The 54,550-nt window shown below is 72.7% G+C and carries 57 protein-coding genes (1 of these 57 cut by a window edge); 36 read left to right on the top strand and 21 right to left on the bottom strand.

All coding sequences use genetic code 11. The annotated features are described in order from the left end of the window. Positions 1 to 685: the 3' portion of a SigB/SigF/SigG family RNA polymerase sigma factor gene (locus tag ACFQO7_RS29285; protein WP_376809389.1), read on the top strand. Its footprint begins 89 nt before the window's first position; only the last 685 of its 774 coding nucleotides appear in the window; its start codon lies beyond the left edge, outside the window; it ends in the stop codon at positions 683 to 685. 17 nt (positions 686 to 702) lie between these two features. On the opposite strand, the gene ACFQO7_RS29280 is transcribed toward ACFQO7_RS29285, so the two are convergent. Both ACFQO7_RS29280 and argS read right to left on the bottom strand, forming a co-directional pair. Continuing rightward, the gene (locus tag ACFQO7_RS29280; protein ID WP_376809388.1) at positions 703 to 915 is read right to left on the bottom strand and encodes a hypothetical protein; all 213 of its coding nucleotides are present in this window, start codon (positions 913 to 915) and stop codon (positions 703 to 705) included. A 79-nt stretch (positions 916 to 994) separates the two neighbouring features. Then, positions 995 to 2,716: an arginine--tRNA ligase gene (gene argS, locus ACFQO7_RS29275; RefSeq protein WP_376809387.1), complete on the bottom strand. Its 1,722-nt coding sequence runs from the start codon at positions 2,714 to 2,716 to the stop codon at positions 995 to 997. 290 nt (positions 2,717 to 3,006) lie between these two features. On the opposite strand from argS, the gene ACFQO7_RS29270 reads away from it, so the two are divergent. From ACFQO7_RS29270 to ACFQO7_RS29260, 3 genes are all read left to right on the top strand, one after another. Further along, complete coding sequence (locus tag ACFQO7_RS29270; protein WP_376809386.1) at positions 3,007 to 3,753, top strand: class I SAM-dependent methyltransferase; 747 nt, start codon at positions 3,007 to 3,009, stop codon at positions 3,751 to 3,753. Positions 3,754 to 3,814: 61 nt separating this feature from the next. Then, positions 3,815 to 4,258, top strand: coding sequence for a DUF6153 family protein (locus ACFQO7_RS29265; RefSeq protein ID WP_376809385.1), 444 nt, complete (start codon positions 3,815 to 3,817; stop codon positions 4,256 to 4,258). 76 nt (positions 4,259 to 4,334) lie between these two features. Beyond that, positions 4,335 to 4,943, top strand: coding sequence for a DUF305 domain-containing protein (locus ACFQO7_RS29260; RefSeq protein ID WP_376809384.1), 609 nt, complete (start codon positions 4,335 to 4,337; stop codon positions 4,941 to 4,943). 51 nt (positions 4,944 to 4,994) lie between these two features. Here the strand turns inward: ACFQO7_RS29260 and ACFQO7_RS29255 are convergent, their stop codons facing one another. After that, entirely contained in the window at positions 4,995 to 5,792 is a 798-nt protein-coding gene (locus ACFQO7_RS29255; protein ID WP_376809383.1) for a methyltransferase domain-containing protein, read from the bottom strand. 129 nt (positions 5,793 to 5,921) lie between these two features. Here ACFQO7_RS29255 and ACFQO7_RS29250 point away from each other — a divergent pair, with 129 nt between their 5' ends. Both ACFQO7_RS29250 and ACFQO7_RS29245 read left to right on the top strand, forming a co-directional pair. Then, a complete protein-coding gene (locus ACFQO7_RS29250) occupies positions 5,922 to 7,001 on the top strand; it encodes an AI-2E family transporter (protein WP_376809382.1) in 1,080 nt (359 codons plus the stop codon). Between the two features lie 59 nt (positions 7,002 to 7,060). Continuing rightward, positions 7,061 to 8,032, top strand: a complete 972-nt coding sequence (locus tag ACFQO7_RS29245) for a YihY/virulence factor BrkB family protein (RefSeq protein ID WP_376809381.1) — start codon at positions 7,061 to 7,063, stop codon at positions 8,030 to 8,032. A 66-nt stretch (positions 8,033 to 8,098) separates the two neighbouring features. On the opposite strand, the gene ACFQO7_RS29240 is transcribed toward ACFQO7_RS29245, so the two are convergent. Further along, complete coding sequence (locus ACFQO7_RS29240) at positions 8,099 to 9,655, bottom strand: hypothetical protein (RefSeq protein WP_376809380.1); 1,557 nt, start codon at positions 9,653 to 9,655, stop codon at positions 8,099 to 8,101. A 283-nt stretch (positions 9,656 to 9,938) separates the two neighbouring features. Here ACFQO7_RS29240 and ACFQO7_RS29235 point away from each other — a divergent pair, with 283 nt between their 5' ends. Beyond that, positions 9,939 to 11,621 carry an alkaline phosphatase family protein gene (locus ACFQO7_RS29235; protein WP_376809379.1) on the top strand — a complete coding sequence of 561 codons (1,683 nt, stop codon included), beginning with the start codon at positions 9,939 to 9,941 and terminating at the stop codon, positions 11,619 to 11,621. 73 nt (positions 11,622 to 11,694) lie between these two features. On the opposite strand, the gene ACFQO7_RS29230 is transcribed toward ACFQO7_RS29235, so the two are convergent. Together ACFQO7_RS29230 and ACFQO7_RS29225 are read right to left on the bottom strand one after the other, a co-directional pair. Beyond that, positions 11,695 to 13,425 (bottom strand): sensor histidine kinase, encoded by a 1,731-nt coding sequence (locus ACFQO7_RS29230; protein ID WP_376809378.1) that lies wholly within the window; start codon positions 13,423 to 13,425, stop codon positions 11,695 to 11,697. Beyond that, entirely contained in the window at positions 13,422 to 14,114 is a 693-nt protein-coding gene (locus ACFQO7_RS29225) for a response regulator transcription factor (RefSeq protein WP_376809377.1), read from the bottom strand. Before ACFQO7_RS29225 ends, ACFQO7_RS29230 begins: the two co-directional genes overlap by 4 nt. Positions 14,115 to 14,391: 277 nt before the next feature. Here ACFQO7_RS29225 and ACFQO7_RS29220 point away from each other — a divergent pair, with 277 nt between their 5' ends. Continuing rightward, positions 14,392 to 15,597, top strand: a complete 1,206-nt coding sequence (locus tag ACFQO7_RS29220; protein ID WP_376809376.1) for an ATP-grasp domain-containing protein — start codon at positions 14,392 to 14,394, stop codon at positions 15,595 to 15,597. A gap of 52 nt (positions 15,598 to 15,649) precedes the next feature. On the opposite strand, the gene ACFQO7_RS29215 is transcribed toward ACFQO7_RS29220, so the two are convergent. Then, positions 15,650 to 16,837 carry an MFS transporter gene (locus ACFQO7_RS29215; protein WP_376809375.1) on the bottom strand — a complete coding sequence of 396 codons (1,188 nt, stop codon included), beginning with the start codon at positions 16,835 to 16,837 and terminating at the stop codon, positions 15,650 to 15,652. Positions 16,838 to 16,974: 137 nt separating this feature from the next. Between ACFQO7_RS29215 and ACFQO7_RS29210 the strand changes: the two genes are divergently transcribed. From ACFQO7_RS29210 to ACFQO7_RS29185, 6 genes are all read left to right on the top strand, one after another. Beyond that, a complete protein-coding gene (locus ACFQO7_RS29210) occupies positions 16,975 to 17,286 on the top strand; it encodes an ArsR/SmtB family transcription factor (protein ID WP_376809374.1) in 312 nt (103 codons plus the stop codon). Positions 17,287 to 17,291: 5 nt separating this feature from the next. Then, entirely contained in the window at positions 17,292 to 17,831 is a 540-nt protein-coding gene (locus tag ACFQO7_RS29205) for an SRPBCC family protein (RefSeq protein WP_376809373.1), read from the top strand. A gap of 123 nt (positions 17,832 to 17,954) precedes the next feature. Next, complete coding sequence (locus tag ACFQO7_RS29200) at positions 17,955 to 18,779, top strand: endonuclease/exonuclease/phosphatase family protein (RefSeq protein ID WP_376809372.1); 825 nt, start codon at positions 17,955 to 17,957, stop codon at positions 18,777 to 18,779. A gap of 2 nt (positions 18,780 to 18,781) precedes the next feature. Continuing rightward, positions 18,782 to 19,438, top strand: a complete 657-nt coding sequence (locus ACFQO7_RS29195) for an HAD family hydrolase (protein ID WP_376809371.1) — start codon at positions 18,782 to 18,784, stop codon at positions 19,436 to 19,438. Further along, on the top strand, positions 19,435 to 20,358 hold the full coding sequence (locus ACFQO7_RS29190; RefSeq protein WP_376809370.1) for a 1-phosphofructokinase family hexose kinase: 924 nt from the start codon (positions 19,435 to 19,437) through the stop codon (positions 20,356 to 20,358). Before ACFQO7_RS29195 ends, ACFQO7_RS29190 begins: the two co-directional genes overlap by 4 nt. A gap of 101 nt (positions 20,359 to 20,459) precedes the next feature. Continuing rightward, the gene (locus tag ACFQO7_RS29185) at positions 20,460 to 22,523 is read left to right on the top strand and encodes a diguanylate cyclase (protein ID WP_376809369.1); all 2,064 of its coding nucleotides are present in this window, start codon (positions 20,460 to 20,462) and stop codon (positions 22,521 to 22,523) included. A 59-nt stretch (positions 22,524 to 22,582) separates the two neighbouring features. Here ACFQO7_RS29185 and ACFQO7_RS29180 read toward each other — a convergent pair whose 3' ends face one another. Continuing rightward, complete coding sequence (locus ACFQO7_RS29180) at positions 22,583 to 23,110, bottom strand: hypothetical protein (protein ID WP_376809368.1); 528 nt, start codon at positions 23,108 to 23,110, stop codon at positions 22,583 to 22,585. 74 nt (positions 23,111 to 23,184) lie between these two features. On the opposite strand from ACFQO7_RS29180, the gene ACFQO7_RS29175 reads away from it, so the two are divergent. After that, positions 23,185 to 23,649 carry an SRPBCC family protein gene (locus tag ACFQO7_RS29175; protein ID WP_376809367.1) on the top strand — a complete coding sequence of 155 codons (465 nt, stop codon included), beginning with the start codon at positions 23,185 to 23,187 and terminating at the stop codon, positions 23,647 to 23,649. Between the two features lie 93 nt (positions 23,650 to 23,742). Here the strand turns inward: ACFQO7_RS29175 and ACFQO7_RS29170 are convergent, their stop codons facing one another. The 3 genes from ACFQO7_RS29170 to ACFQO7_RS29160 all read right to left on the bottom strand — a co-directional run bounded on the left by ACFQO7_RS29170 (position 23,743) and on the right by ACFQO7_RS29160 (position 25,276). Then, on the bottom strand, positions 23,743 to 24,174 hold the full coding sequence (locus ACFQO7_RS29170) for a hypothetical protein (RefSeq protein ID WP_376809366.1): 432 nt from the start codon (positions 24,172 to 24,174) through the stop codon (positions 23,743 to 23,745). Positions 24,175 to 24,278: 104 nt separating this feature from the next. Further along, entirely contained in the window at positions 24,279 to 24,932 is a 654-nt protein-coding gene (locus ACFQO7_RS29165) for a 2'-5' RNA ligase family protein (RefSeq protein ID WP_376809365.1), read from the bottom strand. Next, positions 24,908 to 25,276: a VOC family protein gene (locus ACFQO7_RS29160; RefSeq protein ID WP_376809364.1), complete on the bottom strand. Its 369-nt coding sequence runs from the start codon at positions 25,274 to 25,276 to the stop codon at positions 24,908 to 24,910. The genes ACFQO7_RS29165 and ACFQO7_RS29160 overlap by 25 nt, the downstream gene beginning before the upstream one ends. 75 nt (positions 25,277 to 25,351) lie before the next feature. On the opposite strand from ACFQO7_RS29160, the gene ACFQO7_RS29155 reads away from it, so the two are divergent. Next, entirely contained in the window at positions 25,352 to 26,884 is a 1,533-nt protein-coding gene (locus ACFQO7_RS29155) for an aldehyde dehydrogenase family protein (protein WP_376809363.1), read from the top strand. A 1-nt stretch (position 26,885) separates the two neighbouring features. On the opposite strand, the gene ACFQO7_RS29150 is transcribed toward ACFQO7_RS29155, so the two are convergent. Next, positions 26,886 to 27,473: a hypothetical protein gene (locus tag ACFQO7_RS29150; protein WP_376809362.1), complete on the bottom strand. Its 588-nt coding sequence runs from the start codon at positions 27,471 to 27,473 to the stop codon at positions 26,886 to 26,888. A 187-nt stretch (positions 27,474 to 27,660) separates the two neighbouring features. Here ACFQO7_RS29150 and ACFQO7_RS29145 point away from each other — a divergent pair, with 187 nt between their 5' ends. After that, positions 27,661 to 28,515 carry a phosphotransferase family protein gene (locus ACFQO7_RS29145; RefSeq protein ID WP_376809361.1) on the top strand — a complete coding sequence of 285 codons (855 nt, stop codon included), beginning with the start codon at positions 27,661 to 27,663 and terminating at the stop codon, positions 28,513 to 28,515. Between the two features lie 48 nt (positions 28,516 to 28,563). Here the strand turns inward: ACFQO7_RS29145 and ACFQO7_RS29140 are convergent, their stop codons facing one another. Then, on the bottom strand, positions 28,564 to 29,520 hold the full coding sequence (locus ACFQO7_RS29140) for a S41 family peptidase (RefSeq protein ID WP_376809360.1): 957 nt from the start codon (positions 29,518 to 29,520) through the stop codon (positions 28,564 to 28,566). Between the two features lie 174 nt (positions 29,521 to 29,694). On the opposite strand from ACFQO7_RS29140, the gene ACFQO7_RS29135 reads away from it, so the two are divergent. Next, entirely contained in the window at positions 29,695 to 30,189 is a 495-nt protein-coding gene (locus ACFQO7_RS29135) for an ArsR/SmtB family transcription factor (RefSeq protein WP_376809359.1), read from the top strand. Positions 30,190 to 30,269: 80 nt separating this feature from the next. Continuing rightward, complete coding sequence (locus ACFQO7_RS29130; RefSeq protein WP_376809358.1) at positions 30,270 to 32,423, top strand: bifunctional SulP family inorganic anion transporter/carbonic anhydrase; 2,154 nt, start codon at positions 30,270 to 30,272, stop codon at positions 32,421 to 32,423. Positions 32,424 to 32,474: 51 nt separating this feature from the next. Here ACFQO7_RS29130 and ACFQO7_RS29125 read toward each other — a convergent pair whose 3' ends face one another. From ACFQO7_RS29125 to ACFQO7_RS29115, 3 genes are all read right to left on the bottom strand, one after another. Beyond that, on the bottom strand, positions 32,475 to 33,428 hold the full coding sequence (locus tag ACFQO7_RS29125) for an ABC transporter permease family protein (protein WP_376809357.1): 954 nt from the start codon (positions 33,426 to 33,428) through the stop codon (positions 32,475 to 32,477). Next, positions 33,425 to 34,372, bottom strand: coding sequence for an ABC transporter ATP-binding protein (locus ACFQO7_RS29120; RefSeq protein WP_376809356.1), 948 nt, complete (start codon positions 34,370 to 34,372; stop codon positions 33,425 to 33,427). The genes ACFQO7_RS29125 and ACFQO7_RS29120 overlap by 4 nt, the downstream gene beginning before the upstream one ends. An 82-nt stretch (positions 34,373 to 34,454) precedes the next feature. Beyond that, positions 34,455 to 34,997 carry a dihydrofolate reductase family protein gene (locus ACFQO7_RS29115; RefSeq protein ID WP_376809355.1) on the bottom strand — a complete coding sequence of 181 codons (543 nt, stop codon included), beginning with the start codon at positions 34,995 to 34,997 and terminating at the stop codon, positions 34,455 to 34,457. 239 nt (positions 34,998 to 35,236) lie between these two features. Here ACFQO7_RS29115 and ACFQO7_RS29110 point away from each other — a divergent pair, with 239 nt between their 5' ends. Next, the gene (locus ACFQO7_RS29110) at positions 35,237 to 35,662 is read left to right on the top strand and encodes an STAS domain-containing protein (RefSeq protein WP_376809354.1); all 426 of its coding nucleotides are present in this window, start codon (positions 35,237 to 35,239) and stop codon (positions 35,660 to 35,662) included. Here ACFQO7_RS29110 and ACFQO7_RS29105 read toward each other — a convergent pair. After that, positions 35,549 to 36,523 (bottom strand): sigma-70 family RNA polymerase sigma factor, encoded by a 975-nt coding sequence (locus ACFQO7_RS29105; protein WP_376809404.1) that lies wholly within the window; start codon positions 36,521 to 36,523, stop codon positions 35,549 to 35,551. The genes ACFQO7_RS29110 and ACFQO7_RS29105 overlap by 114 nt on opposite strands. Positions 36,524 to 36,629: 106 nt before the next feature. On the opposite strand from ACFQO7_RS29105, the gene ACFQO7_RS29100 reads away from it, so the two are divergent. Then, the gene (locus tag ACFQO7_RS29100; RefSeq protein WP_376809353.1) at positions 36,630 to 37,346 is read left to right on the top strand and encodes a GNAT family N-acetyltransferase; all 717 of its coding nucleotides are present in this window, start codon (positions 36,630 to 36,632) and stop codon (positions 37,344 to 37,346) included. Here ACFQO7_RS29100 and ACFQO7_RS29095 read toward each other — a convergent pair. Beyond that, a complete protein-coding gene (locus tag ACFQO7_RS29095; RefSeq protein ID WP_376809352.1) occupies positions 37,343 to 38,308 on the bottom strand; it encodes a GNAT family N-acetyltransferase in 966 nt (321 codons plus the stop codon). The two genes, ACFQO7_RS29100 and ACFQO7_RS29095, sit on opposite strands and share 4 nt — an antisense overlap. A 112-nt stretch (positions 38,309 to 38,420) precedes the next feature. Here ACFQO7_RS29095 and ACFQO7_RS29090 point away from each other — a divergent pair, with 112 nt between their 5' ends. After that, positions 38,421 to 38,954, top strand: coding sequence for a GNAT family N-acetyltransferase (locus ACFQO7_RS29090; protein WP_376809351.1), 534 nt, complete (start codon positions 38,421 to 38,423; stop codon positions 38,952 to 38,954). Positions 38,955 to 38,964: 10 nt separating this feature from the next. After that, positions 38,965 to 39,420 carry a GNAT family N-acetyltransferase gene (locus ACFQO7_RS29085; protein WP_376809350.1) on the top strand — a complete coding sequence of 152 codons (456 nt, stop codon included), beginning with the start codon at positions 38,965 to 38,967 and terminating at the stop codon, positions 39,418 to 39,420. Between the two features lie 27 nt (positions 39,421 to 39,447). Here the strand turns inward: ACFQO7_RS29085 and ACFQO7_RS29080 are convergent, their stop codons facing one another. Continuing rightward, on the bottom strand, positions 39,448 to 40,119 hold the full coding sequence (locus ACFQO7_RS29080; protein ID WP_376809349.1) for an alpha/beta fold hydrolase: 672 nt from the start codon (positions 40,117 to 40,119) through the stop codon (positions 39,448 to 39,450). Positions 40,120 to 40,325: 206 nt separating this feature from the next. Here ACFQO7_RS29080 and ACFQO7_RS29075 point away from each other — a divergent pair, with 206 nt between their 5' ends. The 12 genes from ACFQO7_RS29075 to ACFQO7_RS29020 all read left to right on the top strand — a co-directional run bounded on the left by ACFQO7_RS29075 (position 40,326) and on the right by ACFQO7_RS29020 (position 50,765). After that, positions 40,326 to 42,173, top strand: a complete 1,848-nt coding sequence (locus ACFQO7_RS29075; protein WP_376809403.1) for an ABC transporter ATP-binding protein — start codon at positions 40,326 to 40,328, stop codon at positions 42,171 to 42,173. A gap of 20 nt (positions 42,174 to 42,193) precedes the next feature. Continuing rightward, the gene (locus ACFQO7_RS29070) at positions 42,194 to 43,189 is read left to right on the top strand and encodes a hypothetical protein (RefSeq protein WP_376809348.1); all 996 of its coding nucleotides are present in this window, start codon (positions 42,194 to 42,196) and stop codon (positions 43,187 to 43,189) included. 46 nt (positions 43,190 to 43,235) lie between these two features. Further along, entirely contained in the window at positions 43,236 to 43,619 is a 384-nt protein-coding gene (locus tag ACFQO7_RS29065; RefSeq protein ID WP_376809347.1) for a VOC family protein, read from the top strand. A gap of 54 nt (positions 43,620 to 43,673) precedes the next feature. Further along, positions 43,674 to 45,344 carry a hypothetical protein gene (locus ACFQO7_RS29060; protein ID WP_376809346.1) on the top strand — a complete coding sequence of 557 codons (1,671 nt, stop codon included), beginning with the start codon at positions 43,674 to 43,676 and terminating at the stop codon, positions 45,342 to 45,344. Between the two features lie 282 nt (positions 45,345 to 45,626). Then, the gene (locus ACFQO7_RS29055; protein ID WP_376809345.1) at positions 45,627 to 46,025 is read left to right on the top strand and encodes a group I truncated hemoglobin; all 399 of its coding nucleotides are present in this window, start codon (positions 45,627 to 45,629) and stop codon (positions 46,023 to 46,025) included. Between the two features lie 2 nt (positions 46,026 to 46,027). Beyond that, positions 46,028 to 47,188 carry a globin domain-containing protein gene (locus ACFQO7_RS29050; RefSeq protein ID WP_361041324.1) on the top strand — a complete coding sequence of 387 codons (1,161 nt, stop codon included), beginning with the start codon at positions 46,028 to 46,030 and terminating at the stop codon, positions 47,186 to 47,188. A gap of 28 nt (positions 47,189 to 47,216) precedes the next feature. Continuing rightward, the gene (locus tag ACFQO7_RS29045) at positions 47,217 to 47,840 is read left to right on the top strand and encodes a DivIVA domain-containing protein (RefSeq protein WP_361041321.1); all 624 of its coding nucleotides are present in this window, start codon (positions 47,217 to 47,219) and stop codon (positions 47,838 to 47,840) included. Between the two features lie 78 nt (positions 47,841 to 47,918). Next, positions 47,919 to 48,320 carry a helix-turn-helix domain-containing protein gene (locus ACFQO7_RS29040; protein ID WP_376809344.1) on the top strand — a complete coding sequence of 134 codons (402 nt, stop codon included), beginning with the start codon at positions 47,919 to 47,921 and terminating at the stop codon, positions 48,318 to 48,320. Positions 48,321 to 48,400: 80 nt separating this feature from the next. Next, positions 48,401 to 48,742 (top strand): hypothetical protein, encoded by a 342-nt coding sequence (locus ACFQO7_RS29035; protein WP_376809343.1) that lies wholly within the window; start codon positions 48,401 to 48,403, stop codon positions 48,740 to 48,742. After that, on the top strand, positions 48,742 to 49,746 hold the full coding sequence (locus tag ACFQO7_RS29030) for a serine hydrolase domain-containing protein (RefSeq protein ID WP_376809342.1): 1,005 nt from the start codon (positions 48,742 to 48,744) through the stop codon (positions 49,744 to 49,746). The genes ACFQO7_RS29035 and ACFQO7_RS29030 overlap by 1 nt, the downstream gene beginning before the upstream one ends. A gap of 43 nt (positions 49,747 to 49,789) precedes the next feature. Further along, a complete protein-coding gene (locus tag ACFQO7_RS29025; protein ID WP_361041310.1) occupies positions 49,790 to 50,170 on the top strand; it encodes an ArsR/SmtB family transcription factor in 381 nt (126 codons plus the stop codon). Continuing rightward, on the top strand, positions 50,145 to 50,765 hold the full coding sequence (locus ACFQO7_RS29020) for an SRPBCC domain-containing protein (RefSeq protein WP_376809341.1): 621 nt from the start codon (positions 50,145 to 50,147) through the stop codon (positions 50,763 to 50,765). The genes ACFQO7_RS29025 and ACFQO7_RS29020 overlap by 26 nt, the downstream gene beginning before the upstream one ends. A 276-nt stretch (positions 50,766 to 51,041) precedes the next feature. On the opposite strand, the gene ACFQO7_RS29015 is transcribed toward ACFQO7_RS29020, so the two are convergent. Next, positions 51,042 to 51,617, bottom strand: a complete 576-nt coding sequence (locus tag ACFQO7_RS29015) for a DUF5994 family protein (RefSeq protein ID WP_376809340.1) — start codon at positions 51,615 to 51,617, stop codon at positions 51,042 to 51,044. Continuing rightward, a complete protein-coding gene (locus tag ACFQO7_RS29010) occupies positions 51,614 to 52,147 on the bottom strand; it encodes a nuclear transport factor 2 family protein (protein ID WP_376809339.1) in 534 nt (177 codons plus the stop codon). The genes ACFQO7_RS29015 and ACFQO7_RS29010 overlap by 4 nt, the downstream gene beginning before the upstream one ends. A gap of 886 nt (positions 52,148 to 53,033) precedes the next feature. On the opposite strand from ACFQO7_RS29010, the gene ACFQO7_RS29005 reads away from it, so the two are divergent. Continuing rightward, on the top strand, positions 53,034 to 54,506 hold the full coding sequence (locus ACFQO7_RS29005; protein WP_376809338.1) for a hypothetical protein: 1,473 nt from the start codon (positions 53,034 to 53,036) through the stop codon (positions 54,504 to 54,506). Positions 54,507 to 54,550 lie beyond the last annotated feature (44 nt).

Genomic DNA, 54,550 nt, shown 5'->3' with positions numbered 1-54,550 from the left:
GCGTGACGAGATCATCTGCGGGTGCGCGCCGGTGGCGCGCCGCCTGGCGATGCGTTTCCGCAACCGGGGTGAGGACGTCGAGGACCTCGTCCAGGTGGCCACGATCGGCCTGATCAAGGCCGTGGACCGGTTCGAACCGGACCGCGGCGTGCCGTTCGCCAACTACGTCATGCCGACGATGCTGGGCGAGATCAAACGCTACTTCCGGGACCGGACCTGGACCCTGCACGTGCAGCGGTCCCTGCAGGAGCTGCACCTGGCGGTGTGCCGGGCGATCCCGGAACTCAGCCAGTCCCTGCAGCGCACGCCGAGCGCCGAGGACGTCGCCGTGCACCTGGGCGTCAGCGAGCAGGAGGTGCTGCGCGGCATGCAGTGCGCCGCGGCGTACACCGCCAGCTCCCTCAACGCGCCCGCCACCGGTGACGACGGCGACGGCGAACTGCAGGATCTGCTGGGCGAGAACGACGACACCCTGGAGGCGCTGCCCGAACGGGAGGCGCTGCGCCAGGCGATCGACACCCTGCCCGAGCGCGACCAGCGCATCCTGCGGATGCGGTTCGTGGACAACCTCACCCAGTCGGAGATCGCCGATCAGGTCGGTGTCTCCCAGATGCACGTGTCCCGCCTGCTGGCCCGTGCCTTCCAGGCCCTGCGGGAGGAGCTGACCACCGCCGACGCCGGATGACGGACCCGAGGACCGCTTCAGTCCGGGGGCTCGCCCGCGACGTCGGGCAGCTCGCGCTCGAGGCGGTCCTCGATGCCCTCACCGGCGGCGGTGCCCAGGTCGTCCATCCCTTCCGGGGGCAGGTCGGGCTCGGCCGCGGGCAGGTCGCCCCCGGCGGGCTCGGGCAGCGGCTCCCGCTCGGGCGGCGGTTCGAAGTCCTCGGCGGGCGGGGTGAATCTCGGTTCGCTCATGAGAGCTCGATTACCCGGCCGCGGCCAGGCTCACACTTCGGTCCGTGCCGCGCCGGGGCGGCACGGACCGGGCGCGGGCTCACATGCGCTCGGGGGCCTCGATGCCGAGCAGGGCCAGGCCCTGCGCGATGACCCGGGCGGTCAGGTCGCACAGCAGCAGCCGGCTCTCCCGCACCGCGCCCTCTGCCTTGAGGACCGGGCAGTTGTCGTAGAACGCGGTGTACGCCCCGGCCAGGTTCTGCAGGTAGCCGGTCAGCCGGTGGAACTGCAGCGTGTCGGCGGCGTCGGCGACGACCGCGGCGAAGCCCAGCAGCTCCATCGCCAGCGCCCGCTCGGCGGGGGAGCCGAGCACCACCGCGGCGGCGCGGTCGGGGCTCACCGCGCCCCGGCGGAAGATCGAGTTGATCCGGGCGTGGGTGTACTGCAGGTACGCGCCGGTGTCGCCGGAGAACGACAGCATGCGGTCCCAGTTGAAGCTGTAGTCCTTGATCCGGTCGCTGGACAGGTCGACGTACTTGATCGCGCCGATGCCGACCATGCGCGCGACCTCGGCGCGGGTGTCGGCGTCCAGCTCCGGGTTCTTCTCCGCCACGATGGCCGCGGCCCGGGCAACCGCCTCGTCGAGCAGGTCCACGAGCTTGACGGTGTCGCCGGCCCGGGAGGCGAGCTTCTTGCCGTCGGCGCCCAGCACCTGGCCGAAGCCGATGTGCTCGGCGCGGGCGGGTGCGGCCAGCCAGCCGGCTTCGCGCGCGGACTGGTACACCATCTCCAGGTGCTGATGCTGCGGCGAGCCGACGACGTACAGCAGCCGGGTGGCCTTCAGGTCCTGGGTGCGGTGCCGGATCGCGGCCAGGTCGGTCGCGCCGTAGCCGTAGCCGCCGTCGCGTTTGCGCACGATGATCGGCATGGGTTCGCCGTCGCGGCCGGTGAAGCCGTGCGGGAACACGCACAGCGCCCCGTCGCTCTCGCGCAGCAGGCCCAGGCCGTCGAGGGCGTCGACGACGGGGGCGAGCAGGTCGTTGTAGTACGACTCGCCGAAGAAGTGCTCGGCGGTCAGGGTGACGCCGAGCTTGTCGTACACGGCGAGGAAGTACTTCTCGCTCTCGTCGACCAGCAGCCGCCACAGCCGCAGCGTCGTCGCGTCGCCGGACTGCAGCGCCACCACCCGCAGCCGGGAGCGTTCGGCGAACGCCGGGTCGGCGTCGAACTTGACTCGTGCCGCGCGGTAGAAGCCGTTGAGGTCGCCGACCGACAGCTCGTGCGCGGCCTCGGTCTCGCCCAGGTCGAGCAGGTGCTCGATGAGCATGCCGAACGGGGTGCCCCAGTCGCCGACGTGGTTGGCGCGCCGGATGTCGTGGCCCAGCCAGTCCAGGGTGCGGGCGGCGGCGTCGCCGATCACGGTGGAGCGCAGGTGGCCGACGTGCATCTCCTTGGCCACGTTCGGCGCGGAGTAGTCGATGATCACGGTCTCCGGGGCGGCGGCGGTCGGCACACCGAGCCGTTCGTCGCCGCTCATCGCGCCGACCAGTCCCGCCAGCGCGTCGTCGCGCACCTTCAGGTTGATGAACCCCGGTCCGGAGATCTCCGCGGTGGCGACCAGGTCGGCCAGGTCGGCGCGGCCGAGGGCGTCGGCGGCGATGTCGCGCGGGGCGCGGCCGAGCCGCCGGGCCAGCGGCAGCGCGCCGTCGGCCTGGAAGTCGGCGTGCTGCGAGCGGCGTACCACCGGGTCCACCGGCTCGCCCGCGACCGCCGCGAACGCGGCCGCCAACCGGTCGTTGAGCAGACTCTCCAGATCAGTCACGTGAACTCAGCTCTCTCGCGGGAAACGGGCAGGGGCGTGCCGGGGCAGCGTCGCGCCGGGCAGACCAGGGATGCGGAGAAGGGCAGTGCCGTACGCGGAGACGCGTCAGCGAGCTGCCACGATTCGTCGTCGCACGATCACGACGACGCGGCCCGGCCGGCGCACGACAACACGGCCGCAGCGGCCGGCGCGCATCTCAGCAGGGAACACGCCGCCCACCCTACCGCAGGAAGGAAGGGCACCTTGTTAACGGTATGCGTAGCGCAAGGGCACCTTCCTAACATGGCGCCATGACCGACGACACGCAGTACCGGTTCTACGGGGAGCTGGCGCGGTGGTGGTCGCTGATCTCGCCGGTCGAGGAGTACGCCGAGGAGATGGCGTTCGTGGCGCCGCTGCTGGCCTCGGCGTCGATCCCGGTGCGCGAGGTGCTGGAGCTGGGCAGCGGCGGCGGGCACAACGCCGCACACCTGCGCGAGCGGTTCACCATGACGCTGTCGGACCTGTCACCCGAGATGCTCGACGTGTCGCGGCGGCTGAACCCGGACTGCGAGCACCACCTGGGCGACATGCGCACACTGCGGCTGGGCCGCGCCTTCGACGCGGTGTTCGTGCACGACGCGGTGTCCTACATGACCGGCGAGGACGATCTGCGGCAGGCGATCGCGACCGCGTACGCCCACTGCCGCCCCGGCGGCGTCGCCGTGCTGCTGCCCGACGAGACCACGCAGACCTGGGAACCCGGCGCCGACCACGGCGGCGTCGACGGCCCGGACGGGCGCGGCGTGCGTTTCCTGGCATGGTCCTGGGACCCCGACCCCGCCGACACCTGGACGGTCACCGAGTACGCGTTCCTGCTGCGTGAAGCCGACGGCAGCGTGCGCGCCGTGCACGAGACGCACCGGACCGGGCTGTTCGCCCGCGAGGTGTGGCTGAAGCTGCTCACCGAGGCCGGGTTCACCGCCGAACTCGTCGTCGAGCAGACCACCGAGGACCGCACTCCCCGCGACTGCTTCGTCGCCCACCGCCCCGCCTGAGCGCGCCGGGCAGTCCGGCGGAGTGTGCGCGTGGCCGCGGGCGATCGGATACGGTGACGGCATGCGGCGGCTGTGCACGGCCCGACCGGGCCGGACGGCCCGGGTGCTGTTGCTGCTCGCCACCCTGGTCGGCCTCGCCGCCATGCACACCCTCGGGCACGGCACGGCAGCCCACGCCGCGATGACGCCGATGCCCGCACACGGGACCACCACCGCCATGGCTGCGCAGGCCGGCGAGGCCCGCGGCGGCGGCTGCCCGGACGGTCACTGCGCCCGGCTGCTCGTGCCGCCCGCCCGTCACACCGCCGGCATGGACTGGTGGGACGTGTGCGTGGCGGTGCTGACCGCCCTCGGCGTGCTGCTGCTGTTGTTCTGGCTGGTGGGCGTCGTGCGCCGGCGTACTCCCGCGGGCCTTTCTCGCCTGCGCGCGGCCGTCGCCTCGCGCGGCCCGCCCGTGGCCGGACTCGGCCTGACCCTGGCCACGGTGTCGGTGATGCGGCACTAGGACCCGCGGTGCCGCGCAACGGCGCGGCAGGTCCTGCCGTACATCCTTCTTCCGACACCGAGAGGTCGATTCGATCATGTTCAGGAACACCACGCTGCGCGCTGCCCTGGTGGGGGCCGCCGCCGTCACCGCACTCGTCCTGGCCGGCTGCGGTTCCGGCCACTCCGGCATGGACCACGGCTCCGGCGCGACGCCCGGCGCGACCGCGAGTTCGTCCATCGGCGCGTACAACGACGCCGACGCGGCCTTCGCCCAGGCGATGATCCCGCACCACCAGCAGGCGGTGCGCATGGCGCAGCTCGCGCCCACCCGCGCGGCCGACGCCGAGGTCAAGGCGCTGGCCGAGCAGATCAGGGCAGCCCAGGACCCGGAGATCGCCACGATGACCGGCTGGCTGCAGACCTGGCAGCGGCCGACGGCGATGCCCGGCCACGAGAGCGGGCACCAGGGCATGCCCGGCATGATGAGCGACGCCCAGCTCGCGGCGCTGGAGGCCGCGTCGGGGCGGGAGTTCGACCGGATGTTCAGCGAACTCATGATCGCCCATCACGAGGGCGCGATCATGATGGCGCAGCAGGAGATCGCCAACGGCGCGAATGCTGCGGCCAAGGAGCTGGCACAGCAGATCATCACGGCCCAGCAGGCCGAGATCGCCACGATGAAGGCACTGCTCGCGCGGCTGTGAACCGGGCCTGGGTGGCGCGGCGCGACCGCGCCACCCAGGCGTCCGGCGCCGTCATACGTGGCAGATGACCTCGCCGTGCGGGACCAGGAACCAGCCGTCCTCGGCCGCCACCCACTCCCGCCAGCCGTCGGCCATCCGCCGCAGGTCGGCCTCGGTCGCCAGGCCCTGCGCGACGGCCTGCCCCGCCAGCGCCGAGTGCACGACCCGCTCCGCCCACATGCCGCCCCACCAGGCGCGCTCCTCGGGGGAGGCGTAGCACCAGACGCTCGCGGTCGCGGTGACGTCGGTGAACCCCGCCGCCCGTGCCCAGGAGTGCAGCCGCCGCCCGGCGTCGGGCTCGCCGCCGTTGCCCCGGGCGATCCGGCGGTACAGCGCCAGCCACTCGTCGAGCGCCGGGATCAGCGGATACCAGGTGAACGCGGCGTAGTCGCCGTCGCGCGCGGCCACCACCCCGCCGGGCCGGCACACCCGGCCCATCTCCCGCAGCGCGCCGACCGGGTCGGCCAGGTGCTGCAGCACCTGGTGGGCGTGGACCACGTCGAACGAGCCGTCGGGCAGGTCGAGGGCCTGCACGTCGGCGACCAGGAAGTCGACGTTGGCGGTGCCGCGGGCGGCGATCTCGGCGCGGGCCAGCCCGAGGGCGTCCTCGGTCAGCTCCAGCGCGGTGAGCCGTGCCGGGGCGACCGCATCGGCCAGGTCGGCGGTGATGGTGCCCGGCCCGCAGCCCACGTCCAGGACCGTGCGGCCCGGCCGCAGGTGGGGGAGCAGGTACGCGGCGGAGTTGGCCGCGGTGCGCCAGCGGTGCGACACCAGCACCGTCTCGTGATGTCCGTGCGTGTACGTCGTCATGGTCGATCCCTCCTACCAGGAGAGTCTAGAGATCACATCCTGTTATATGGGAGAACAATCCCATATCATGAATATGTTTGAGGGAGCGGCAGCTCCGGGAACGTATGTTCGGTGATGAACGGGCATCGAATGAGCGCCGCCGATGTCTTCCGCTGGGCGGTCGCCGCCTCGTGCGGGGTCGCGCTGGTGGTCGCGGTCCTGGCCGCCGTCTGGTCCGTGCGCGGGATCATCGTGCTGGTCCTCGTGTCGCTGTTCGTCGCCGTCAGCCTCGACCCGGCCGTCCGCTGGCTGGTACGCCACCACGTCCACCGCCCCTACGCCGTCACCGTCATCCTGCTCGCCCTGCTGCTCCTGCTCGCCCTGCTGCTGCTCGGGATCGGTCCGCCACTGGCACGCCAGGCCGGGCAGCTCACCGCCGACCTGCCCGGCCGGATCCAGGAACTCGACGACCGCTCACGGGCCTTCCGCGAACTCAGCGCCCGCTACGGGCTCGGCGACCGGCTCAACGAGCTGGCCGCCACCATCCCCGAACGCGTCGGCACGAGCCTGCTCAGCCTGTTCCGCACCTTCCTCGGCGTGCTCGCCGCCGCGCTGACCGTGCTCGTGCTGTCGCTGTACTTCCTCGCCGACATGCCGCGCCTGCGCCGCCGCGTCCAGCTGATGGCCCCCGACCGGCAGCGCGAGCGCACCCGCCGCATCGTCGACGTGGTCGTCGACAAGGTCGGCTCGTACATGATCGGCAACCTGCTGATCTCGCTGATCGCCGGCGTCGTCGCGTACGTGGGCCTGCTCGTGCTGGGCATCCCGTTCGCGCTGCCGCTCGCCCTGATCGTCGCGGTGACCGACCTGATCCCGCTGGTCGGCGCGACCCTGGGCACGGCGGTCTGCGGGCTGGTCGCGGCGATCACCTCCGGGCTGTGGCCCGCCGCGATCGGCATCGTGATCTGGCTGCTGATCTACCAGCAGATCGAGAACTACGTGATCGTGCCGAAGGTGATGAAGCAGAGCCTGGACATGCCGGCGCTCGCGGTGCTGCTGGCCAGCCTGCTCGGCGCGGGACTGCTCGGCCTGGTCGGCGCGCTCATGGCCATCCCGATCGCCGCCACCGTCAAGACGGTGCTGGTCGAGCTGCGCAGACCCCTGCCACCCGAGCACCCGCCCGAGCCCGCCGACGATTCGAAGCGCGGCCATCGGGGTACGCACCCGTGATGCGATCGACGTGGCGCGTCCGGCCGCGGCGATCGGCGCCGACACCGCAGGAGAACGACATGCCCGCACAGCCGTCAGCCGCCCGGCAGGTCCCGCAGGGTCCGACGGAGTTCACCCGCCGGGACTGGTGGGGCGTGCTCAAGCGCACCGTCAAGGAGTACCAGCAGGACAACCTGAGCGACTGGGCCGCCGCGCTGACCTACCGCGCGGTGATGTCGCTGTTCCCGGGCATCCTGGTGCTCGTCGCGCTGCTCGGTCTGACCGGCGCGGACACCGCCCGGCGCGCCTCGGCCGAGGTCGGGGCGTACGCGCCCGGCGCCGTGCGGGACGTGCTCGACAACGCCCTGACCGAACTGCAGCGCGGCCGCGGTGCCACGGCCGGCCTGGTCGCCGTGCTCGGTGTCCTGCTCGCCCTGTGGTCGGCCTCCGCCTACGTGTCGGGGTTCATGCGCGCCAGCAACGCCATCTACGACGTGCCCGAGGGCAGGCCCATGTGGAAGACGCTGCCGATCCGGCTCGGCGTCACCATCGTGTGCGCCCTCGCGATCGCCGTCGTCGCCGTCGCGCTGGTCTTCACCGGACCCGTCGCCGCTCGCGCCGGTGAGTTCCTGCACCTGGGCTCCGGCGTCGTACGCGTCTGGGACATCGCGAAATGGCCCCTGGTCATCATCGTGATCGCGCTGATCTTCGCGTTGCTGTACTGGGCGTCGCCCAACGCCCGGCAGGGCGGCTGGCGCTGGATCTCGCCCGGCAGCGTGCTCGCCGTGCTCATCTGGCTGGCCGCCTCGGCCGGCTTCGCGCTGTACGCGGCGAACTTCGGCTCCTACAACAAGATCTACGGCAGCCTGGCCGGCATCATCGTCTTCCTCATCTGGCTCTGGATCAGCAACGCCGCCCTGCTGCTCGGCGCCGAATTCGACGCCGAACTGCACCGCGCCCGCGCCCTCGCCGAAGGCCATCCCCTCGACCAGGAGCCCTACCTCGAACTCCGCGACCCACCCGACCCAGAGCAAGGAAGGGCACCTTCTTAACGGATTCCGTAGCGGAAGGGCACCTTGCCAACACCGGATCGGTGGGGGGCTGGGTTTTCGTGGTGGCTACGGTGCGGTGGGCGTGGGGTAGATGCGGTAGCCGCCGACCAGGGTGGGGGTGGTGGTGGGCATACGGCGGGCCAGTTCGGTGTCCAGGGCGGAGCCGGCGGGTGCCACCACCGCCTGCGCCTGGGCCCTCCAGAAGGACTCGTACCGGTTGAAGCCCCGGTCGAGCCGGTCGTCGACCACTCCGCAGACGGTCTGCTGCGCGCTGAGGTAGCTGATCCAGTTGCACGTCCAGTACTCGCCGTGCACGTACGTATAGCCCGACTCGGCCAGGGCCGCCACGACCTCCTGCTGACCCCGGCCCGCCGACTCGTAACCGGGGGACTGCCTGGCCAGGGCGACCGACGCCGCGAGCATGGTGAGCGCGAGCGCGCAGACGGGCAGCGCCGCGGGCACGGCCCACGCCGTCCGGGCCCGGACGACGCGCCACAGCGGCCACAGCGCCGCGGGCAGCGCGATCCCCAGCAGCGCCAGGTAGCGGGCGCTCTCGATCGGGGTGTCGGCCGCCGCCGGGCTGCGCACGTAGCTCAGGAGGCTGAGCAGCCCGCCCGCGGCGAGCACGAGCCGCAGCATCTCCCGGGCCCGCTCGTCCGCGTCTGCGTCGTCGCCGGTGCGGCGCAGCCGCCGCAGCCCGCGTACGGCCAGGACGACCGCCGCGACCAGCAGCGCCACCACGACCGGCCCCCACCACAGCGACCAGCCCTCGCAGCGGCTCGGCGCGCACAGGCCCATGCCCATCGGCAGGCCGAACCAGGCTCCGCCGACGAGGCGCTCGAACAGCGACGCTCCGCTGCCCGCGCCGTTCAGCCCGAGGAACACGGCGACGGAGTTGTTCTCGAAGCTTGAGGTGAGATTGTCGATCACCAGCGGCAGCGCTCCGACCAGGCTGCCGGCGAGCACCACCGCGCCCAGCCGCCGGGTCAGCACCCGGGCGGCCAGCAGCGCCGCGAGCGCTCCGACCAGGTAAGGGGCCGGCAGCCAGTGATTCCAGACGATCAGCCCGAACGTCAGCCCCCAGCCGGCGTACGCGTACGCCGAGGTCAGCCGACGCGTCATCAGCCCGTACGTGAGCAGCAGCAGCCCCGCCACCATCGGTGCGGATTCCGGATAGCCCCCGCCGGCGATCAACTGGTTCTTCACCACGCGGTCGGAGCCCAGCGCGAGCAGTCCCACGGTCACGGCGGCCAGACCGGGCGAGAACAACCGGCGCACCAGCACGAACATCAGCGCCAGAAAGGACGCGAAAAGCAGGATGTTCGGTATCCGCAGCGCGGTGACCGAGGGCCCGGTCAGCGCCACGAGCGGAGCCGCCAGGTATGCCTCGACGGTGCCCATGTAGTGCTGGCCGTAGAAGTAGATCGGCAGCTCCCTACCCTCACCGATGTGCAGCGCGGCGAGTCCCATGGTCGCCTCGTCGCTGTTGGTGTTCGGTGTCGAGTGGGCCGTGAGCCAGATCCGCCAGCCGACCCCGAGCGCCCCGGCGAGCACTGCCGCGGCGGTGTACCGGTCGAGGCGAGAAAGGCGCGGTGAACCGAGGCGAGCGCCGCTCCCCGTCAAGAATTCCTCCCCCGAATTGACCGGCCACCGAGCAAGCACGTGCGAACGCGCCCGGCTGACCAAACAATCAGCAGATGAAACCAGTCCGGCCGGTTGCTGTCAACTCTGCCCGATTGACCGGATTGGATCCGCGGACCCGGTGGCCGGGATGCGCGGCGGCGGCCGACGCTGACATACCCCGTCCGCAGTGACTACGGTGATCGGTACCCCGACCCGCCACGACGCCGGCGCACCCCGGCCCGTCGCCGCGATACCGGAACCCGCCGAGATCCGAGGACCCGAGTTGCGTTTCAGACACCTCTGGCCGCAGGCCACGCGGTCCGCCGACATTCCCGGCGGCGTGGCGGACGAGGGCGACCGCGCCGCGGGCAGCCCGGTCCGGGGCCGAGCGCGCGGCGCCCTCACGCGCGCGACGACCGCGGTGGCCGGTCTGGCCGTGTTGCTGCTGCTCGTCGCGCCCGGCGAGGCCGGCCGGCTCACGGACCCCGCGGCGTTCCTGCGCATCCCGGTGGACGGCCTGCTCGGCGTGCTCATCGTGATCGTGACTCCGGTCCGGGCCAGGCGCGCCGTCGCGCTGCTCGTCGGGGCCGTGCTCGGCGTGCTGGGCATCCTGAAGCTGGTCGGTCTCGGTTTCTCGTACTTCCTCGACCGCCCTTTCGAGCCGCTGGCCGACGGGCCGTTCCTCGCCGCGGCCGCGGACTACCTGCGGCAGTCGGCGGGTGACCTCACCGCGAACGCGGCGGTGGCGGCCGCCGTGCTGATCGCCGTCGTCGTGCTCGCGGTCATGGCGGTCTCGTTCGGACGGCTGGCCGCGGTCGCGGCCCGGCGGCGTCGTGCCGCGGCGGCCACGGTGAGCGTGCTCGCCATCGCGGGACTGGTCGCCGGGGCCGCGGGCGTGCAGATCGTGCCCGGCGTGCCGGTCGCCTCCCGGGACCTCTACGAGCGGGTGCGCCAGGCCCAGGCCGGGGTGCAGGACGCGCAGACGTTCGCCGGACTGATCGCCACCGACGCCTTCCGCTACCTGCCCGGTGCGGACCTGCTGCCCGCGCTGCGCGGCAAGGACGTCGTGATCGCGTTCATCGAGAGCTACGGGCGGGTCGCCCTCGACCAGCCGGATCTGGCCGTGCCGACGGCCGCGCTGCTCGACGACGCGGCGGGCCGGCTGCGCGCGTCCGGGTACACCACACGCAGCGCCTGGCTCACCTCGCCCACCACCAGCGGTGGGAGCTGGCTGGCCCAGTCCACCCTGCTGTCCGGGCTGTGGATCAACAATCAGCAGCGTTACCAGGCGTTCCTGAACAGCGACCGGTTCACCCTGCCTGCCGCGTTCGGGCGGGCCGGCTGGCGTACGACCTCCCTCATGCCCGCCACGACCGAACCGTGGCCGGAAGGCGCGGCGCTCTACGGCTACGACCGGCTGTACACCCGCCCCGACCTCGGCTACCGGGGCCCGGCCTTCGGCTACTCGGTCGTCCCGGACCAGTACACGCTGTCGCTCTTCCAGCAGCGCGAACGCACGGGCACGCCGGTCATGGCGGCCATCCCGCTCATCTCCAGCCACTCCCCGTGGAAACCCATCCCCGAGCTGCGGACCTGGAACGACGTCGGCGACGGCAGCGTTTTCACGGCCGCGGCACAGGCCCCCGACGCCGGAGCGCGTGCCGCCTACCGGGACGCGATCGGCTACTCGCTGCGCACGCTGATCTCCTACGTCGAGACCTACGGCGGCGACGATCTCGTGCTGGTCTTCCTCGGCGACCACCAGCCCGGCCCCGAGGTCATCGGGCCGGACACCAACCGCGACGTGCCGATCACGATCCTCGCCCGCGACCGCGCCGTCATGGACCGCACATCGGCCTGGGGCTGGCAGGACGGGCTCCGACCGGACCCGTCCGCGCCGGTGTGGCGGATGGACGCCTTCCGCGACCGTTTCCTGACCGCCTTCGGCCCGGCCGAACACCGCTGACCGGCCGCCGCCACGCACCGCATCCCCGCAGCGGGGCGCGGCGCGCCGCCAGGGCGGATGGGAAGGGCACCTTCTACACGGACGTCCGTGGTGAAGGTGCCCTTCCTTCGCCTGGGCGGGCGGGGGAGGAGGTGGCGGGTAGGGAGACGGTGAAGGTGGTGCCTTGGCCGGGCTCGCTGACCAGGGCGATCGTGCCGCCGTGGTCGGCGGTGATCTGCCGGGCGATGGTCAGCCCCAGGCCGCTGCCGCCGGTGGCCCGGGTGCGCGCGCGGTCGGCGCGCCAGAAGCGGTGGAACACGCGGGCCTGGTCCTCGGCGGGGATGCCGCAACCGCGGTCGGTGACCCGTATCTGCACCGTGTGCCCGAGCCGCAGCGCGGACAGCGTGACCGTCGCGCCCGCCGGGGAGTGCCGGACCGCGTTGGTGACCAGGTTGCCGACCGCCTGCCGGAGCCGGCCCGCGTCGGCGTGCACGAGCAGCGCGGGCTCGGCGGTCACCGCGAGATCGACGGCGACGGCCGCGGCGGCCGGCTGGTGGGCCGACCGGCAGCTGTCCAGCAGTTCGCCGATGTCGACCGCGGACCGGTGGTACTCCAGCGCCCCCGCCTCGGCCAGGGCCAGGGTCTGCAGGTCGTCGATGATCCGCTGCTGGAGCATGGTCTCCTCGTGCAGCGAGCCGAACAGCGTCGCGTCGGCGCTGACCAGTCCGTCCTCCAGCGCCTCCAGGTAGGCGCGCACGTTCGCCAGCGGGGTGCGCAGCTCGTGGGCGATGTCGGCGATCATCCGCCGTTGCTGCTCCTCGGCGCGCTGCACCGAATCGGCCATCCCGTTGAACGTGGCGGCGAGCTGCGCCAGCTCGTCGCCGCCGTCGACGCTGACGCGCTGGTCCAGGGAGCCTTCACCGAAGCGTCGGGTGGCGACCGTCAGGCGCTGGATGGGGCGCAGCACGTGGCGGCTCAGCAGCAGAGAGCCGAGCACGATGGGTACGGCGACCACGCTGAAGGCCAGGATGATCGGGGTGGTGTCGATGCCGTCCTCGGAGCTGACGGCCAGCCGCAGCGGCTCCGGCCCGACGATGGAGATGCGGGTGAGGAAGACCTCGCGCAGGCAGGTCCGCAGGTGCTGCGCCCGGTCGGGCGCCGTGGCCGGGGTGGCGGCCGGGCGGGAGCCGGGGACGGCGGGCCCCTCGCCGGGCGTGTCGAAGCAGCGGCCGACCTCCTCCTTGTCGCGGTCGATCGAGTGCGCGAGGCTGGGCGCGACCGCCCGGCAATCGTCGACCATGTCGGCCGGCGCGGTGAGGTTGGTGAAGATCGGGAGCCCGTACTGGCCCGTGACGGCCTGCGGCTGCATGCCCGCACGGGAGAGGCAGGCGGCGAAGCGGATCTCCTTGCGGTACTGCTCGATCGCCAGCAGCGTGGTCTCCCGCTCCTTGCCCGGCACCGCCGGCAGGTCGAGCTGTGCGCGGGCGTCGATCGGGATGGTCAGTTTCGTCATCGGGGTCACCGGCCCGCCTTCGAGCACCGCGGTGTCGACGATGCCGACCGTCCCGTCCTGGGTGTCGAGCCGGATGCGCCGTCCGGTCCGGTGCGCGATGCCGGCCACCACCTCGGCGACGCCTTCCCAGGTGCCGTGGTTGCGGCCGTACTGGGTGATTTCCTCGGCGATCTGCCGCATGACCTGCTGCTGGGCCTGCGCCGAGGCGGTCACCGCGTTCTCGGCGAGGATGAACGTGAGGTAGGTGCTGGCCCCCGTGGCGACCAGCACGACGAGGGCCACCAGGGCGAACACCCTGGTCCGGAAGGTCATGCGCCCGGCTGCGGCATGCGGTAGCCGCGCCCGTAGACGGTCTGCACGTACCGGGGTTCGCCCGGATCCTGCTCGATCTTGCGGCGCAGGTTGACGACGTGCACGTCGACGGTGCGTTCCAGGACGTCCTGGTCGAAGCCGAAGGCGCGGTCGATGATCTGCGCGCGGGTGAAGGCGCGCCCCGGTTCGGCCGCGAGCACCTCCAGGATGCCGAACTCCTTGGCGGTCAGCGCCACCGCGCGCCCGCCGACGCGCACCTCGAAGCTGTCGGCGTCCACGACGAGGTCGCCGACGATGACAGGTCCCCGGGCACCGGTCGGAACGCAGGCGGAGCGGCGCAGCAGCGCGCGTACCCGCGCGACCAGCTGGCGGGGGCTGTAGGGCTTGGTGATGTAGTCGTCGGCGCCGAGGTCGAGCCCGAGCAGGATGTCGTTCTCGGTGCTGCGGGCGGTGAGCAGGATGATCGGCACGGCGGACTCGCGGCGCAGGATGTGGCACACGTCCAGCCCGTCGACCTCGGGCATCATCACGTCGAGCACGACCAGGTCCGGCTTGCGGGCCCGGCACTGGTCGAGCGCGGCACGGCCGTCGGCGACCGCCAGCACGCTGTGTCCTTCGTGCTCCAGGTACATGCGGAGCACCTGTACGAGCTTCGGGTCGTCGTCGGCGACCAGGATCCGGGCTGCCACGTGTCACCTCCTGCGCATCGTATTGCTGCGCGGATTGTGCCTCAGCCCGTGTGAAGAACGTGTTAGTAAGATACGCGTGACGATGCGTGACATCGTCTCGCCAACGCTCTGACCTGGGCAACATCGTTCACTAATCGCCTCTTAATAAGGCCTTAATAAGTGGCCGAATACGTTGCGCTGCATTGTTGGCAGCAGCGGAGGAGGCCCTTTCGATGGACAGGTTCACAATCGTCGGGAACGCCTTGGCAGTCGGCGGATGTGGATGCGGGGTGGCGGCGTGACCTCCGTGCTGCTGGTCGGCTGGCGTCCGAAGGCCATCGCCGCACTGCGCCGGCTCGGCGCGGAGGTCACCTGCGCCCTGCGCCCCGGCGACGACGACAACGCGGCACCGGGGCAGCGGCCGCACCGGACGGTGCGGGTCGCCGACCCGGCCGGCGCCGAGTCGGTCCTGGCCGGCCTGGCCCGCCAGGGACTGCGGCCCGGGGACTTCGACGTGGTGTGCAGCCAGCAGGAGTTCACCATGGTGACCGCGGCCGCGATCGGCGGCGACCGGTCCTGGATGCCCCTGGCCACGGCCATGAACCTGCGGGACAAGCAACTGCAGAAGCTGCGCATCCGGCAGGCGGGCCTGCGCGTCGCCGACACCTGGCCGGTCGACGACATCCGCGATCTGCGGGTGCCCGTCTACCCCAGCGTGCTCAAGCCGCTGGCGGGCGCGGGCGCCCGCGACACCGTCGTGCTGGGCGGCCCCGAGGCCGCCGACCTCGCCCGCGAGCGGCTGCTGGAGGCCCGCAAGCGGGGGCCGTGGCTGCTGGAGCGGTTCATGCCCGGCCACGAGCACGCCATCGACGGCGTGGTGCGTGGCGGGCGGCTGCGGCACCTCGGCATCTCGCGCTACCAGAGCAACCTGATCCGGATGACCGACGGCGCGCACATGCTGTACGTGGCGCAGGACCGCGACGAGCACCCCGAGCTGTACCGCCAGGGCGCGGAGCTGGCCGAAGCGGCGATGCGCGCCCTGGGCCACAGCGACGGGGTCTTCCACCTGGAGGCGTTCCTCGACCAGGACGGCTTCATCTTCAGTGAGTGCGGCGGCCGGATCTGCGGCGGCAAGGCCGACGTGATGGCCGAGCTGAAGTTCGGCGTCGACCTGCACGACGAGTGGGCAGCGGCCGTGCTGGGCCTGCCCGCCGGCATGCGGCGGCCCGGCCGGGCGGGCAGCTACGCCCACGGCTGGATGCCGCTGCCCGCCGGCCGGCTCGTGTCGGCACCGGACCGGGAGCAGATCGCCGCCCGGCCCGGGGTACGCGAGGCCCACGTCTGGCTCCATCCGGGCGACCGGGTGGTCGACCCGCGCACCTCCTCCGGCGCGGGGCTGGGCACCGTGCTGATCGAGGGTGACACCGTCGCCGACGTCGAGCGGGACTTCGGCGACCTGGTGACGTGGGTGCAGGACGAGTCGAAGGTAGACCAGGACGGGTGAGGCCGCCGGGCCGCGCCCGTGGCCCCGGTCGGCGGGGCCGCGGGCGCGAGGCTCAGGCGGTGGCGCGGCGCAGCTCGCGTACCGGGCGCACGGCCAGCAGCACGACGCAGCCCAGCACGCCGACCAGGGCGGACACCCCCAGCACCTGGTCGGCGCCGATGAGCACGGCGGCGGGTGCGGCGAGCACCTGGCCGATCGGGATGCCGGCGGTCGAGCCGGCGATCTCGTAGGCCGACACCCGGTTGAGCACGTTGCCGGGCACCTGGGTCTGCACGCTGGTGGCCCACATTACCGACCAGAACGCCCAGGCCGCGCCGCCCACCGCGTGCGCCGCGAGCAGCAGCCCGAGCGGCGCGTGCACGGACACCGACAGCGGGATCAGCGCGAAGCCGAACATGGCCAGGCCGCCCGCCGCCAGCGGCCGGGCCGGGCGCACCCGCATCGCGAGCAGGCCGCCGAGCACGGTGCCGCCGCCCATCGCCGACATGGCCCAGCCGTACGCGTTCTCGCCCAGGTAATCGGTGATCACTCCGGAGCTGAGCGGGATGTTCGGCCCGAACAGCGCCACGCCGAACACCACCCAGATCAGGATCACGCTCCACATCCAGCTGCGGGTGCGGAACTCGTGCCAGCCTTCGCGCAGATCACGGCGGATGGTGACGTCGGCCCGCGGGGCGTGCACGACCGGGGGCAGCCGTAGCGCGAGCAGGCACAGCGCGCTGACGGCGAAGGTGGCGGCGTTGATGGCGTACACGGTGCCGGGCCCGGTGAGCACGACGAGCGTCGCCGACAGCGCGGGGCCGAGCAGCTGCGCCCCGGCGTCGGCCACCCGCAGCGCCCCGTTGGCGCGCTGCACGTCGGCGGCCACGCGCGGCACCATGCCCGCGACGCCGGGCTGGAACATGGCGGTGGCCGCGCCGGCCAGCGCCGACATCGTGACCAGCAGCCCGAGCGGGGCGTTCCCGGTGATCAGGGCGACGGCGACGACGGACTGGGTGACCATGCGCACCACGTCCGCGCCGATCATCAGCCGGCGGGCGCCGAAGCGGTCGGCGAACACCCCGCCGAACAGGATGAGGGCGATCGCCGGGACCATCCACGAGGCGAGCACCAGCCCGACGCCGGAGGCGCCGTACCCGGCCGAGCGCACCGCCAGCGCGACGGCGACGGGCAGCATGCCGTCGCCGAGCAGGGCGACGGCGCGAGCGACGAAGTAGAGGCTGAAATCACGGGTCCACATGCGACTATCCGGTGGCACGACTGTCATGTCGATCAAGAACCCCAAACTGTTAAGACTCCTTCCCGATTTTGCCGAAAACCTGGGACGAATTTGTGTACGACTTGACAGGCATATAACCGAGGAGGCATGTTGAGAGCGTGACGGTGGTGGACACGTTCGCGGTGCTGGGTGAGGCGAACCGGCTGCGCATCCTGGAGCACCTGCGCGGCTCCGAACGCAGCGTCGGTGACCTGGTGGACCGGCTCGGTATGAGCCAGCCCGCCGTCTCCAAGCACCTGCGGGTGCTGCGCGAGGCCGGCTTCGTGTCCAGCCGCATCGCCGCCCAGCAGCGGATCTACCGCATCGAACCGGAGCCGTTCGCCCAGCTGGAGCACTGGCTGTCCCAGTACCGCCGGCTGTGGGACCGCCACCTCGACGCGCTGGAACGGCACCTCGACGAGCAGGAGTGACACATATGAACGTCATCGACCCCGGCCCGATCTGGCCGGTCGAGGCCCACCCGTCGGGCGGGCGCTGGACCCTGGTGCTGCAGCGCGACCTCGCGCACCCGCCCGCCAAGGTGTGGGCCGCGCTCACCGAACCCGGGCAGCTCGCCCAGTGGGCGCCGTACCTGGCCGACCGCGACCTCGGCAGCACGGGCGCGGCCACCCTGACGATGATCGACGGCGAGCAGGCCGAGGACCTGCCCGCGACCGTGCAGCGCGCCGAGCCGCCGCACCTGCTCGTCTACACCTGGGGCGAGGATCTGCTGCGCTGGGAGCTGACCCCCACGGCCACCGGAACCCGGCTGGTGCTGCGCCACACCATGGCCGACCGTGCCTGGCTGCCGAAGGTCGCGGCCGGCTGGCACCTGTGCCTGGTGGTCGCCGGGCGGATGCTCGACGGGAACCCGGTGCCGCCGATCCGCGGCAGCGAGGCCAAGAACCACGGCTGGACCGAACTCGACGAGGCGTACAGCCGCGAACTGGGCATCTCGGGCGACGAAGCGGTGTGATCGTCGGCCGGGCCGGCCGGACGCGATGTTCCCCGCGGGCGTGGAAACGGATACGCTGCTGCGCTGCGAGGCCGACCCGGGCCCGTGGGAAAAGTCGTATGCGAGCAGGAGTGTCGACCGGCGATGAGCGTAGACAACGGTTACCTGAAGGTCATGTCGTGGAACCTGTGGCTGGCCGGCCGCTTCGTCGACGACTCCCGCCCCAAGCAGCTCGCGTTCCTGCGCGAGCAGGCGCCCGACGTGGTCGGCCTGCAGGAGACGCTCGGCGTCGCGGCCCAGGAGTTGGCCGAGGAGCTCGGCTGGCACCACCACCAGGGCGGCAGCTGCGGCATCATCTCGCCGCACCCGATCACCGCCCGCCACGGCGACGAGTCGCTGCGCGGTGTCGGCGCGCGGATCCAGCTGCCCACCGGCCGTGAACTGGTGGCCTGGAGCGCGCACCTGAACTACGAGCCGTACGGGCCGTACGACTTCCACCTGTCCGGCATGACCGCGCCCCAGGTGCTGGCCCGGGAGGAGGAGGCGGGCCGCCCGCGCCAGATCGCCGACATCATCGACGCGATGCGCCCCGCCCTGGCCGAGCGCGACCTGCCGGTGCTGCTCACCGGCGACTTCAACGTGCCGTCGCACCTGGACTGGCCGAACCTGCCGTGGCAGGTCAGCGTGGCGGTGGAGCGGGCCGGCCTGCGCGACTCCTACCGGGTCGTGCACCCGGACGCCGCGGCCAAGCCCGGCCACACCTGGTCGCCGCTGAACCACTGGCACGAGCAGCAGGAGGGGGTGCTCGAACCGCAGGACCGCATCGACTTCGTGCACTACGCGGGACCCTTGCGGCCGGTGGCGTCCGACACCGTGGGCGTGGGCGAGCCGCGCACGATGCCGCACCATGCCGACAATGAGTGGACCTCGGACCACTGGGCGGTGCTGAGCACCTTCGTGATGGAGTGATGATGCGATTCGACCTCGGCGGGTTCGACGCGGTCCTGCTGGACATGGACGGCACCCTGGTCGACACCGAGTCGCTGTGGATCGAGGCGGTGCTCGGCGTCGCCGCCGAGCTGGGCGCGGACCCGCTCGACCAGGCGCAGGTCATCGGCGGCACGGTGGCGGGCATCGTGGCGGTGGTCGGCGCGGCCACCGGCGGGCGGCACGCGGCCGCGGACCTGGAGCGGTGGATCGACCAGGCGGTCAAGCGCAAGGTCGCCGAGGTCGGCGTGCGGCTGCGTCCGGGTGCGCGCCGCCTGCTCGACGACCTGATCGCGGCCGGTATGCCGTGTGCGCTGGTCACGTCGTCGGGCCGAGCGGACACCGAGATCATCCTCGACGTGCTGGGCCGGGCGGCGTTCGCGCACACGGTCACCGCCGACGACGTGCCGCGGCACAAACCGGACCCGCTGCCGTACGCGACCGCGGCGGCGCTGCTGGGTGTCGATCCGGCGCGCTGCGTGGCCATCGAGGACAGCCTGGCCGGGCTGGCCGCTGCCGAGGCGGCGGGCTGCGCCACGGTCGCGGTTCCCCACCTTCAGGACATTCCGGACGCTTCGCGGCGCACCGTATTGACGAGCCTCGAACTGGTCTCCGTAACGCCGGTTAAGGTGACTCAGTGATCCTGACCGTGACGCCCAACGCCGCGCTCGACGTGACCTACCAGGTCGACGCGCTGACCCCGTACGCGACGCACCGGGTCGCGACGGTGGCCGAGCGCGCCGGCGGCAAGGGCGTCAACGTGGCCCGGGTGCTGCACGGACTCGGCACGCCGGTGCTGGCCACCGGCCTGGCCGGGGGACCCACCGGGCAGCGGCTGCGCGAGCTGCTCGTCGCCGACGACGTCGCCGAGGCCTTCCTGCCGGTGACCGGCGACGCCCGGCGCACCGTCGTGGTCGCCGACCGCGCCGACGCCACCGGCTTCTGGGAGCCCGGCCCGATCGTGTCCGCCGCCGAGTGGTCGGCGTTCACCGCGCACTTCGCCTCGCTGCTGGCCGGGGTCAAGGTCGTGGTGCTGTCCGGCTCGCTGCCGCCGGGCGTGCCCGCCACGGCGTACGCGGAACTGCTGGCCCTGGCCCACGCGGCCGGAGCCGCCACGATCCTGGACGCCGACGGCGATCCGCTGCGCCAGGGGCTGCGGGTCCAGCCCGACCTCGTCAAACCGAACGTGTCCGAACTGCACGCGCTCACCGGCATCCGGGTCGACGGCCCGGACGCGGCGCGTGCGGCCGTCGCCGCGCTGCGTGAGCTGGGCGCGGGAGACGTCGTCGCCTCGCTGGGCGGCGGTGGCCTGGTCGCGGTCAGCGCCGCCGGCGTGTGGCGCGCCCGGCTGCCCGAGCCGCTCACCGGCAACCCGACCGGCGCGGGCGACGCCTGCGTGGCCGCCCTCGCCCGCGGCCTGCTCGCCGGGCAGCCCTGGCCTGAGCGCCTGCGCGACGCCGTGGCCCTGTCGGCCGCCGCGGTGCTCTCCCCGGTCGCCGGAACCGTCGACCCCGCCGTCTACCGGCGCCTGCGCGACGACGTCATCGTCGACGCCTGCTGATCCACCGGATTCCGGTTAAACCGGACGCCTACTGACCATTCTTGACAAGATGGTTGGGCAAGGCTGCCACCCATGCCGACGGGTCATCACGGGGGCGCGGGATGGTGAACCGGAACCGGGTTCCGCTGACCGGCGATCGTGTCCTGGTCGCCTTCGCGCTCGGCTGCCTCGGCTGGCTGGCCCTGTACGCCGGGCTGACCTACCTTGGCCAGGACCGACCCGGCCTGGCCCGGTTCACCGGCGAGCTGCTGTACCTGGTGCCGGTGGCCGTCATGCTGGGCCTGAGCGTCTACGCGGCCCGGCGCACCACGGGCCGGACCGGTACCGCGTGGCGGCTGCTGGTCGCCGCCAACGTGGCGTGGCTGTTCGGGGACTCGGTCTGGGCGTACTACGTCTACACCACCCCCGGTGGCGACCCGCCGGTGCCGACGCTGGCCGACGCCGGATACCTGTTGCGCTTCGTGCTGACCATGGTCGCCATCACGATCGCGCTCGGGTTGAAGCTGCGCGGGCTGCTGGACGCGCTGCTGGTGGCCGCGGCCGGGGCGGCGATCGGCTGGCAGGTGGTGATCAGCCCGCTGGTCCCGGCCAGCTGGGATCCCGCCGCGTTCGTGACGTTCCTCTACCCCGTGTTCTCTGTGATCATCTTCAGTGTCCTGGTCGCGCTGATGCTGACCGGCACCCGCCGGGTGCCCACCCCCATGGTCCTTTTCGCCGTGGCGTACGGCGTCGCCGTCGTGATGGACGCGGTCTACGCGTACACCAGCGTGCTGCGCGGCTACACGAGCACCACCTGGCTGAACGTGGGCTGGCAGGTCGAGCTGCTGCTGCTGTGCCTGGCGGCGCTGGTCGCCGCGCGGCGGCCCGAGGACGAACGCCACCGGCTGCCTGCCAACGAGGTGTCCTTCCTGCCCGCCCTGGTCGCCGTGCTGGTCGTCGGCGGCCTCGCCGGGGCCGACCTGATCCTGTCCGGGCAGCTCAGCCGGGTCACCCTGACCGTCGCCCTGCTGCTGCTGATCAGCCTGCTGGTCCGGCAGATCGTCGCCGCCCGCGAGCGGACGAGGTTCACCGAGCAGCTGCGCACCGCCGCCATCACCGACGCGCTGACCGGCGTCTACAACCGCCGCTTTTTCGAGGAGATGCTCGCCGCCGACGCCGACGCCGCCCGGCACAGCGCCCCGCTCAGCGTCGTGCTCGTCGACCTCGACCACTTCAAATCCGTCAACGACACCCACGGCCATCCTGTCGGCGACGCGGTGCTGACCGAGGTCGCCGACCGGCTGCGCCGTTCCCTGCGGGCCAGCGACCTGCTCTGCCGGTACGGCGGGGAGGAGTTCGTGTGCCTGCTGCCCCGCACCGAGGGCCGGGCCGCGTGGGAGCTGGCCGAGCGGCTGCGCCTCGACCTGCGCTCGACCCCGGTCGCGGTGCCCGGAGTCGAGCAGCCGCTCGCGCTGACCGCGTCGTTCGGCGTCGCCTGCGCCACCCTGACGGCGGGTTCCGGGCGGCTGCGCGTCGACGAGCTGGTCGACACCGCGGACCGCCAGCTCTACCGGGCGAAGGCGCTGGGCCGCGACCGGGTGCTCGGCTGCGGCCCGCGGGAGCAGGCCGACACGGCACCGGCGCTCGACCTGCCGCCGGCGCTGGTCTGGCTGGCCGACGAACTCGACCGCATCCGCGGTGTCGGACCGCGCAGCGCCACGGTCAGCGGCTGGGCCTGGCGTACGGCAGCCGCACTCGGCCTGGACGAGGCGACCCGGCTGCGCACCGCCGCCGCGGCACGGGTGCACGGCATCGGCTGCCTCGGCCTCGCCTGCGGCCCGCCCCTGCCCGGCGCCGCCGATCCGGTCCGCGCCGGACCCGTCCAGGCCGCTCACCTGCTCGCCGACCTCGCGGACCGACCGGACCTGGTGCCACTGCTCGCCGCCGCCCACGAACGCCACGACGGCGGCGGCCACCCGCACGGGCTCGCCGGGTCGGCCATCCCGATCGGCGCGCGCGTCATCACGCTGTGCGAGGGCTGGGCCGACGCCCGTCACGCGGCACCCGGCAGTCCCGCCCGCGCTCGCGTGGCGCTGCTCGACGGGCGCGGCACCCGGTACGACCCCGCGGTCCTGGACGCCTTCCTCGGCCTGGTCGACGAGGGCGTGCTCGCCGACCCGCGGTGAGGGACGTGCCGGGCGTTCCTGCCCGCGATGACCGCCGCCGGGCGGGGCGATCCGGCGTCCTAACGGGCCGCTGCCCGGCGGCGCCGCAGCGCCGCGATCCCGATGGCGGCGGCCAGGACGACCAGCATCGCCCCGGCGACCGGCCACCAGGAGGGCGATGTCCGGTCAGCAGCGGGTTCGGCCACCACCGGCGAGACCGCGGCGGGCTCGGCGGACGGGGGCGCGGACACCGCAGGCGGTGCGGGCGCGACGCCGGTGCACAACCCGGTGGCTCCGTTGTACACGTTCACCCGGTACCGGTGGCCGGCCTCGAATTGGTATCCGCAGCTGGCCTCGCTGCGGCTCACGCGCAGCCCGAGCGTCTCCCCGATCGCGACATCGCCCTTCTCGACGGAGTCGACCACGAGCCGGATCGACTCGTTCGTCACCTGTGCGACGGTCCCGAGCACGATGCGCTGGGCATGCGCGTCCTGCTCGGGACCGTCGGAGTAGGCGCAGGAGCAGGCCCAGGCCGGCTGAGCCGGGGAGATCACCACGACGAGGCCGATCGTGGCCAGGGCGAGAAGGAGTGCCGCACGCAGCTTCATGGCATCTCCGACGAACCCGCTCCGCCGCAGGTTCCGGCCGACGCCATGACGCGCCGGCCCACTACGCTGTCGCGATGGCCGTCGCCCACCTCGCCCACTCCTGGCGTGTCGACTCCCCGCCGGAGACCGTGTTCGCCCACCTGACCGAGCCGCAGCATTACGTCGGGCTGTCGCCGCTGCTCGTCGAAGTGCGCGACGTGCACCGCGGCGCCGACGAGCAGGGCGAGCCGGTCACCGACTACGTCGCCGTCGAGCGCTTCCGCTTCCTCAAGGTGCTGCGCTGGGACAACCTGATCCGGGTACGTCTGCGCGTCCTCGATCCCGGCACGGCGCTGCGCCAGAACGTGGTCAGCCCCGGCGGGGTGCGTCTGCAGTGGACCGTGCGGCTCACCCCCGACGGCGACGGCACGACGGTGGACGACCAGATGGAGATCACCATGGCCGCACCCCTGCGCGGTTTCGTCACCGGCCAGGCCCGCGCCGTCCAGCTGCACCGCGCCGGCGAACTCACCCGCCGCATGGCCCGCCCGCGCCATTGATCGTCGGACTTGCCAGGCACTCGTGCGAAAGCACGCTCAAGATACGCCCAGGTGCCGGGCAAGTCGGGCGATCTTGCGCCGGGTGCGGGCGGGTCAGCGGGGGACGGCGGCCTGTTCGAGCAGCGCGGTGACGTGGGGGTCGGCCGACGGTGTGGACAGGTCGCCGGCGAACGCGGCCAGGGCGTGCTCGCCGAAGCTGAGCTGCTGGCGCAGGCCCCGCCAGGCGTGCAGGTTGGGGTGGGGCAGGTCGGTGCAGGCGACGGCCGGTGTCAGCAGGGCGATCACGCGGTCGAGGTCGGCCGGGGTGAGCGGGTACGACGCCGAGCCGCCGGTGTGGCCGCAGACGGTCGCCAGCACCGCCGCGGGCAGGAAGCCGTCGCCGACCGCGACGCGGGCGAACAGGGGCCGTCCGGCCACGAGCCGGGCCACGCCGAACGCGGCCGGAGGCCGCCAGCCGGGGATGGCCGCCTCGAAACGTCGCCGTGCCGCGTCCAGGTCCGCGATGGTGCGCCACTGCTCGAGCATGTCGCGATGATGGCACGGGCCGGGGCATGCTGTCGCGGCGGATCCCACGTCGGTGGCGGCGGCCCGACGCGCGACCTCCGCCTCGGGTCCGGTATCGCGGCCGGTCAGGGGCGCGCGAGCGGGATGCGGGCCACCGGCGTCCACCGGTATCCGGCCGCCCGGGTGTCCTGCGCGACGTCGAGCAGGTGCACCTCGCGTACGGTCAGCGCGGCGTGGCCGGGTCGCACCTGACGCAGGGCGGCCTGCACCCGGCCCGAGTCGCCGGACCCGGTGGCGTACGCGAGCGTGAGATGGCCCGGCATCGCCTGGTAGGTGACGGCTTCGCTGCCGAGCACGTCGCAGATCGCCGTACGGGTGCGGGCGTGCACGGTGTGCAGCGGCTCGCCGGGCAGGTCACCGTCCAGATCGGCGAGCACGACGGAGACGCTGGCCAGCGCGGACCCGGCGGTCAGGGTGAACGCGGGCACGTCGGACAGCGCCTCGGTGAGCCGGGCGGTGAGCTTGTCGCGCTCGCCGGGACCGATCTCGGCGGCGGGGATGCCCATCACGGGCTGGACGGTGACGTGCAGCCACGGGTCGGGCACGGGGGAGAGGAAACCGAACGGTGCCATGACCGCCCGGCAGCCGCGCACGAGCCCGGCCAGGCCTTGATCGTGCTGCAGGTCGGGGAGCAGGTACACATGCAGCCGGGTCCAGCCCGCAGGCCAGACCCGGTCGCCGGTGAGGAAGGCCTTCACCGGCCGCGCGGCGGCTGCCACAGCTCGAAGCGGTTGTCCTCGGCGTCGTACGCCCAGCCGAACCGCCCGAACTCCCCGTCCTCGACCTCCTCGGCGACCCTGGCGCCGGCGGCCCGCAGCTGGGCGAGCATGGCGTCCAGATCGTCCACCCGGAAGTTCATCATGTACGGCTGGTCGGGGTCGCCCATGTAGTCGGTGTCCTTCTCCAGGATCGTCCATGCCGTCGTGCCGCCCGCGTGCCAGCGGAAGGTGTGCCCACCCCATTCGCTCACATCGATGCCGAGGTGGGTGGCGTACCAGGCACGCAGCACTTCGGCATCGCGGGCGCGGAGGAAGACACCGCCGATACCTGTTACTCGCTGCATCGGCACATTCTCACACGAAACCACCGTGCCGAGCCGGACCTTGGCGGAGCCCGCACGCGGGGGCATGATGCTGGCATGCTTCGTTCGATGATCGACGGCGCGCAGGTCACCGCCGCCGCCCGGATGCTCGACAGCCGCAACCCCGCCGACCTGGACGACGTCGTGGCGCAGGTCGTGCTCGCCGACCCGGCGACCATCACCGCGGCGGCCCGGTCGGCGCATGCCGCGCAGCGCGCGTGGGCCGACGTGCCCGCGCCGGTCCGCGGTCAGGTCGTCGCGAACATCGGCGCGCTGGTCGAGGCCAACGCCGAGGCGCTGGCGCGGCTGGTCACCCGGGAGATCGGCAAGCCGCTGGCCGAGGCGCGCGGCGAGGTGCAGGAGATCGTCGACACCTGCCGCTTCTTCCTCGGCGAGGGCCGCCGCCTGTACGGCCAGACGGTGCCGTCGGAGATGCCGGACAAGCAGCTGTTCACCTTCCGCGAGCCGGTCGGCACAGCGATGATCATTACGGCGGGCAACTTCCCGGTCGCCGTGCCCTCCTGGTATCTCGTGCCCGCGCTGCTGTGCGGCAACACCGTCGTGTGGAAGCCCGCCGTGTACGCGGCGGCCGCCGCCGACGCGCTCTACCAGCTGTTCGCGCGGGCCGGGCTGCCCGCCGGGGTGCTCAACCTGGTGCACGCCGACGGCCCGGAGACCTTCACCGGCCTGTCCCAGGCCCTGGACGAGGGCCTGGTGCAGAAGGTCGGCTTCACCGGCTCTACCGAGGTCGGCCGTGCCATCGGCGAGCTGTGCGGCCGCCACCTGCAGAGCCCGTGCCTGGAACTGGGCGGCAAGAACCCGATGGTGGTCACCGAGGACGCCGACCTCGACCTGGCGGTGGAGGGCGCGCTGTTCGCCGGGTTCGGCACCGCCGGGCAGCGCTGCACGTCGCTGGGCACCGCGATCGTGCACGAGTCGGTGCACGGCGAGTTCCTGCGCCGCTTCGCCGCGGCGACGGCGGCCGCCGCGATCGGCGACCCGACCGGGGACGTCCTCTACGGGCCGATGCTGGACGAGCGTTTCGCGACGGCGTACGAGAAATATCTGGGTTGGATCTCCGGCGGGCAGCGGGTGCTCGGCGCGACCGGCCGCATCACGGCGGACAATCCGCGGGCGGGGTTCGTCGGCGACCCTGCGAGCGGCCTGTTCTACCACCCGGTGATCGTGGACGGGGTCCGTCCGGGGGACGCGATCTTCGACAACGAGACGTTCGGGCCGCTGGTCGGCGTAACCAGCTACGGCTCCCTCGACGAGGCGATCGAGCTGGCCAACGCCCCCGGGTACGGGCTGTCCAGCGCGATCTACACGACCGATCCGAAGAAGGCGTTCGCGTTCCGGCGGGGCGTCGGGGCGGGCATGGTCAGCGTGAACAACTCGACCTCGGGGGCGGAGGCGCATCTGCCGTTCGGCGGCAACGGCCGCTCGGGCAACGGCAGCCGCCAGTCCGGCATGTGGGTGCTCGACCAGTTCACCCGCTGGCAGGCGCTGAACTGGGACTACTCGGGGCGGCTGCAGAAGGCGCAGCTGGAGGTCGCGGTCGTGCCGGCCGATCTGGACTTCCGGCTGTAGGTCAGCCGACGGGCGCGGGCGCGGTGGCGATCGCCTTGCCGTCCGCGCCGGTCGCGGTCACCGTCGCGCCTTCGACGGTCGCGTCCGGTGACCAGATGGCGAAGTAGACGCCGTCGTGCGTGCCGCGCAGGACCTCGCCGGAGGCCAGGCGGGCTTCGATCGCGGTAGCCCCGGCGGGCAGTGCGCCCATCAGCACCTTTGGCTTGACCACCGCGTCGTATCCGCCGAAGAAGTGCAGGCCTTGTCCGGGCGGCTCCTCGATGATCGAGCCGAAGCCCTGGTAGTGGCCGTATTGGTTGCCTTCGCATACCTGCACCCAGCGCGGATCGTCGGCGACGTACATCCGGAGCCAGTCGTCGCCGACCTGCATGGCCAGGCGCTGGACCGGCGTGCCGCGCGGCTCCGGGCCGTCACCGAGAGCCAGGCATTCGGCGGCGGCCTGGTCCTGCGGGACCGGCTTCCCGTCGGTGTCCTCCTCGGGCATCGTGATCAGCCACACCGCGCCGGCGAGCATCAGCACACACAGTGCCAGCACGAACCGGGCGGGTCCGGACATGCACGTGTCAGGGGCCGGGCGGGGGTCGGTCACGGGCGCTCCCTGGGATCGGTGGAGGCCCACAGTAGGCGATCCCCACACGACCCACCGGCCCGCGGCCGATCAGATCTTGAGCGTCGGTACGGCGGTGAAGCCGTGCCCCACACGTGACCAATAGGACGAAAGCGACCAGGACCGTATCGATCACGGCCCGGTTTGCCCGTGCTGCGATCGTAGGAGCGTGAACGCGTTTCCCACGCCGACGCCCGAGACCGTGCAGTGGCTCCGGCAGGTCCTCGGCGCGCCGATCACCGCGGTGACGCCGCTGGTCGGCGGCATCGCCCACGCCGTCAGCGCCGTCGACACGGCCGATGGGCGGCGGTACGCGCTACGCCGCTGGTGCCGGCCCGGCTGGCAGGTCGAGGACCCGTGGTTCACGCCCGCGAACGAGGTTGCCGCGCTGACCGCCCTCGCGGGCACCGGCCTGCCCGTGCCCGAGGTCGTCGCGGTGGACCACACGGGTGCGCACACCGACTTCCCGGCGCTGCTGATGACCTGGCTGCCGGGCACGATGCTGCCCAGCGCCACCCACCGCGCCGACGCCGGCCCGCCGCCCACGACGGCCATGCTGCGCCGGCTCGTCGACGCCGCGCACACCGTGCACGCAGCCGACGGCACGGGCGTCGCCCCGTTCGAGCCGTACGTGGTGCTTGCCGACGCCCGGCCGCCGCTGGCCAGCACCAGGCCGCGGCTGTGGGAGCGGGCGATCACCGCCGGGGCGGCCGTCACGCCTCCCGCGCGGTCCACCCTGATCCACCGCGACTACCACCCGGGTAACACGCTCTGGCACGACGGCCGGCTCACCGGCATCGTGGACTGGACGAACGCGTCCCGGGGCGCGCCCGGCTACGACTTCGGCTACCTGCGCGTGAACCTGCTCATCACGTACGGCCAGGAAGCCGCAGACGCCCTGCTCCCTCTGCTCGACGGGCACGACCCGGCCGCGGACCTGCTGGCCTTCCTGGACATGGAATGGGAGGGCCCGCACGCCGCCCCGCTCCCGGTGATGGAGTCATACCTGGAACGCCTGCTCTGATAGGAAGGGCACCTTCTACAACACATGGCGATGTGAAGGTGCCCTTCCTTACAGCGGGGCGCCGGCGGCGAGTGCGGCGCGGGCTTCGGCGGCGGACGGCCCGTCGCCGGCGCAGACCTGCTCCAGGGCGGCCCGGTATGCCGTCGGCAGGGCCTGCTCGGCGGTCGTCGCGAGGTCCGGGGCCACGCCGACGCTCTCCCAGTTCGTGCCGGAGACCGGGTTGACCGCGCGGGCCACCGAGATCGTCGCCTCCAGGTGCGGGTGCAGGCGGAAGGCCTCGCGCGGGTGCGCGCCGCCGCGCGTGCGCTCGCCGACGACGGTGCCGCGGCCGGTCCGCTGCACGTCGTACGCGAGCGCCTCCCCGCCGGAGAAGGTGGACCCCGAGGTCAGCACGTACAGGGGCCGGTCGCGGCCGAAGCGGCGGCCGGGCACGTGGGCGTGGCTCCACGACTGGCGCACCTGGTCGGTGGCGCGCTCGTACATGCCGGTCAGCTGCACCGGCTCGTGGTCCCACAGGTAGCTCATGAACAGGCTCACCGCGGACGGCTCGCCGCCCAGGCAGCCGCGCAGGTCCACGATCAGCGCCCGAACCGGGGCGAGCAGCGTGAACGCCGCCGCGTACACGTCGCCGACGAGCACCGCGGGGAACAGCACCGGCGTGACCTCCAGCAGGCCCACGTCGCCCGGCAGGCGGCGTGCGCCGGCGATCCCGCCGCAGGTGCGCTCGGCCCACTGGGCCATCGCCGCGTACTCGGCTGCGTCGTCGCCGGGGACCTGCTCCGGCAGCGGCTCGGCGTGGTGCAGCAGGCGCAGGTGCTTGTCGCCGTTGACGGACTGCAGATCGGCGGTGACCTCCGTGGCGAGCGCGGCCGGGTCGGTGGGGTAGCCGTCGCGCCGGGCGGCCAGCCGGGCGGAGATCTGGGCGGCGGCGTCGGGGAACACGTAGCGCTCCTCGACCAGGGTCCGCAGCCGGTCGACGAGTTCGGTCACCTCAGGGGTCGTCATGGAGTCCAGGGAAGCACGTTGCTTGACAAAGCGTCAAGAGTTCTTGACGCTTAACTCATGACACCGCGTGACACCGGATCTGCGGGCTCTGAGAAGCCGCCGGTCCGAACCGGACAGAGCGGACCCGCGTCCGCCGACCAGGACGGCCCGGTTGGGCCGGCGGACGAGACGGTCATGCAGGTGACCTCGCCGGAGCACTTCAAGGCACTGGCCCACCCGATGCGGCACCGGCTGCTGTTCGCCCTGGAACGTCCGGCCACCGTCAGCCGGCTCGCGGCGGTGCTGCGTACCAACAAGGGCAACGTGGCGCACCACCTGAAGGTGCTGGTGGACGCCGGGTTGGTCCGGCCCGCCGGCACCCGCACCGTGCGCGGCGGCACCGAGCAGTACTACGCCCGCCCGGCCCGCGCCCTGCACTACGCCGGCCCGGCGGCGGCGGAGAACACGGCGGTCGCGTTCCAGGCGCTCGGCGCGGAGATCGCCGCGGCCGCCCCGGACCCGTTCCTGGTGCTGCGTCACCTGCGGCTGACCGCCGACCAGGTCCGGGACCTCACCGCCACCCTGACCGCCCTCGCCGAGGACACTCCTGACGCCGGAGACGACGGCATACGGTACGGCCTGCTGCTCGGTCTCTACCGGCCGCACGACCCGGACGCTCCCTCGGATTGATCGACGATCTCTCCATCAGCGTTTTCTCAGCTTGCCGCAGTTGAGGTGGGCATAACGCGTAAGGAGAGGTGGTCGTCTACATGAGCGCACAATGGCGTGAGCGGTTGCGGACGGACGTGCCCGCGTCCCTGGTGGTGGTGCTGGTGGCACTGCCCCTGTCGCTGGGCATCGCGGTGGCGTCCGGGGCGCCCGTACTGGCCGGATTGATCAGTGCCGTGATCGGCGGGATCGTGGTGGGAGCCCTCGGCGGCTCCGTGGTGCAGGTGAGCGGCCCCGCGGCCGGCCTGACACTGATCGTGGCGCAGACCGTGGCCACCTTCGGCTGGCGCGGGGCGTGCGCGATCACCGTCGCCGCCGGGGTGCTGCAGTTGCTGCTCGGCGCGTCCCGGGTGGCGCGGGCGGCGCTGGCCGTCTCGCCCGCCATCGTGCACGGCATGCTCGCCGGGGTCGGCGTCGTGATCGTCCTGTCCCAGGTGCACGTGCTGCTCGGCGACGCCCCGCAGGCCTCGGCGCTGGCGAACCTGCGCGCGCTGCCCTCGGAGCTGCTGCACAACCACACCCCGGCGGTGTTCGTCGGCGTGCTCACCCTGGCCGTGCTGTGGGGCTGGCGGGCCGTGCCGACGCTGGCCGGGATCGTGCCCGCGCCGCTGGCGGCGGTGGTCGTCGGCACCGCAGTCGCGGCGGCGACCGGCTGGGACCTGCAGCGGGTGGACATCCCCGACGACATCCTCGCCTTCGACGCCGGGCCGATCTGGCCCGACGCCGCGCCCTCGACGCTGCTCGCGGCGGTCGGGGCGGTGGCGCTGGTGGCCAGCGTCGAGTCGCTGCTGTGCGCGGTCGCCGTCGACCGGATGCACGACGGGCCGCGGGTCAACCTGGACCGCGAGCTGGCGGGTCAGGGCGCGGCCAACGTCGTGGCCGGGGCGCTCGGCGGTCTGCCGGTGGCCGGGGTGATCGTGCGCTCGACGACGAACGTGAAGGCGGGCGGCCGTACGAGGCTGTCCACGGTGCTGCACGGTGTGTGGATCCTGGTGCTGGTGCTGGTGGCCGCGCCGGTGATCGAGCTGATCCCGCTGCCCGCCCTGGCCGCGCTGCTGGTCTACACCGGCGTGCAGATGGTCAACCTGACCCACGCCCAGCAGGTGCACCAGCACCGCGAGATGCCGGTGTACGTGCTCACGCTGCTCGCCGTCGTGGTGCTCGGCCTGTTCGAGGGCGTGCTGGTCGGCATGGCGTGCGCGCTGCTGCTGTCGGTCTGGCGGCTCACCCACGCCACCGTGCGGGCCTACCAGGACGAGCACGGCTGGCACGTCGCGATCGAGGGCTCGCTGACCTTCCTGGCGGTGCCGCGGCTGAGCCGGACGCTGGCCCAGGTGCCGGCGGGGGTCGCCGTCGGCGTCGAGCTGAACGCCGACTTCATGGACCACGCCGCGGTGACCGCGCTGCACGACTGGCGCACCGGCCACGAGCGCGGCGGCGGCACCGTCGAGGTGCACGAACTGCACCACAACTGGTACGCCGACGCGATCACCGGCCAGCGCGCGCCGGCCCGGAAGATCCACCCGACCGCCTGGCTGCTGCCGCGCGTGCACCGCGCCGTGCCGCACGGGGCCCGGGAGCGGCTGACCCGCGGCGCGCGGCTGTTCCACCGGCACGGGGCCCGCCGGGTCGGCCCGCTGCTGGCCGAGCTGGCCCGCACCGGGCAGCAGCCCACCCAGCTGTTCATCACCTGCGCCGACTCGCGCATCGTGCCCAGCATGATCACGTCGACCGGTCCCGGGGACCTGTTCACCGTGCGCAACGTGGGCAACCTGGTGCCCCGGGACGGCGACGGCGACCATGACGGCAGCGTGCCGGCCGCGATGGACTTCGCGCTCAACGTGCTGCAGGTGCGCACCATCACGGTGTGCGGGCACTCCGGCTGCGGCGCGCTGGCCGCGTTGCTGCGTCCGGGCACCCTGCCCGCGCCGATGCCGCACCTGCTCCGCTGGCTGCAGCACGCCAAGCCCAGCCTGCAGCGGGTGGGCCAGGTCGGCGACGGCGACCACCTCACCCGGCTCTGCCAGCAGAACGTGGTCCAGCAGCTGGAGAACCTGATGTCCTACCCGGGGGTCGCCGAACGCGTCCACGACGGCCGACTGGAGTTGGTCGGCATGTACTTCGACATCGCCACCAGCCGCATCCACCTGCTGGACCCGACCCACACCAGGTTCACGCCCGTCTCGGCGCGCTGAGGCGGGCCGTGCGCGGCGGGCAGCAACGCCCGCCGCGCACCCCGGCCGCCGTCAGGCGATGTCGCGGCGGCGGTTGATCATGATGCCGATCGCGCCGGCTACCAGCGACCAGCCGGTCAGCACCAGCACCCCGACCCACCACGCCGCGGCTTCCGGGTACAGCTTCTCCGGCGAGACCATGACCTGCGACGCGATGGACGGCATCATGACGGCCGAGGTCAACACCCAGTCGCTCTGGATGAGGTACGCCCGGATGAGGTTGAACACGCCGAGTCCGCCGACGAAGCCTCCGAGATAAATGATCATCGCAGTGACGACAGCGCCGATCTGGCTGTTGATGAGCGTGCCGAGCCCGAAGCCGAGCAGTGCCCACAGCAGGTACGCGACCAGGTTGAACAGGAGCGCCCGCTGGACGGGCCACTCACCCAGGGAGTTGGTCAGCCCGAGGTTGTCGAAGAAGATCAGCCCGGCGGTGAGCGACAGGACCCGCGCCACGAGCCAGAAGACGAACCCGAGTCCGAGCACCGCCAGCAGCTTGCCGAACACCACCTGTGTGCGGCGCGGGGTGGTCAGGAACGTGGCTGTCGCCGTCTGGTACTGGAACTCGTTCGTGATCACGAGTGCGCCCAGCAGCATCACCAGCAGCAGGCCGAAGAACTGGCCGCTGGTGAAGATGTTGCCGGCCGCGTTGACCGCCTGCAGGTGCAGGTCGTGCAGCTGCGCGAACTCCGCCCTGGCCGCGGCGACCTCGGCCGCGCTCATGCCGCGGCCCGGTTTGAACACCGCGGCGGTGTCCCGGGCCCGCTCGAGGTGCTGGGCGGCCTCGGACATGTTGATGAACAGCGCGAACCCGGTGAAGAACACCGACGCGAGACCGAACAGCCACCACGCGTTCGTCGTGGTGATCTTGCGGAGCTCGCTGCGGACGAGCCGGAGTCCCGGGATGCCGACGTGCGCGATCACGGGGCGGGCGGTGGCCGGGGGCGTCTGGAGGGTCGCGGTCATCGGATATCCGCCTTTCCGGCCGTCAGCTGCAGGAACACGTTTTCGAGGTCGCGCCGCTCGGCGGTCAGCTCATGGATCTCGGCACCGACCCGCAGCGCCGCCGCGCCGATCGTCGGCCCGTCGGCGCCGACGATGCGCAGCGCCCCGTCCTCGACGGGTGTGGCCGTGACCGCGTCGCCCAGTTCGGCGACCAGGGCCTCCGGGCGGGGAGTGCGGACGAGCATCTGGGCGGCCCCGGCCGAGGCGAGGATCTCGGCCACGGTGCCCTGCCGGACCAGCCTGCCCGCCGCGATGATCACGACGTCGTCGGCGAGCAGCTCCATCTCGGACAGCAGGTGGCTCGACACCAGGACCGTGCGGCCCTCGTCGGCGAGCGACTTGAGCAGGTCCCGCATCCACCGGATGCCCTCGGGGTCCAGGCCGTTGGCGGGCTCGTCGAGGACGAGCACGTCCGGGTCGCCCAGCAGCGCGGCGGCGATGCCCAGCCGCTGGCGCATGCCCAGCGAGTATCCCTTGAACTTGCGGTTGGCGGCCGGGGTCAGCCCGACCGTGTCCAGCACGTCGTCGGCCCGGCTGATCGGGATGCCGGCCGCGTCGCACAGCATGCGCAGGTGGTTGCGGCCGGTGCGGCCGCGGTGCGCGCCCGAGGCCTCCAGGAGCGCGCCGACCTTGCGGATCGGGTCGGTGAGGTCGGCGTAGCGCCGTCCCCCGATGGTCGCGGTGCCGGCCGTGGGACGGACCAGGTTCAGCACCATGCGCAGGGTGGTCGTCTTGCCCGCGCCGTTCGGCCCCAGGAACCCGGTGACCCGGCCCGGGCTGACGGTGAACGATAGGTCGTCGACCGCGCGCACGTTTTTGTAAACCTTGATCAACCCACTGACGGCGATACCATCGTCGGCCATCGGCCAGCTCCCCTTACGTCGACACCTAGAAGCGTGATGCATAGTAGTTCTAGGTATCGTGGCACGCAAGAACGGGCCGGCGCGGCCGGGCGCACCGAGTGCACCCAGGCCGCGCGGAGCCGGATCAGGCCTCGGTGGCCGGGGCGGGGGCGTACACGAGGTTCAGCACGCCGGTCTTGAACGTCTCCGACGACACCAGGGTCAGCGGGATGGTCTCGCCGTCGTCGAACAGGCGCTGACCGTGGCCCACCACGATCGGGTGGATCAGCAGGTGCAGCTCGTCGAGCAGGCCGGCCCGCAGCAGCGAGCGCACCAGCACCACGCTGCCGGTGATGCCGAGGTCCTTGCCCGGCTCCGCCTGCAGCGCGCGCAGCTCGTCGAAGTCGCGGACGACGGTGGTGTTCTCCCAGGTCGGGTCCTGCAGGGTGGTGGACACGACGACCTTGCGCTTGCCGTTCATGACGGCCGCGAACTCGTCCTCGCTGCTGGGCCAGTACTCCGCGAAGCCGTCGTAGGTGGTGCGGCCCAGCAGCATCACGTCCGAGTCTTCCATCAGCTTGCCGACGGCCGCGCCCATGGCGTCGTCGAAGTACGGGAAGTGCCAGGTGTGGGGGTCCTGGACGACGCCGTCCAGCGACACGAACAGCCCAGCGACGATCTTCCTCATGATGACCTCCGGTCGGTGCGGCGCCGCGCCCCGTTGGCTCGGCTGCCGTCTCACCCACTCCGACGAACGAGCCCCGCGAAACTCATCGGTCCCCGGGAAGAAAATTCTGTCGGACCCGTGAGCTGCGACAACAGGATCCGCCTCGGGGCGTCGATGAATTCGGCCGCCCTCGACCGTCCTATCTGACGAGGCGTACATCCGACCGGGCGGCGGGCGGGCGCGCCGCGGAGGAGGCAGCGGTGCGCGAGCATGCACGGGAGGCGTACACGGTGCTGGTCATCGGTCCTTCACCGGGCGCGGCGGACCTGGCGGCGCTGTGCGCCCGAGTCGACGACGCCCGCCGCGACGCGCCGGCGGGCAGCGACCTGGTGGTGCTCTGCGACGTCGGCACCCTGACCCGGCCGGATCTGGCCGGACTGGACGTGCTCGCGCGCCTGCGCCTGCACACGGCGCGGGCCGGGGGCACGCTGCGGCTGTGGCGGGCCGGTCCGCACCTGCGGCTGCTGCTGGAACTGACCGGCCTGCGCAGCGTGCTGCCGTCACATCCGGGCTCAGCCGACGAGTTCGGCCTCCTTGCCGCGCACGAGCACCGGCGGCAGGCCGAACAGCGGGAACAGCCGCTCGGTGTCGAGGAAGTTGTTGACCCCGGCGATCCGTCCGGCTGAGATCTCCAGCACGATGAGCGCCCACGGCTCGTGCCGGTCGGGGTCCTCGGTCGGCCGGTACTGCCCGAAGGCGGGCAGGCCGTTGGCGGCGACGGGCACCAGCCGGGAGCTCCGGCAGCCGCAGCCGAGGCCGAGCATCCAGGTGCGGATGTCGTCGACCCCGCGGAACCACAGGTCCAGCGGCGGCATGGACAGCGTCGCGTCCTCGTGCAGCAGCGTCGCGAGCGCGTCGAGGTCGTAGCGCTCGAACGCCTCCACGTACCGGGTGAGCAGGGCGGCCTGCTCGGCGTCGGTCGGGGCCAGCACGTCGGCGTCGCTCGCGTGGGCGGCGCTCAGGCTCGCGCGGGCCCGCTGCAGCGCGCTGTTGACCGAGGCGACGGTCAGGCCGAGCAGCTCGGCGGTCTCCGCGGCGCTCCACGCGAGCACCTCGCGCAGGATCAGCACCGCGCGCTGCTTGGGGGCCAGGTGCTGCAGCGCGGCGACGAACGCGAGCCGGACCGACTCGCGGGCCACGGTCAGGTCGGCCGGGTCGGCGGTGTCCGGTAGCAGCCGGTCGTCGGGTGCGGGGCCGACCCACACCGACTCGGCCAGCGGCACGGGCGCGCTGGTGACCCGCTCGGGCGCGCCGGCAGAGGCCAGGTCCATCGGGCGGGCCCGGCGCTGCGCGCTGCCGAGCATGTCCAGGCACACGTTGGTGGCGATGCGGTACAGCCACGAGCGCAGGGAGGAGCGGTTCTCGAACTGCTCGTAGCCCTTCCAGGCGCGGATCATGGTCTCCTGCACCGCGTCCTCGGCCTCGAACGCCGAGCCGAGCATCCGGTAGCAGTAGGCGGTCAGCTCCCGCCGGTGCGCCTCGAACATCTCCTCCACGTCCGCGAACCTACACCCGCCGCCCGACAACACCCGTCACCCGCACTCACGGGGCGGTTGCGCGTGCGGGCGGGGCGGGCGAACTATCCTTCGGGCGATGGACAGCCGCGAGATCTGCACGGACCGACGCCTCACCGAGTTCCTGGTCGCATACCTGGGCGGGTGGACCGAGGCGGAAGGCCTGACCGTGGTCGGCAGCCCCGCGCGGACCCGGCCGGGGTGGGACGGCCAGGTCCGCGACGTGGTCGGGGTGTCGACGCCGCACGGCGGGGTGCTGTCCGTCGCGCCGGAGGTCGTCGACGCGGTACGCGACGCGGTGTCGACCTGGGACGACGTGCTCGACCGGCTGCCCGCCGCGCTCGGCCGGCCCGATGCGCCCGCGTTCCGCGGGGTGTTCCGGTGGACCGAGGCCCCCGCGGAACTGCCCGACGCCGGTGAGTGGGTGCCGGCGCTCGACCCGCGGGTGCCGGAGTGGCTGCACCCGTTCGGCGGCCACGTGCTGATCGCGTTCGACGACGCGGGCCGGTACGCGGCGGGCGTGGGGGTCAAGCGGCACAACAGCGCGGGCATGGAGATCTCCGTCGGCACGGAGGAGGCACACCGCGGCCGCGGGCTGGCCACGGGGCTGGTCGCCCAGGCGGCGCGCTGGATCGTCGCGCAGGGTGCGGTGCCGATCTACCTGCACGACCCCGCGAACACCGCCTCGGACCGCACCGCGCGCAGCGCCGGATTCCCGGACCTGGGCTGGCACATCATCGGCGTCGGCGGCCATCCGCTGAGCGACCCGCGCTCGGAGCAGTCCACTCCCGACTAGAGCGTCTTCACGTAGCGGGCGTCGCGGTGCTCGACGGCGAACCCGGCCGACCGGTACAGCCCCAGCGCGCCGGTCTGACTGTCCGCGTCGACCCCGAGCCCGGCCTGCGCGAACCCGTCCAGCTGGGCCTGCCGCAGCGCCGATGCCAGCAGCGCGCCCGCGACGCCGCGGCCGCGATGTTCGCGGCGGGTGCCGAGGACGGAGATCCACGCCTCGGTGCGGCCGGTCGCCTGCGTGTCGGCCTCGTAGTAGTGCGTGAGCAGGATCGCGGCCAGGGTGTCGCCCCCGCCGGCCGGCGGGTGCTCGGCGGTGGCGACGAACGACAGCCCGGGGCGGAACGCGCGGGTGCCGGTGTACCACTGCTTCCACATGTCGGGCGTCTTCTCCGAGAAGCCCCAATGGTCGACGAACGCCGCGTTGCGGACCAGCCGCGCCGCCTCGTCGTGACGCTCCAGGTCGAAGCGTTCGACGCGGTACCCGGTTGGCACGGCGATCTCGGGCAGGTCGCCGGTCAGCGGGCGGCGCATCGCGAAGAACCAGCGTTGCGGCGCGAAACCCGCGCGGCCGAACAAGGCCTGCTTGCCCTCGTTGGCATCGCTGACCTCGGCATGCAGCTCCAGCGGAGGGTCGGGGTGCCCCGCCACCGCCGGGGTCGCCTCGATCGCCCAGTCCACCAGCCGCCCGCCCAGGCCCTGCCGCCGGTACGCCGGGCGCACGTAGCCGCCGAAGACGACGCGGTGCACGGGGACCGTAGCGTTGGCCGCCAGCACTCCATACGCGGCCAGGCGGTCGCCGTCCCACACACCGACGGTCGCCGCTGCCAGGTCGAGGTCCGGGTCTGCCAGCTGCTCGGCGACATCGTCGGCGTCGTAGTGCTCACCGGTCCGATCGACCAGCTCCGCCTCGGCGATCACCTCGGCGCATGCGGCGGCGTCGCCCACCCGCAACGGTTCCCATCGCATCGCGCGAGCCTATGAACGCGTGATGCCGGTCGCGAGTGATTTACGCGGCAACCCCTGTCCGGGGCAGGATGACGCGTGGAACCATCTGAACCATGATCGGCGGGGGCAGACCATGACCTATGCGGTACGCAGGATCGAGCCGGGCGAGTGGCGTCAGCTGCGCGCCCTGCGCCTGGAGGCGCTGCAGGACTCGCCGACCGCCTTCGGCACGACACCCGCCGACGCCGCCGCGCTCGCCGACGAGATCTGGCAGCAGCAGGCCGAACAGGCCGCGAGCTCACCGACCACGGCGACGTTCATCGCCGTCGCCGCCGACGGCCGCTGGGTGGGCATGGCCGGCTCCGCTCCGGTGGAGGTCGTCCCAAGCACCTTCTGCATTCAAGGCGTCTACGTCACGCCCGCACACCGCGGCCGGGCGGCCGGACTCGCGGCCCGGCTGGTCGGCGTCGCGATCGCCTGGGCCCGCGACACCACCGACGCGTCGTGGCTCACCCTGGGTGTGCACGAGGACAACGAGCGCGCTCAGGCGTTCTACCGGCGCATCGGGTTCACCGAGACCGGCAAGGTCGTGCCCTGCCGCCTGAACCCGGCCCGGAACATCACCATCCTGGGATACGAGAAGTTCCGGCCGACCACGGCCCGCTAGTCTGACGATCATGGCAGATTGGGCTACCCGGCGGGCTTCGACGGCCGACGTCGAGACGGTGGCGGAGTTGCGGGCCGTGGTGCTGCGGCCGGACCTCGAACGGCTCGGCCGCTACGACGAGCACCGTGTGCGGCAGCGGCTGCGGGACAAGTTCGTGCCGGAGCACACCCAGGTGATCGAAGTCGGCGGCGAGTTCGCCGGTTGCGTGACGCTGCGCCCGGCCGAAGACGCCCACTGGCTGGAGAACTTCCTCCTCGCGCCGCACCTGCACGGCAGCGGCACCGGCACGGCCGTGCTCACCGGGCTGCTGGAGCAGTGCGATCGCGACGGCACCGTCGTCCGGCTGCAGGTGCTGCAGGGCAGCGCCGCCCGGCGGCTGTACGAGCGGCACGGGTTCACCGTCGAGTCCGAGGACCCGGTCGACGTGTTCATGAAACGCGAACCGGTCCCGGCCGTACGCGACTGATGATCTGCTGAACGTCGCCGGCCCGGTTCAGCGGATCGGGGTGCATCGCCCCAGGTGCGCACGGACGGCGTCGAGGAAGGCGTCGGGGGCGTCACGGTGGACGTGATGGCCGACCGGGATGGTCACCAGGCTGCCGTTCGGGAAACGGGCGGCCATCGTGGCGATGCGTTCCTGGGGCAGGAAGCTCGCGGGGCCGCCGCGCAGCGTCAGCACCGGGCAGCCGATCGACTCGACGGCGTCCCACCAGGCCGGGTCGGGTGCGTTGAGCTGGCCCACGATGTGCCGCCGGATCTCGTGGTCGGGCACGGTGAAGCCCATCGGGTCGGGTGGCGGCGTCTCCTCCAGCACCAGCCCCGACACCCGCTCCGGCCGCGCGTACGCGGCGAGGTAGGCCACCACGCCGCCCATCGAGTGTCCGACGAGTGTGACATCGCGCAGGTCGAGCAGGTCCAGGAAGCCGACCACGTCGTCGCGCATGAGCTCGAAGGAGTAATGCTCGGTGCGGTCGCTGGCCCCGTGGCCGCGCAGATCGACGGCGTACACCCGCCGGTCCGCCGCGAACGCCGGGGCCACCTCCGCCCAGGCGGAACCGTCGGCGCTGCCGCCGTGCAGCAGGATCATCGGCGGCGTGGCGGGAGCCCCGAGCACTCGGTAGGCGAGCCGTACACCGCGGATGTCGATGATCTGGTCACCTGCCATGGCGGCGAGCCTACCGGCTGATCCGGTGTGGATCCCGCCCGTTGTCGGGTGCCCGGCAGGAGCGAATCGCCTGCTCACTCCTGATTGGGCATACGCTCTTCTCAGGCCGCCGGTGGGGTCGCGGCTCAGGGGAGGCAACCGTGTCCGCACCGTCCGAAGCCGCCACCGCCGAGACGACATCCGCCACCGGTTCCGTGCTGCCGAAGATGCGCACGATGTGGTGGGAGGAGGGGGTGCGGGCCCGCGCCGACGCCGGGCTGCGCACCCTCGCCCAGGCCCTGCCCAGGCTGGTCGGGACCGCGCTGCGCATCGCCTGGCGGGCCGACCGCGCCCGCACCGCGATCGTGCTGTCGTGCACCGTGCTGGCCGGGGTCATGTCGACGGCCGGGCTGCTCGCCACCCAGCAGGTCCTGGTCGGCCTGTTCTCCGCCGCGCCCACGCCGGACCGGGTGGCCACGGCGCTGCCCGCGCTGATCGTGCTGGCCGGGGCGGCGGCGCTGCGGGCGGGCATGGGCATCGCCACCGGGTACGCCCTCAACGGGCTGACGCCCCGGGTCGACCGGGCGGTGCAGCGGCAGCTGTTCGAGGCCACGACCGCAGTGCGGCTGGACGCGTTCGACGAGGACGCGTTCGCCGACGACATGGAACGGGCCGCCCGCGGCATGGAGTCGGTGATCGGCCTGGTCAACGCGATGATGGCGCTGGCCGCGGGCGCGATCGGGGTGCTCGCGGTGGCGGTGGCGCTGGTCGTGGTGCACCCGCTGCTGCTGGGCGCGATGCTGCTGGCGACCGTGCCGAACGCGTGGGCGGCGCTGCGGGCCGGGCACCTGGAGTACCAGACGTACCTGGCCGGGTCGGTGCGCAGGCGGCGCATGTGGATCCTGAACCGGCTGATGGCCGACCGGATGACCGCCGCCGAGCTGCGCGCGTACGGGCTGCGCGGGTTCCTGCTCGGTCAGTACGACACGGTCATGGACACCGAGACCCGGATCCAGCTCGACCTGGCGCGCCGGGTCACCACCACCAACGCGCTCGGCGCGATGGCGGGCGGCGTCGCGACCGGCGCGGTGTACGCGCTGCTCGGCTGGCTGCTGCTGGACGGGGCGATCCCGCTGTCGGCCGCGGCGACCGCCGTGATCGCGTTGCAGGCCGCCCGGCACTCGCTGGCGACGGTGACCTACCAGGTCGACGCGCTGTATATGGAGGGGCGGCACTTCGACGACTACACCGGGTTCATGGAGCGGGCGAAGGCGCACGTGCCCGCCGCCGATGGCAGCCTGCCCGCGGGCGCGCTGGAGACCCTGCAGGTCGACGCCGTCAGCCTGAGCTATCCCGACCGCGAGGCGCCGGCCGTCGACGAGGTGTCGCTGGACGTGCGGGCCGGACAGACGGTGGCGTTCGTGGGGGAGAACGGCTCCGGCAAGACCACGCTGGCCGCGGTCATCGCCGCGCTGCGTGCCCCGTCGACGGGCACCGTCCGCTGGAACGGCGTGCCGCTGGCCCAGCTGGACGCCGACGGGCTGCGGGCGCGGATCGCGGTGGTGTCGCAGGACTACTGGAAGTGGCCGTTCACCGCGGAGGTGAACATCCGCCTCGGCGAGGCGGGCGCGCCGGTGCAGCGCGAGCGCATCGAGGCGGCGGCGCAGCGCGCGGTCGCCCACGACATGATCATGCAGTTGCCGTTCGGGTACGACACGCTGCTGGACCGCACCTTCGCCGACGGGCAGGACCTGTCCGGCGGGCAGTGGCAGCGCATCACCGCAGCGCGCGGCTTCCTGCGCGACGCGGACCTTCTCATCATGGACGAGCCGTCGTCGGCGCTGGACCCGCGCGCCGAGGACGCCCTGTTCCAGGCGATCCGGGACCGGCAGGGCCGGCGGACCACCATCCTGATCACGCACCGGCTGGCCAACGTGCGCCACGCCGACGTCATCTACGTGCTGCACGAGGGCCGGCTGATCCAGTCCGGCCGCCACGACGAGCTGATGGCGGCCGGCGGCCGGTATGCGGAACTGTTCACGCTCCAGGCCAGCGGCTACCTGGACGCCGCCTGATCTGCTCATATCATGGCAAGGTGGGCGAGGTGCCGGAGGAGACCGTGCGTGAGCTGTACACGGCCCTGCCCGAGGAGTTCACCGCCGCCCGCGACGCGGCGGCGGCCGCGGCCAAGGCGGCCGGGCACAGCGCGCAGGCTACCGCGATCAAGCGGCTGCGCCGGCCGACCGTCGCCGCGTGGCTGGTGAACCTGCTGGCCCACCGCGCACCCGAGCGCATCGCCGAGTTGACCGCCCTGTCCGCCGCGCTGCGCGACGCCCAGCGGCAGCTGCGCGGCGCGGACCTGCGCGCGCTGACCGTGCAGCGCCGCGAGCTGCTCTCGGCCCTGGCCGAACAAGCCGTCGACCTGGGCGTACGGGCTCAGCCCGGCCTGACCCCGGCGAAGCTCCCGCAGGCCGAGGTCGAGCAGACCCTGGCCGCCGCGCTCGCCGACGACGAGATCGCCGCGCAGGTCCGGGCGGGCACGGTCGTCAAAGCGGTGTCGTACACCGGGTTCGGTGCGGCTTCGGCGTTCGGCGCGGACACCGACGACGAGGACGACGCGGACGTGGTGGTGCTGCCGCGCAGACCGGCCCGTAAGGCGCCGGCGGGCCCGGCCCCGACACCTCCGGTCCCGGCACACGACGGCGCAGCGGCACCGGCTGGGGGTCGCGTCGCCCGCAGAGCGGTGGCACAGCGCGACCGGTCAGCCGATGACGTGCGGCCGGAGCGGGAGGCCCGCGCGACCGAGCCGCCCCGTGTGCCGTTGGAGCTGCGGCGGGAGTTGGCGTCGGCGCGGGAGGCCGAGCGGCGGGCGCGGGACGAGGCGGACCGGGCGCGGGCGGCGGAGGCGGCGGGTGCCGACGAGCTGGCGCAGCTCAGGGAAACGCTGGCGGCCCTGGAGGAGCGGCGGGCCAGGGCACAGCAGGAGGTCGACGGGCGGCGGGCCGCCCGTACGGCGGCGGAACGGGCGCTTGCCGCAGCGGTGCGACGCACGACGAAGGCGCAGGCGGCGATCGACGCCGTGACGGCATGACGGCGGCCCCGGCCGGGGCTGGATCACACAGCAGGAGGAGCACACGATGTTCGGCAGGACGCGAGCGTTCTCGGGGTTCTCGGTCGACGACACCGAGACGGCCCGGCGGTTCTACGGCGAGACGCTGGGTCTGGAGGTCACCGACCTCGGCGGCGGCCTGCTGCGGCTGGAACTGGCCGGCGGCGGCCAGGTGCTGATCTATCCGAAGCCGGATCACGTGCCGGCGACGTACACCATCCTGAACTTCCCGGTGACGCACCTGGAGGCGGCGATGGGGGAGCTGCGGGAACGCGGTGTCGAGTTCGAGAACTACGACACCGCGGACCTGAAGACCGACGCCGCAGGGGTGTCCGACGCCGACACGGGGCCGCGGATCGCCTGGTTCAAGGACCCGGCGGGCAACATCCTGTCCGTGCTGGAAGAAGACTGAACGCCGTTGCCTCTGGCGTGGCCGCCTTCCGGGCAACTACGGTGACGGCCCAGGATGTCCACCGGCGACGGGGAGCAGCGCATGGCCGGGGCGGGACCGGGCGTGGCCCGGCGTGCGATCGTGGGCGGACTCGTGCTCGCGCTGCTGCTGCCGCTGCTCGCGTGCACCGGCGGTTTGCCGGGCCGGGACGAGGAACCGGTCGCGCTGTCGCCGGAGCAGACCGCGGCCGCGCTGGCGTCGCCGGATCCGGCGGAGCGCCGCCGCGGGGCCTGGTCGGTGCTGGCCAATCTGGGCGTGGCCGTGTACACCCCGGCGGGCGAGCAGGTGCTGGCCGGGGTGAGTCCGGGTCCGGACGGGGTGCACGTGCTCGAACCGCAGGTGGACACTCTCGCCGAGATGGCGGGCACGGCCCGGGAGCCGATGCTGGACTTCACGAGGCGGCTGTCGGCGCTGGGCGTGCGGCGCGAGCCGGCGGAGCTGCTGGAGCTGTACCGGACGGCGTACTGGCAGGCGCGGGACCGGTGGCTGGTGCGGTTGCTGCAGGCCCGCCAGGTGGACTTCTCCGGGGACGGCGAACTGGGGCCGTCGGTCGACGCCCTGTCGGAGTGGCTGATGCTGCTGGACGGGTTCGCGGCCCCGGTGGTGGCGAGCCGGGTGCCCGAGCGGGCCGGTGAGCGGCCCGCGCCGGAGGCGGCCGGCTGGGGCGTGGTGTATGCGGCGGGCGGCCGGGAGCTGTCGCTGGGCGGCGCGCCCGCGACGGCGTACGCCCAGGCGATGTTGCGCTGGCAGGGTGTGCGGATCCGGCTGTCGCCGCAGAACGCGCGCCTGGCCCAGGGCGTGGGCGGTCCCGGTGACGAGCTCGACGTCGTCGCGACCGTGGACACCGCGCAGGCCGCCGCGACGGCCTTCGGGCCCGCGCCGCTGCTGGTGGCGGCGCCCGCGCCGGGTGCGGTCGAGTTGGTGTTCTCGCCGCCCGCGCACCTGGCCGGGCATGTGGAGCTGGGCGGGGGCGGGCCGTCGCGGCACCGGGCCGCCACCGACGCCGCGGGCCGGGCGACCGTGCGTCTGCGGGCCGCGGTCGACCCGGGTGCTCCGTCCGATCCCGAGCGGACCGTGACCGGGATGGTGCGGGCCACGGCGGTGGACGACCTGCGCCTGTTCCAGGCCGTGTTCGCCGGTGCGCCGGCAGGACTGGCCGCGTTCCTGGCGCCGATGCCGCGGCCCGTGGCGACGCTGCCGGTGACCGCCACCTGGCACGGCGTGGAGGACTGCGCCACGTTCACCGACGGTGAGTGGTCGGGCGCCGCGACGCTGTCGGGCACGGTCCGGGTGGCCGGCGCGACGTTGCGCGCCAACGGTGGCCAGGTCAGGTTCCGGCTGGTCGTGGCGGGTGGCAACGTCGTCGACGGCGAGGTGGAGCAGGTGATCGACCTGACCGGCGCGGTGGGTGACCGGCAGGTCGTCGCCACGCTCGACGGGGTGGGTCCACCGGTGGGCGGCGCGGGCGCGGTTTCCTTCACGTACTCCGCGAGCGCGCTGGAACGGGTCGTCGGCGACCAGCCGTCCGAGCCGGTGAAGACGGCGGTCCAGGGGCGGTTCACGCCGCGTGCCGGGGACTGCGCGACGCTGACCGGTGACCTGTCGCTGACGGTGCGCGGCACCCGAGCTGCCGACGGGATCAGCGGCACGCTCACCGCACGGTTCGAGGCCACCAGTGCCGGATGACGGGCCGCCGCACACCATCGATGAGCTGCATCGTACGATGTGGACAGTTATCGAACATGTGTTCTAAAACACACGCCGTATATTAACCGACTACTGGTTGACACCAAAGTGACGCATCTATATATCCTGATGGTGCGCGGATAACCAGTGGTTTGATTGGCGGCCTTCGGGCAAACCGCTGGTTGTGCCGGTGTGCTCCACCACGTCCGAACCGGGTGCGGGCCCGGACCGGGCGAATGCCGGCTCCGCGCAGCTCACCACTGCGATGACGGAGGCGGAACAATGTCAGACAGTCCAGGAGCTACCACCACGGCCACCAGCGCATACGACCTCATCGGCGGCGCGCCGTCGGTGCGGGAGGCGGTGGACCGGCTCTACACCTACCTGCTCGCCGACGAGCAGCTCGCCGACTACTTCGACGGCGTCGACCTGCCCAGGCTCAAGAGCCACATGGTCGCGCTGCTCACCCACGTGCTCGGGGGCCCCACCGGATACCCGGTGGAGAACCTCGGGCCGGCGCACGCCCGGCTGAACATCAGCGCGGCCCACTACCAGCGGGTCGCGCAGTACGCCGCCGGAGTCCTGTTCGAACTGCACGTCCCGATGGACGTCATCCTCCAGGTCGGACAGGTGCTGGCCAGCGTGCAGCCCCTGATCGTCGCCGAGCCGGCGGCGGTCTGAGGATGGACGCGCAGCGTCTGCAGAGCAGCTTCGCCGCCGTGCAAGCCCACGGCGACCGGGCCGCGCAGCACTTCTACGCCTTCCTCTTCGTGGCGTATCCGGAGCTGCGCGACCTGTTCCCGGTGTCCATGGCCGGCCAGCGGGACCGGCTGCTGCAGGCGCTGGGGCACGTCGTGTCCCACGTCGACCAGCTCGACCAGGCCGTGCCGTACCTGGAAGGACTGGGCCGCGACCACCGCAGGTTCTCGGTGGTCGGGGCGCACTACGCGCAGGTCGGGCAGGCGCTGCTGGCCACCCTGGAGCACTTCCTGGGCGAGGAGTGGACCGACGACCTGGCCGCGCAGTGGTCGGCGGCGTACGAACTGGTGTCGGGCACCATGCTGCGGGCGGCCGAGCACGCCGCCCGCAGCCAGCCCGCCTGGTGGACCGCCGACGTGCTCGAACACGAACGCCGCGGCCCCGACCTGGCCGTGTTCACCGTGCGCCCGACCATGCCGCTGACCTACCGGCCCGGCCAGTCGGTGGCCCTGGAATGCCCGCTGCGGCCCCGGGTCTGGCGCTACCTGTCGCCCGCGAACACCCCGCGGGCCGACGGCACCATCGAATTCCACGTACGCGCCCAGCCCGGCGGCGAGCTCAGCCCGGCGCTCGTCCACCAGCTCCGCGAAGGCGACCAGGTGCGGCTCGGCGCACCGCTCGGCCGGCGGCTCACCCTCACCCCGGGCGGCGGCCGCGACCTGCTGCTGATCGCCGCGGGCACCGGCCTGGCCCCGCTGCGGGCCCTGGTCGAGCAGGTCGAGGTCGAGACCGCCGCCGGGGTGCCGGCCCGGTCCGTGCAGCTGTTCGCGGGCGCCCGCGGCGTCGGCGACCTCTACGACCTGCCGACCCTGCGCGGGCTGGAGGCGGCGCACCGCTGGCTGAGCGTGCTGCCGGTGACCCCGGAGGAGCGCGGCGGCGACGACGTGCTCGGCGCGGCGCTGCGCACCACACGCCTGGGCGAGCGTGAGGTGTACGTGTGCGGGCCTCCCGCGCTGGTCTGGAACGCGCGCGAGGCGCTCGCCGCCGCGGGTGTGCCCGCCGCGCAGATCCACCTCGAGGACTACGACGGCGCGCGTTACCAGCCGTCCCAGGCACCCGCGGCGAGCGCCGCCGCGATCCGATGAGCACGATCCGATGAGCACAGGGGGAGCAGTGACCACAGTCAGCGCGTACGAGCAGCCGGACCTGCGCAAGCGGGTGCCGCACACGCCGGAGTCGATCGTCCGCCACCACCTGCCCGACGCCACCGGCCGGCGGCGCGGATACGACAAGGAGGCCGTCGACCGGCTGCGGCGCACGCTCGCCGAGGACGTCGACGCGCTCAATGCCTACATCGCCGCCCAGCAGGCCGAACTCGACCGGGTCAAGCGGCTCGGCGACCGGTTGCAGCCCGTCGACCCGGCGGTGCGGGCTCGGCAGGTCGCCGCGGAGGCGGTCACCCTCACCGCCCGCGCGCAGGCCCAGGCCGACACCGTGATCGCGGCCGCGCAGCAGCAGAGCCGGCTGATCGTGGAGAGCGCGGAGAAGCAGGCCGCGCACATCCTCGACGCCGCCCGCCGCGACGCCGACCGGGCCGCGGCCAGCTACCGGGCGAGTGCCGGAGGCGCGTACAGCCCCGACCGCGAACGCGAGGCCCGCGACGTCGCCATGCTGGCGACCTGCCTGCGCTCGCTGGAGGCGGCCCGGTCGAACCTGCCGGCCATCGAGGCGCAGTTCGACGCCGTGATCCTGGCGTTCGCGCACCAGCTGAAGCACCTGAGCCCTTCGCCCGACTGACCCTGGGACCGCCGACGGCGTCGTGTCCTAAATGGAGTGAACATGTCCGGCCCGGCCTGCCCGTCAGATGATGTCCAGATGCAATCACGCCCCGTGTTGCCGATGTTCGCGTTGCGTTACAACCGGCTGCTCGACGCGATCCAACCCGGCGGCGTACGCCAGACCGACGAGATGGTCGCCCGTGCCGTCGACGTGTCCGCGCAGTACATCGGCATGCTGCGCACCGGCAAGCGCACCAACCCGGGTCACGAGCTGGTCGGGCGGATCGCCGCGCACTTCGGCGTGGACGTGGCCTACTTCCTCGACCCTGAGCGGGCCGCGGTCGTCGATCGGGAACTGGAGCTGCTCGGCGCACTGCGCGACACCAAGGTGCGCCGGCTGCTGCAGCGGGTGAGCGGCCTGTCCCCGGCCAGCCTCGACCTCGCCGCCGAGGTCGTGGAACGCCTGCGCCTGCTGGAAGGGCTCTACGACGACGAGTAAACGAACGGTAACCTGACGGTGGGACACTGCCTCGCCGCAGGCTGACGGAGCCGGCGCGACGGCAGTGATGAGGCGGACACGTGGCGGATCACACGGTGCACCGGCTCCCCGGACCGCAGGGGCTGACGGCCAACCTGACGATCGGCGCGCTCGTGCACGTGCTCGCCGCGCTCGTCTACGGGTTGCTGTCGTTGCTGCGGCTCGAGGGCTGCGACAGGGCGGACGGGCTGGCCGCGGGCTGGGGCCTCGCCGTCCTGCTGGACCTGCTGCTGGGCGGGGCGCTGCTGGCGGGCGCGCTGCGCCGTACCAACGGCAACCGGTGGGCCATGCTGGCCGGCTGGGCACTTACCCTGGTCCCGTTCGGCATGCTGGCCGCTGCCACCTCCAGCTACATCGCGAACCTGCCCAGCGGCTGCGCCTGATGCCCCCGCAGGATGCCCGTCGCTCGTCCGCACCTGCGCGGGAGATCCGCGGGTTGCGTCCGGTCTCCGTGCGGGAGGTCGGGCTGCTTGCCCGGCAGGCGGGCTACGACGCGGCGGAGCCGCTGGTGGCGGGCGTCTCGCGTAGGGACGTGCCGCCGGTGTACGCGTGCGCGGGCTCGACCCCGGCGGGGCGGCCGTTCGGCGAGCGCACTTCCGTCTATGCGGCTTCACTGTCCAAGCAGGTCATCGCGGCGCTGGTGGCGCTGGTGATGCGCCAGGGCGGCCTGGCCGTGGACGAGCCGCTGTCGCGGCGGCTGCCCGAGCTGCCCGTGTGGGCGGAGTCGGTGCGCCTGCGCCACCTGCTGCACCACGTCGGCGGCCTGCCCGGCGACGACCTGGTCGACCTCGCCCTGACCGGGAACCGCACCGGGCCCGGGGTGCTGGCCGCGCTGCGGGCGCTGCCCGAACCCGCGCGCCCACCCGGCACCGCGTACGGGTACTCCAACGCCGGTTACGTCTGCCTCGCCGAGGCGGTGCGCCGCGCCGCGGGGACCGAGCTGCCCGCGCTGGCCGAGGAACTGCTGTTCAAGCCGCTGGGACTTGCCGACACGCGCCTCTGGGACGGGCCCGGGGCGGCCCCGCCGGACGCCGAACCGCTGTCGCCCGCACCGCTGTCGCTGGGCGACGGCGGGCTCTGGAGCACCCCCGCCGACCTGCTGCGCTGGGCGGACGCGCTCAACGACAGCCGGCTCGGCGTCAGCGGGTTGATGCAGGCCCCGGGCCGCCTCGACGACGGCACGGTGCTGGACTACGCCTGGGGTATGGGCGTGCGGCAGCGCCACGGGCTGACGGTGTATCGCCACGGCGGCGGCTGGCCCGGTGTGCGCACCGTGCTGGCCCGGGTGCCCGCCCGGGGGCTGAGCGTGCTCGTCGTCGCCCTGGACGACGAGACCGAGCGCGCGGCGTCGCTTGCCGACAGCCTGCTCGACCTGCCGCTCGGCTAATACCGGGTTTGACTTATATAAGTCACAGCTGTAACTTCGGGCCGTGCACGCCTTCGACGTACTCGGCGACCCGGTCCGGCGGCGGATCCTCGAACTGCTCGCCGGGGGCGAGCAGACCTCCGGCGCCCTCACCCAGGTCGTCCAGGCGGAGTTCGGCATCTCGCAGCCCGCCGTGTCGCAGCACCTCAAGGTGCTGCGCGACAACGGCTTCGCGAACGTGCGCGCCGAAGGCACCCGCCGGCTGTACGCGGTTGACGCCGCCCCGCTGCGGGAAGTGGACAACTGGCTGGACCACTTCCGCGGGTTCTGGAACCAGCGCCTCGACGCGCTGGGCACCGAGCTCGCCCGGGGCCGCCGCGAACGCCGCCTGCGCGAATCAGAAGACAAGGAGAAGCCCGATGAAGGACATCACCGAGCAGCTTGAGGCGATCCGGCGCGAGGTCGCGCGGCGCGACGGCGGCGACCTCGGCGAGCTGGTCGCCGTGCTGGTCAAGCGCACCTACCACGCCGACGTCGAGGACGTCTGGGACGCCATCACCAGCAAGGAGCGCCTGCCTCGCTGGTTCGCACCGGTCACGGGCGACTTCCGCGAGGGCGGCAGCTTCCAGGTCGAGAACATGGCCTCCGGCGACATCCTCCAGTGCCGCCCCCCGAAGCTGCTGCGGATGACATACGGCGGCCCGAACAGCATCGTCGAGGTCCGGCTGGCCTCGGCCGGCGAAGACGTCACCGACCTTGAGGTCGAGCACACCGTGCCCGTCGCGATGGCCGGCAGCGGTGCGGGGGCGCTCTACGTCGGCCCCGGCTGGGACCAGGGCCTGCTCATGCTCGCCCGGCACCTCGGCGGTGAGCACATCGCCGACCCGCTCGCCGACCAGAACTCCCTACCGGGCCAGGAGTTCTCCCGCCGCTCCATCCAGGCCTGGGCCGACGCCGTACGCGCCTCCGGCACCGCCACCGAAGACGAGATCACCGCGTCGGTCACCGCCGCCGCCACCCATTTCGCCCCGGACTTCTGACAATGCTTGCGCCATCCGGGAGGTCGGGTTCGAGTCCCGGGTAGTCCACCGCATATCGGAGATGTCCGATCAGCGAAAGCCCGGCTCGTCAGCGAGCTGGGCTTTCGTCCGTCCGGGGCGGGCGGGATCGCCCGGCTATCAGGGCGTGCTGAACCTGTCGTCGATCCAGCGCGCCGGCTCGGACTCGGGCACGGGCGTGGCCGACGGATGCGGAAGCTGGCTCGTCCAGCCCCCGGAGACTCCGCGGTGTCGCGACCGGTGTGGCGGGCGAGGCGGTCACGTCATGCCTCTCACGGGCGGCGGCGGCACACCGCCTGCGGCTGTCATTGCCCTGGCCGCGTGGGGCTGGCCCAGCGCGACTCGTGTGGCCGGTGCGGCATCCGCGACGTCGGTCGAGGCGTCGCACGGGTACCGCGTGACGCGCGGCGCGGTGACGCGGTTGCCTGCCTGTGCCGCCCGCAGCAGAGACCTGGCAGCGACGTCCCGTGACGTGCACGGTGGCACGACCAGCAGATCTACTCGCGTTCCGCGCGCGCTCAGGGCGGTGAGCAGGCTGGCCGGCTGGCTGGCGTGGTAGTCCACGCCTATCCGGCGGCCGCCGACGTGGACCTGCTCCGGACGTGGGCTCCAGCCGCCGACGCCGAGCACGAACCGCACGACCGGCCCATGGATCGGGTCGAGCGCCAGGGCCAGGCCGGGCAGCGCTTCGGCCGGGTCCGTCGAGTAGGGCCACCATCCGCCGTCGAGCATTCCGGCTGCGGTGTGGGTGGGTTCGACGCGCAGCCGTTCGGCACGCTGCGCCGACGCGGGCAGTAGACCCATGAGGTCCGGCGGGCCGATCCGTGCCGTCATGGCGTGCCCGATATGGTGACGACGTTCCAGCGCTCGACGATCATCCCGCGGTCGACCCGGAACAGGTCGTAGAACCACCGCGGCGCGTGGCGCTCGGTGCCGGTGGACACGGTGAGCACGAACTCTCCCTCGGCGACGGTCATCAGGCGGCGGTCATAGACCGTACGGTTGGACCGCCAGTCGTCTGCCATCGCCTGCAGGCCGTTGCCGACCAGCGGGTCGTGCTGGATCAGGCGCGAGCTGAAGAAGTGCCGCAGTCGGTCGGGCTTGCCCCCGATGAGGATGGTGTCGATCAGGTAGTCGACCAGCCTGCCGCTGCGGGCGCTCTGCCCGGGCCGGGTGACCTCGGCGGGGCCGTCGGTCTGGCTGTGCCCGCTGGCCGTGTCGGCGATGACCGGCTGGTGCGCGGCCCAGTGCTCGGCGAGCGCACCGTCGGTGACGCGGAAGATGTCGAACCCGGCGTGCTCACCGTCCGGGCCGTCGTGGACGCGGTGGACGGCGACCATGTCGCCGTCCACCAATACGCGCACGGTTCCGCCGGCGAATCGGGGACCCAGTTCGGCCAGCAGCCGCCGGGCCTGCCTGTCATGAGCGCGGTGCGCGGCGTATGAGCGGGCAGTTGGTGGGGCTGCCGGAAGGTCGATGGCGTACACAATCGCTCCTCGGGTGTCTGCGGTGAGAACCGGCCGAGCCGTTCTTCCGAAGATCCAGGAGCGTGACGCTGGTGGCCCTCAGCAAAACCGCAAGGTGCGGATGCCGCGCCGCCGCCGACTCAACATGCACGGGCGAGTGCCCGTTACGGTATCGACGAATGCGATATTCCCTCTTCAGTGTACGCCCTGGTAGTGGCGACGGCCCGGGCGGACGAGGGGCGTGGCCCGGGGGATGCCCACGGCACCGGTGGGGGCCGAAGGTCCTGAGGATCAACGCTCGGAGATCTGGACGTGCCGTGGCGGACCACCCGGTTGCGCTCGCAGCCGCCAGCCCCGGTGCCCACGCCGTGAGGGCGCGAGTACGTCCGGGTCACCCGATTGATCGTTGAACGTCTGGCGTCAACGAGCGGGGGACGGATCTGGGCGGGCGGCAAGCGGTGCACGCTCCCAGTAGTGGTCCGGCCGCCGCGTACCGCCCGGTTGTCGGTCGACGATCACCGGCAGGCGGTGACGGAGCCGGCGGCGATGATCGATGAATGGTGGCGACGCCGCACCGGCGACGCCCACACCGACAGCCGACGTACGCCACCGCCACCAGGCCATCGAATCGTCACGACGCCTGCCGACGGACGGCCGCGACGACAACGGCAGGCCCCTGAGCGGCGTGAACGCGGTTCGTGTTGTGCCACATCCGGTCCGCGCCCGCGCATCTGAGTACACACCACTCAGGACATGCCTGCGGCCGCTCTCTAAGTTCGGCCATATGTTGTCTTATCGATCGGGCCTAGGGTCCGGCACGCGGCTCCGGGCCGCGCTGGCGGCCCTGACCTGCACCTTCATGCTTCCCGCGGTCCTCGCGTCCCCGGCGTGGGCCGAAGACGGCCGGCGTGGCGGCGACCTGTCCGACCTGAGGGTGTGCGACCTGTCCGCCTGTTACCTGGTGCTTCGGGTGGTGGACTCCGACGCTGACGGTGTGTCCGACGCGGACGAGACCACCGCCGGCTACGACCCGTTCGACCCGGCCAGCACCCCGCCGCTGAAGGTCATCCTGGACGCGACGATCGCCGGGACACTGCCGACCTACGAGCTCGGGTACGGCACGTGGGCCGTGTTCCCGGAGGAGTTCGTCCGGGGTCTGGAGAAGAACTGGCTGGCCCGCCAGGACCTGCCCGGGGGTCTCCCGCCGACCCTGCCGTCGGAGGTCTTCGGGATCCCCACGCGCCAGGGCAGCCTGGCGCTCGCCGGGATCGACGACGGGCTGCTCAAGCAGGCCGGCATCGAGATGCCGTGGGTGAACGGCCTGACCTTCGGCCTGTCCGCCCGTGACGACGCGGGCAAGGACCTGGGCATCGACCTGGGCCGGTTCAACGGCAGCTGGTACAGCGCGTACGACGGTGTGACCTCGTGGTGGGCGGCCGGCCATGGCGGTGCCGACTCCTGGCCGGCCGACGACGACGGGACGAGGAGGACCAGCTACGGCGACGGGTCCACGTCGGTCACGACGGAAGGCGAGTGCGAGCTCACCTGCACGTCGAGCACTCAGACCGAGTACTACGACAAGGATCTCAACACGGTCGGCTACTCCAGCGAGAAGACGTGGGTCGACCTGAACGGCGGCTACCACATCGAACGGACGCAGCGCGACGAGAACGGCAACGTCACCAAGCAGGTGCACATCGTCCACCGGACCGACAGCGAGGGCAACAAGACGGTCACGAAGGACACCACCGAGTACAAGCGAGACGAGAACGGCAAGGTCACCGAGACGAAGAAGACCCACGAGGAGAAGAAGGAAGACAAGGACGGCAAGAAGTCCTCCTCGAAGAAGACCCAGAAGTGCGACGCCAAGGGCGAGAACTGCACTGACGCGATGACCACCGGCGACGACGTCACCGGCCCGCCGCTGCCCGGCACGGCCTGGCTCTCGCACCAGGAGGTGGCCGCGGCCCTGGAGAAGATGCTCACGATGAAGGGCGCGACGGTCACCCCCGTCCAGGACGCCCCCGACGTGATCGGTGTCGTGACCGATGACGACGTCGACGCGGCCATGCACCACCGGGACCTGATCTCCCTGTTCTCGGGTGAGGACACCGCCACTCACGCCGGGGCGATCGTCATCGCGGCCGGCTGGAACAAGGCCCACCCGGAGACCCGCCCCGACCTGCCCAGCCCGATCGAGGGTGCACCGGGCGGCCCCACCGGCGGCGGCTGCGCATCCGGCCCCGGCACCTGCTGAGGCCTCGCCCGGCTGCGGTGCGGCACCCGTCGCGGACGGGTGCC

It is taken from the genome of Catellatospora aurea, from assembly GCF_042663325.1.
GTDB lineage: Bacteria > Actinomycetota > Actinomycetes > Mycobacteriales > Micromonosporaceae > Catellatospora > Catellatospora aurea.
This window is presented reverse-complemented; position numbering and strand designations above follow the sequence as displayed.

What these genes read in the sequence shown, in the direction of transcription:
- ACFQO7_RS29090 (WP_376809351.1), top strand. Translation starts at nt 38,421, where the DNA reads ATGACCTATGCGGTACGCAGGATCGAGCCGGGCGAGTGGCGTCAGCTG.
- ACFQO7_RS29015 (WP_376809340.1), bottom strand. Translation starts at nt 51,617, where the DNA reads ATGACGGCACGGATCGGCCCGCCGGACCTCATGGGTCTACTGCCCGCG.
- ACFQO7_RS29160 (WP_376809364.1), bottom strand. Translation starts at nt 25,276, where the DNA reads ATGCAGCGAGTAACAGGTATCGGCGGTGTCTTCCTCCGCGCCCGCGAT.
- ACFQO7_RS29140 (WP_376809360.1), bottom strand. Translation starts at nt 29,520, where the DNA reads ATGACGACCCCTGAGGTGACCGAACTCGTCGACCGGCTGCGGACCCTG.
- ACFQO7_RS29175 (WP_376809367.1), top strand. Translation starts at nt 23,185, where the DNA reads ATGGCCGTCGCCCACCTCGCCCACTCCTGGCGTGTCGACTCCCCGCCG.
- ACFQO7_RS29115 (WP_376809355.1), bottom strand. Translation starts at nt 34,997, where the DNA reads ATGAGGAAGATCGTCGCTGGGCTGTTCGTGTCGCTGGACGGCGTCGTC.
- ACFQO7_RS29050 (WP_361041324.1), top strand. Translation starts at nt 46,028, where the DNA reads ATGGACGCGCAGCGTCTGCAGAGCAGCTTCGCCGCCGTGCAAGCCCAC.
- ACFQO7_RS29100 (WP_376809353.1), top strand. Translation starts at nt 36,630, where the DNA reads ATGGACAGCCGCGAGATCTGCACGGACCGACGCCTCACCGAGTTCCTG.
- ACFQO7_RS29085 (WP_376809350.1), top strand. Translation starts at nt 38,965, where the DNA reads ATGGCAGATTGGGCTACCCGGCGGGCTTCGACGGCCGACGTCGAGACG.
- ACFQO7_RS29060 (WP_376809346.1), top strand. Translation starts at nt 43,674, where the DNA reads ATGTCCACCGGCGACGGGGAGCAGCGCATGGCCGGGGCGGGACCGGGC.
- ACFQO7_RS29105 (WP_376809404.1), bottom strand. Translation starts at nt 36,523, where the DNA reads ATGTTCGAGGCGCACCGGCGGGAGCTGACCGCCTACTGCTACCGGATG.
- ACFQO7_RS29230 (WP_376809378.1), bottom strand. Translation starts at nt 13,425, where the DNA reads ATGACCTTCCGGACCAGGGTGTTCGCCCTGGTGGCCCTCGTCGTGCTG.
- ACFQO7_RS29125 (WP_376809357.1), bottom strand. Translation starts at nt 33,428, where the DNA reads ATGACCGCGACCCTCCAGACGCCCCCGGCCACCGCCCGCCCCGTGATC.
- ACFQO7_RS29280 (WP_376809388.1), bottom strand. Translation starts at nt 915, where the DNA reads ATGAGCGAACCGAGATTCACCCCGCCCGCCGAGGACTTCGAACCGCCG.
- ACFQO7_RS29055 (WP_376809345.1), top strand. Translation starts at nt 45,627, where the DNA reads ATGTCAGACAGTCCAGGAGCTACCACCACGGCCACCAGCGCATACGAC.
- ACFQO7_RS29260 (WP_376809384.1), top strand. Translation starts at nt 4,335, where the DNA reads ATGTTCAGGAACACCACGCTGCGCGCTGCCCTGGTGGGGGCCGCCGCC.
- ACFQO7_RS29030 (WP_376809342.1), top strand. Translation starts at nt 48,742, where the DNA reads ATGCCCCCGCAGGATGCCCGTCGCTCGTCCGCACCTGCGCGGGAGATC.
- ACFQO7_RS29250 (WP_376809382.1), top strand. Translation starts at nt 5,922, where the DNA reads ATGAGCGCCGCCGATGTCTTCCGCTGGGCGGTCGCCGCCTCGTGCGGG.
- ACFQO7_RS29180 (WP_376809368.1), bottom strand. Translation starts at nt 23,110, where the DNA reads ATGAAGCTGCGTGCGGCACTCCTTCTCGCCCTGGCCACGATCGGCCTC.
- ACFQO7_RS29265 (WP_376809385.1), top strand. Translation starts at nt 3,815, where the DNA reads ATGCGGCGGCTGTGCACGGCCCGACCGGGCCGGACGGCCCGGGTGCTG.
- ACFQO7_RS29245 (WP_376809381.1), top strand. Translation starts at nt 7,061, where the DNA reads ATGCCCGCACAGCCGTCAGCCGCCCGGCAGGTCCCGCAGGGTCCGACG.
- ACFQO7_RS29170 (WP_376809366.1), bottom strand. Translation starts at nt 24,174, where the DNA reads ATGCTCGAGCAGTGGCGCACCATCGCGGACCTGGACGCGGCACGGCGA.
- ACFQO7_RS29020 (WP_376809341.1), top strand. Translation starts at nt 50,145, where the DNA reads ATGAAGGACATCACCGAGCAGCTTGAGGCGATCCGGCGCGAGGTCGCG.
- ACFQO7_RS29215 (WP_376809375.1), bottom strand. Translation starts at nt 16,837, where the DNA reads ATGTGGACCCGTGATTTCAGCCTCTACTTCGTCGCTCGCGCCGTCGCC.
- ACFQO7_RS29185 (WP_376809369.1), top strand. Translation starts at nt 20,460, where the DNA reads ATGGTGAACCGGAACCGGGTTCCGCTGACCGGCGATCGTGTCCTGGTC.
- ACFQO7_RS29065 (WP_376809347.1), top strand. Translation starts at nt 43,236, where the DNA reads ATGTTCGGCAGGACGCGAGCGTTCTCGGGGTTCTCGGTCGACGACACC.
- ACFQO7_RS29080 (WP_376809349.1), bottom strand. Translation starts at nt 40,119, where the DNA reads ATGGCAGGTGACCAGATCATCGACATCCGCGGTGTACGGCTCGCCTAC.
- ACFQO7_RS29205 (WP_376809373.1), top strand. Translation starts at nt 17,292, where the DNA reads ATGAACGTCATCGACCCCGGCCCGATCTGGCCGGTCGAGGCCCACCCG.
- ACFQO7_RS29120 (WP_376809356.1), bottom strand. Translation starts at nt 34,372, where the DNA reads ATGCATCACGCTTCTAGGTGTCGACGTAAGGGGAGCTGGCCGATGGCC.
- ACFQO7_RS29155 (WP_376809363.1), top strand. Translation starts at nt 25,352, where the DNA reads ATGCTTCGTTCGATGATCGACGGCGCGCAGGTCACCGCCGCCGCCCGG.
- ACFQO7_RS29095 (WP_376809352.1), bottom strand. Translation starts at nt 38,308, where the DNA reads ATGCGATGGGAACCGTTGCGGGTGGGCGACGCCGCCGCATGCGCCGAG.
- ACFQO7_RS29130 (WP_376809358.1), top strand. Translation starts at nt 30,270, where the DNA reads ATGAGCGCACAATGGCGTGAGCGGTTGCGGACGGACGTGCCCGCGTCC.
- ACFQO7_RS29200 (WP_376809372.1), top strand. Translation starts at nt 17,955, where the DNA reads ATGAGCGTAGACAACGGTTACCTGAAGGTCATGTCGTGGAACCTGTGG.
- ACFQO7_RS29195 (WP_376809371.1), top strand. Translation starts at nt 18,782, where the DNA reads ATGCGATTCGACCTCGGCGGGTTCGACGCGGTCCTGCTGGACATGGAC.
- ACFQO7_RS29005 (WP_376809338.1), top strand. Translation starts at nt 53,034, where the DNA reads ATGTTGTCTTATCGATCGGGCCTAGGGTCCGGCACGCGGCTCCGGGCC.
- ACFQO7_RS29255 (WP_376809383.1), bottom strand. Translation starts at nt 5,792, where the DNA reads ATGACGACGTACACGCACGGACATCACGAGACGGTGCTGGTGTCGCAC.
- ACFQO7_RS29135 (WP_376809359.1), top strand. Translation starts at nt 29,695, where the DNA reads ATGCAGGTGACCTCGCCGGAGCACTTCAAGGCACTGGCCCACCCGATG.
- ACFQO7_RS29040 (WP_376809344.1), top strand. Translation starts at nt 47,919, where the DNA reads ATGCAATCACGCCCCGTGTTGCCGATGTTCGCGTTGCGTTACAACCGG.
- ACFQO7_RS29270 (WP_376809386.1), top strand. Translation starts at nt 3,007, where the DNA reads ATGACCGACGACACGCAGTACCGGTTCTACGGGGAGCTGGCGCGGTGG.
- ACFQO7_RS29075 (WP_376809403.1), top strand. Translation starts at nt 40,326, where the DNA reads ATGCGCACGATGTGGTGGGAGGAGGGGGTGCGGGCCCGCGCCGACGCC.